56 protein-coding genes (2 of these 56 cut by a window edge) are annotated in these 56,137 nt (G+C 65.9%); 23 read left to right on the top strand and 33 right to left on the bottom strand.

Annotated elements, in window-relative coordinates; genetic code table 11:
* Both argH and FHX47_RS01625 read right to left on the bottom strand, forming a co-directional pair.
* On the bottom strand, positions 1-692 hold the 5' portion of the coding sequence (gene argH / locus FHX47_RS01630; protein WP_183357148.1) for an argininosuccinate lyase. 805 nt of this gene lie to the left of the window's left edge; the window shows 692 of its 1,497 coding nt (coding positions 1-692); it begins with the start codon at positions 690-692; its stop codon lies off the left edge, out of view.
* An 11-nt stretch (positions 693-703) separates the two neighbouring features.
* Positions 704-1,939 (bottom strand): argininosuccinate synthase, encoded by a 1,236-nt coding sequence (locus FHX47_RS01625; protein ID WP_183357147.1) that lies wholly within the window; start codon positions 1,937-1,939, stop codon positions 704-706.
* Positions 1,940-2,080: 141 nt separating this feature from the next.
* On the opposite strand from FHX47_RS01625, the gene FHX47_RS01620 reads away from it, so the two are divergent.
* Both FHX47_RS01620 and FHX47_RS01615 read left to right on the top strand, forming a co-directional pair.
* Entirely contained in the window at positions 2,081-2,512 is a 432-nt protein-coding gene (locus FHX47_RS01620; protein ID WP_183357146.1) for an ankyrin repeat domain-containing protein, read from the top strand.
* A gap of 13 nt (positions 2,513-2,525) precedes the next feature.
* Complete coding sequence (locus tag FHX47_RS01615) at positions 2,526-2,735, top strand: hypothetical protein (protein ID WP_183357145.1); 210 nt, start codon at positions 2,526-2,528, stop codon at positions 2,733-2,735.
* 96 nt (positions 2,736-2,831) lie between these two features.
* Here the strand turns inward: FHX47_RS01615 and FHX47_RS01610 are convergent, their stop codons facing one another.
* From FHX47_RS01610 to argC, 6 genes are read right to left on the bottom strand one after another with little or no spacing between them, the layout of a single operon-like run.
* Positions 2,832-3,356 (bottom strand): arginine repressor, encoded by a 525-nt coding sequence (locus FHX47_RS01610; protein ID WP_183357144.1) that lies wholly within the window; start codon positions 3,354-3,356, stop codon positions 2,832-2,834.
* The gene (gene argF / locus FHX47_RS01605; RefSeq protein WP_183357143.1) at positions 3,353-4,345 is read right to left on the bottom strand and encodes an ornithine carbamoyltransferase; all 993 of its coding nucleotides are present in this window, start codon (positions 4,343-4,345) and stop codon (positions 3,353-3,355) included. Before argF ends, FHX47_RS01610 begins: the two co-directional genes overlap by 4 nt.
* Complete coding sequence (locus FHX47_RS01600; protein ID WP_343064259.1) at positions 4,342-5,604, bottom strand: acetylornithine transaminase; 1,263 nt, start codon at positions 5,602-5,604, stop codon at positions 4,342-4,344. Before FHX47_RS01600 ends, argF begins: the two co-directional genes overlap by 4 nt.
* Positions 5,601-6,554 carry an acetylglutamate kinase gene (gene argB / locus FHX47_RS01595; protein ID WP_183357142.1) on the bottom strand — a complete coding sequence of 318 codons (954 nt, stop codon included), beginning with the start codon at positions 6,552-6,554 and terminating at the stop codon, positions 5,601-5,603. Before argB ends, FHX47_RS01600 begins: the two co-directional genes overlap by 4 nt.
* A 20-nt stretch (positions 6,555-6,574) precedes the next feature.
* Entirely contained in the window at positions 6,575-7,741 is a 1,167-nt protein-coding gene (gene argJ, locus FHX47_RS01590) for a bifunctional glutamate N-acetyltransferase/amino-acid acetyltransferase ArgJ (protein WP_183357141.1), read from the bottom strand.
* Positions 7,738-8,769 (bottom strand): N-acetyl-gamma-glutamyl-phosphate reductase, encoded by a 1,032-nt coding sequence (gene argC, locus FHX47_RS01585; RefSeq protein ID WP_183357140.1) that lies wholly within the window; start codon positions 8,767-8,769, stop codon positions 7,738-7,740. The genes argJ and argC overlap by 4 nt, the downstream gene beginning before the upstream one ends.
* A 104-nt stretch (positions 8,770-8,873) precedes the next feature.
* On the opposite strand from argC, the gene FHX47_RS01580 reads away from it, so the two are divergent.
* Both FHX47_RS01580 and FHX47_RS01575 read left to right on the top strand, forming a co-directional pair.
* Entirely contained in the window at positions 8,874-9,881 is a 1,008-nt protein-coding gene (locus tag FHX47_RS01580; protein ID WP_183357139.1) for a quinone oxidoreductase family protein, read from the top strand.
* A 331-nt stretch (positions 9,882-10,212) separates the two neighbouring features.
* Entirely contained in the window at positions 10,213-10,752 is a 540-nt protein-coding gene (locus FHX47_RS01575; protein WP_183357138.1) for a hypothetical protein, read from the top strand.
* Between the two features lie 58 nt (positions 10,753-10,810).
* On the opposite strand, the gene pheT is transcribed toward FHX47_RS01575, so the two are convergent.
* Complete coding sequence (gene pheT, locus FHX47_RS01570; RefSeq protein WP_183357137.1) at positions 10,811-13,348, bottom strand: phenylalanine--tRNA ligase subunit beta; 2,538 nt, start codon at positions 13,346-13,348, stop codon at positions 10,811-10,813.
* Between the two features lie 4 nt (positions 13,349-13,352).
* Entirely contained in the window at positions 13,353-14,429 is a 1,077-nt protein-coding gene (pheS, locus tag FHX47_RS01565; protein ID WP_183357136.1) for a phenylalanine--tRNA ligase subunit alpha, read from the bottom strand.
* A 242-nt stretch (positions 14,430-14,671) separates the two neighbouring features.
* Here pheS and FHX47_RS01560 point away from each other — a divergent pair, with 242 nt between their 5' ends.
* From FHX47_RS01560 to FHX47_RS01535, 6 genes are all read left to right on the top strand, one after another.
* Entirely contained in the window at positions 14,672-16,084 is a 1,413-nt protein-coding gene (locus tag FHX47_RS01560; RefSeq protein ID WP_246327892.1) for an FAD-binding oxidoreductase, read from the top strand.
* A gap of 9 nt (positions 16,085-16,093) precedes the next feature.
* Positions 16,094-16,513, top strand: a complete 420-nt coding sequence (locus FHX47_RS01555) for a GlcG/HbpS family heme-binding protein (RefSeq protein ID WP_183357134.1) — start codon at positions 16,094-16,096, stop codon at positions 16,511-16,513.
* The gene (locus FHX47_RS01550; RefSeq protein WP_183357133.1) at positions 16,513-17,286 is read left to right on the top strand and encodes an electron transfer flavoprotein subunit beta/FixA family protein; all 774 of its coding nucleotides are present in this window, start codon (positions 16,513-16,515) and stop codon (positions 17,284-17,286) included. The genes FHX47_RS01555 and FHX47_RS01550 overlap by 1 nt, the downstream gene beginning before the upstream one ends.
* Before the next feature lie 2 nt (positions 17,287-17,288).
* Positions 17,289-18,275: an electron transfer flavoprotein subunit alpha/FixB family protein gene (locus FHX47_RS01545; RefSeq protein ID WP_183357132.1), complete on the top strand. Its 987-nt coding sequence runs from the start codon at positions 17,289-17,291 to the stop codon at positions 18,273-18,275.
* A 403-nt stretch (positions 18,276-18,678) separates the two neighbouring features.
* On the top strand, positions 18,679-19,671 hold the full coding sequence (locus FHX47_RS01540) for a cytochrome b/b6 domain-containing protein (RefSeq protein WP_343064258.1): 993 nt from the start codon (positions 18,679-18,681) through the stop codon (positions 19,669-19,671).
* Positions 19,672-19,746: 75 nt separating this feature from the next.
* Positions 19,747-21,552, top strand: coding sequence for a lactate permease LctP family transporter (locus tag FHX47_RS01535; protein ID WP_183357131.1), 1,806 nt, complete (start codon positions 19,747-19,749; stop codon positions 21,550-21,552).
* A 272-nt stretch (positions 21,553-21,824) separates the two neighbouring features.
* Here FHX47_RS01535 and FHX47_RS01530 read toward each other — a convergent pair whose 3' ends face one another.
* Positions 21,825-22,913: a hypothetical protein gene (locus tag FHX47_RS01530; RefSeq protein ID WP_183357130.1), complete on the bottom strand. Its 1,089-nt coding sequence runs from the start codon at positions 22,911-22,913 to the stop codon at positions 21,825-21,827.
* Between the two features lie 246 nt (positions 22,914-23,159).
* On the opposite strand from FHX47_RS01530, the gene FHX47_RS01525 reads away from it, so the two are divergent.
* Positions 23,160-24,806 carry a phospholipase D family protein gene (locus FHX47_RS01525; RefSeq protein WP_183357129.1) on the top strand — a complete coding sequence of 549 codons (1,647 nt, stop codon included), beginning with the start codon at positions 23,160-23,162 and terminating at the stop codon, positions 24,804-24,806.
* Here the strand turns inward: FHX47_RS01525 and FHX47_RS01520 are convergent.
* The gene (locus FHX47_RS01520) at positions 24,790-27,138 is read right to left on the bottom strand and encodes a heavy metal translocating P-type ATPase (RefSeq protein WP_183357128.1); all 2,349 of its coding nucleotides are present in this window, start codon (positions 27,136-27,138) and stop codon (positions 24,790-24,792) included. The genes FHX47_RS01525 and FHX47_RS01520 overlap by 17 nt on opposite strands.
* Positions 27,139-27,167: 29 nt before the next feature.
* Complete coding sequence (locus FHX47_RS01515) at positions 27,168-27,377, bottom strand: heavy-metal-associated domain-containing protein (protein WP_183357127.1); 210 nt, start codon at positions 27,375-27,377, stop codon at positions 27,168-27,170.
* A gap of 414 nt (positions 27,378-27,791) precedes the next feature.
* Between FHX47_RS01515 and FHX47_RS01510 the strand changes: the two genes are divergently transcribed.
* Positions 27,792-29,009 carry an L-serine ammonia-lyase gene (locus tag FHX47_RS01510; protein WP_183357126.1) on the top strand — a complete coding sequence of 406 codons (1,218 nt, stop codon included), beginning with the start codon at positions 27,792-27,794 and terminating at the stop codon, positions 29,007-29,009.
* Here FHX47_RS01510 and FHX47_RS01505 read toward each other — a convergent pair whose 3' ends face one another.
* Positions 29,010-29,930, bottom strand: a complete 921-nt coding sequence (locus tag FHX47_RS01505) for an NADP-dependent oxidoreductase (protein ID WP_183357125.1) — start codon at positions 29,928-29,930, stop codon at positions 29,010-29,012. It abuts the gene before it with no gap.
* Between the two features lie 53 nt (positions 29,931-29,983).
* On the opposite strand from FHX47_RS01505, the gene FHX47_RS01500 reads away from it, so the two are divergent.
* Genes FHX47_RS01500 through FHX47_RS01490 form a run of 3 tightly spaced genes read left to right on the top strand, consistent with a single transcriptional unit; the run spans position 29,984 to position 32,018 of the window.
* Positions 29,984-30,544 carry a GNAT family N-acetyltransferase gene (locus tag FHX47_RS01500; RefSeq protein WP_183357124.1) on the top strand — a complete coding sequence of 187 codons (561 nt, stop codon included), beginning with the start codon at positions 29,984-29,986 and terminating at the stop codon, positions 30,542-30,544.
* 4 nt (positions 30,545-30,548) lie between these two features.
* A complete protein-coding gene (locus FHX47_RS01495; protein ID WP_183357123.1) occupies positions 30,549-31,373 on the top strand; it encodes an aldo/keto reductase in 825 nt (274 codons plus the stop codon).
* A 12-nt stretch (positions 31,374-31,385) separates the two neighbouring features.
* Entirely contained in the window at positions 31,386-32,018 is a 633-nt protein-coding gene (locus tag FHX47_RS01490; RefSeq protein ID WP_183357122.1) for a hypothetical protein, read from the top strand.
* A gap of 6 nt (positions 32,019-32,024) precedes the next feature.
* Here the strand turns inward: FHX47_RS01490 and FHX47_RS01485 are convergent, their stop codons facing one another.
* The 4 genes from FHX47_RS01485 to FHX47_RS01470 form a co-directional block, all read right to left on the bottom strand.
* Positions 32,025-32,600 (bottom strand): protein-L-isoaspartate O-methyltransferase family protein, encoded by a 576-nt coding sequence (locus FHX47_RS01485; RefSeq protein WP_183357121.1) that lies wholly within the window; start codon positions 32,598-32,600, stop codon positions 32,025-32,027.
* A gap of 61 nt (positions 32,601-32,661) precedes the next feature.
* A complete protein-coding gene (locus FHX47_RS01480) occupies positions 32,662-33,687 on the bottom strand; it encodes a nitronate monooxygenase (RefSeq protein WP_221205959.1) in 1,026 nt (341 codons plus the stop codon).
* A 117-nt stretch (positions 33,688-33,804) separates the two neighbouring features.
* The gene (locus tag FHX47_RS01475) at positions 33,805-34,989 is read right to left on the bottom strand and encodes a hypothetical protein (RefSeq protein ID WP_183357119.1); all 1,185 of its coding nucleotides are present in this window, start codon (positions 34,987-34,989) and stop codon (positions 33,805-33,807) included.
* Between the two features lie 58 nt (positions 34,990-35,047).
* The gene (locus tag FHX47_RS01470; protein ID WP_183357118.1) at positions 35,048-35,455 is read right to left on the bottom strand and encodes a hypothetical protein; all 408 of its coding nucleotides are present in this window, start codon (positions 35,453-35,455) and stop codon (positions 35,048-35,050) included.
* A gap of 130 nt (positions 35,456-35,585) precedes the next feature.
* Between FHX47_RS01470 and FHX47_RS01465 the strand changes: the two genes are divergently transcribed.
* Together FHX47_RS01465 and FHX47_RS01460 are read left to right on the top strand one after the other, a co-directional pair.
* A complete protein-coding gene (locus tag FHX47_RS01465) occupies positions 35,586-36,902 on the top strand; it encodes an alpha-hydroxy-acid oxidizing protein (protein ID WP_183357117.1) in 1,317 nt (438 codons plus the stop codon).
* Between the two features lie 53 nt (positions 36,903-36,955).
* Positions 36,956-37,165 (top strand): dodecin, encoded by a 210-nt coding sequence (locus FHX47_RS01460; protein WP_183357116.1) that lies wholly within the window; start codon positions 36,956-36,958, stop codon positions 37,163-37,165.
* Positions 37,166-37,177: 12 nt separating this feature from the next.
* Here FHX47_RS01460 and FHX47_RS01455 read toward each other — a convergent pair whose 3' ends face one another.
* Positions 37,178-37,945 carry an isocitrate lyase/PEP mutase family protein gene (locus tag FHX47_RS01455; RefSeq protein ID WP_183357115.1) on the bottom strand — a complete coding sequence of 256 codons (768 nt, stop codon included), beginning with the start codon at positions 37,943-37,945 and terminating at the stop codon, positions 37,178-37,180.
* 56 nt (positions 37,946-38,001) lie between these two features.
* A complete protein-coding gene (locus tag FHX47_RS01450) occupies positions 38,002-38,829 on the bottom strand; it encodes a methyltransferase domain-containing protein (protein WP_183357114.1) in 828 nt (275 codons plus the stop codon).
* A gap of 128 nt (positions 38,830-38,957) precedes the next feature.
* On the opposite strand from FHX47_RS01450, the gene FHX47_RS01445 reads away from it, so the two are divergent.
* Positions 38,958-39,596 (top strand): HD domain-containing protein, encoded by a 639-nt coding sequence (locus FHX47_RS01445; RefSeq protein WP_183357113.1) that lies wholly within the window; start codon positions 38,958-38,960, stop codon positions 39,594-39,596.
* A 38-nt stretch (positions 39,597-39,634) separates the two neighbouring features.
* A complete protein-coding gene (locus FHX47_RS01440) occupies positions 39,635-40,774 on the top strand; it encodes an MFS transporter (protein WP_183357112.1) in 1,140 nt (379 codons plus the stop codon).
* Positions 40,775-40,817: 43 nt separating this feature from the next.
* On the opposite strand, the gene FHX47_RS01435 is transcribed toward FHX47_RS01440, so the two are convergent.
* The 5 genes from FHX47_RS01435 to FHX47_RS01415 form a co-directional block, all read right to left on the bottom strand.
* Complete coding sequence (locus FHX47_RS01435; RefSeq protein WP_183357111.1) at positions 40,818-41,429, bottom strand: DUF2238 domain-containing protein; 612 nt, start codon at positions 41,427-41,429, stop codon at positions 40,818-40,820.
* Positions 41,426-42,271 carry an endonuclease/exonuclease/phosphatase family protein gene (locus tag FHX47_RS01430; protein WP_221205958.1) on the bottom strand — a complete coding sequence of 282 codons (846 nt, stop codon included), beginning with the start codon at positions 42,269-42,271 and terminating at the stop codon, positions 41,426-41,428. The genes FHX47_RS01435 and FHX47_RS01430 overlap by 4 nt, the downstream gene beginning before the upstream one ends.
* 73 nt (positions 42,272-42,344) lie before the next feature.
* A complete protein-coding gene (locus FHX47_RS01425) occupies positions 42,345-43,070 on the bottom strand; it encodes a glycosyltransferase family 2 protein (protein WP_246327891.1) in 726 nt (241 codons plus the stop codon).
* A gap of 149 nt (positions 43,071-43,219) precedes the next feature.
* Positions 43,220-43,702: a heme-binding beta-barrel domain-containing protein gene (locus tag FHX47_RS01420; protein WP_183357110.1), complete on the bottom strand. Its 483-nt coding sequence runs from the start codon at positions 43,700-43,702 to the stop codon at positions 43,220-43,222.
* 14 nt (positions 43,703-43,716) lie between these two features.
* Complete coding sequence (locus FHX47_RS01415) at positions 43,717-44,727, bottom strand: calcium:cation antiporter (protein WP_343064257.1); 1,011 nt, start codon at positions 44,725-44,727, stop codon at positions 43,717-43,719.
* 362 nt (positions 44,728-45,089) lie between these two features.
* Here FHX47_RS01415 and FHX47_RS01410 point away from each other — a divergent pair, with 362 nt between their 5' ends.
* The 3 genes from FHX47_RS01410 (at position 45,090) to FHX47_RS01400 (ending at position 47,718) form a co-directional block, all read left to right on the top strand.
* Positions 45,090-45,719 carry a TetR/AcrR family transcriptional regulator gene (locus FHX47_RS01410; protein WP_343064256.1) on the top strand — a complete coding sequence of 210 codons (630 nt, stop codon included), beginning with the start codon at positions 45,090-45,092 and terminating at the stop codon, positions 45,717-45,719.
* Between the two features lie 77 nt (positions 45,720-45,796).
* Positions 45,797-47,233: an MDR family MFS transporter gene (locus FHX47_RS01405; RefSeq protein WP_183357109.1), complete on the top strand. Its 1,437-nt coding sequence runs from the start codon at positions 45,797-45,799 to the stop codon at positions 47,231-47,233.
* A gap of 59 nt (positions 47,234-47,292) precedes the next feature.
* The gene (locus FHX47_RS01400) at positions 47,293-47,718 is read left to right on the top strand and encodes an HIT family protein (RefSeq protein WP_183357108.1); all 426 of its coding nucleotides are present in this window, start codon (positions 47,293-47,295) and stop codon (positions 47,716-47,718) included.
* Between the two features lie 75 nt (positions 47,719-47,793).
* Here the strand turns inward: FHX47_RS01400 and FHX47_RS01395 are convergent, their stop codons facing one another.
* The 6 genes from FHX47_RS01395 to FHX47_RS01375 all read right to left on the bottom strand — a co-directional run bounded on the left by FHX47_RS01395 (position 47,794) and on the right by FHX47_RS01375 (position 53,767).
* Positions 47,794-49,161 (bottom strand): HNH endonuclease, encoded by a 1,368-nt coding sequence (locus FHX47_RS01395; protein ID WP_183357107.1) that lies wholly within the window; start codon positions 49,159-49,161, stop codon positions 47,794-47,796.
* Positions 49,162-49,218: 57 nt separating this feature from the next.
* Positions 49,219-49,563 carry a hypothetical protein gene (locus FHX47_RS11030; RefSeq protein WP_343064255.1) on the bottom strand — a complete coding sequence of 115 codons (345 nt, stop codon included), beginning with the start codon at positions 49,561-49,563 and terminating at the stop codon, positions 49,219-49,221.
* Positions 49,564-49,849: 286 nt separating this feature from the next.
* A complete protein-coding gene (locus tag FHX47_RS01385; protein ID WP_343064309.1) occupies positions 49,850-50,416 on the bottom strand; it encodes a DUF429 domain-containing protein in 567 nt (188 codons plus the stop codon).
* A complete protein-coding gene (locus FHX47_RS11025; protein WP_343064254.1) occupies positions 50,302-50,637 on the bottom strand; it encodes a hypothetical protein in 336 nt (111 codons plus the stop codon). Before FHX47_RS11025 ends, FHX47_RS01385 begins: the two co-directional genes overlap by 115 nt.
* A gap of 230 nt (positions 50,638-50,867) precedes the next feature.
* Positions 50,868-52,406 carry a BCCT family transporter gene (locus FHX47_RS01380; protein ID WP_183357106.1) on the bottom strand — a complete coding sequence of 513 codons (1,539 nt, stop codon included), beginning with the start codon at positions 52,404-52,406 and terminating at the stop codon, positions 50,868-50,870.
* A gap of 269 nt (positions 52,407-52,675) precedes the next feature.
* The gene (locus FHX47_RS01375; RefSeq protein ID WP_183357105.1) at positions 52,676-53,767 is read right to left on the bottom strand and encodes an IS630 family transposase; all 1,092 of its coding nucleotides are present in this window, start codon (positions 53,765-53,767) and stop codon (positions 52,676-52,678) included.
* A 276-nt stretch (positions 53,768-54,043) separates the two neighbouring features.
* On the opposite strand from FHX47_RS01375, the gene FHX47_RS01370 reads away from it, so the two are divergent.
* On the top strand, positions 54,044-54,190 hold the full coding sequence (locus tag FHX47_RS01370; RefSeq protein ID WP_183357104.1) for a hypothetical protein: 147 nt from the start codon (positions 54,044-54,046) through the stop codon (positions 54,188-54,190).
* A gap of 50 nt (positions 54,191-54,240) precedes the next feature.
* Here FHX47_RS01370 and FHX47_RS01365 read toward each other — a convergent pair whose 3' ends face one another.
* Both FHX47_RS01365 and FHX47_RS01360 read right to left on the bottom strand, forming a co-directional pair.
* Positions 54,241-55,086, bottom strand: coding sequence for a hypothetical protein (locus FHX47_RS01365; RefSeq protein WP_183357103.1), 846 nt, complete (start codon positions 55,084-55,086; stop codon positions 54,241-54,243).
* Between the two features lie 205 nt (positions 55,087-55,291).
* Positions 55,292-56,137, bottom strand: the end of a protein-coding gene (locus FHX47_RS01360; RefSeq protein WP_246327890.1) for a DUF2075 domain-containing protein. The gene runs 996 nt beyond the window's last position; only the last 846 of its 1,842 coding nucleotides appear in the window; its start codon lies off the right edge, out of view; it ends in the stop codon at positions 55,292-55,294.

Raw genomic sequence — 56,137 nt, 5'->3', positions numbered from 1 at the left:
TGGGAAGGGTCCAGGCCCAACGAGGAGCCGGCCAGCGCTCCGGAGCCGTAGGGCGAGTAGGCCAAGCGGGCGTCCAGATCGCGCAGCCGCTGCACATCACGCAGCAGCGGCCAGGCGTGGGCCAGCAGGTGGTGGGCCAGCAGCACCGGTTGGGCATGCTGCAGGTGGGTGCGTCCGGGCATCGGGGCGTTGGGGTGCTTCTGCGCCTGTGCGACCAGGGCGTCGACGACGTCGAGCACCCCGGCGGCGATGTCCCGCGAGGCGTCACGAAGGTACATCCGCACCATCGTGGCGATCTGGTCGTTGCGGGACCGCCCCGCCCGCAGCTTGCCGCCCAGCTCCTCACCGGCACGCTCCAGAAGCCCACGCTCCAGGGCACCGTGGACGTCCTCATCGGAGGCTGCGGGGGTGAAGCGCCCCGAGACGACGTCGTCCTCCAGCCGGTTCAGCGCCGAGAGCATCCGGGCCAGCTCGTCGTCGCTGAGCAGCTGAGCGCGGTGCAGCACCCGGGCATGGGCCTTGGACCCGGCAATGTCGTAGCGGGCCAGCTTCCAGTCGAAGTGAGTGGACTTGCTCAGCGCGGCCATCACATCGGCCGGACCTGCGGCGAAGCGTCCTCCCCACAGCGAGCCCTCATTGGTGCCGGTGCGCTCCTCCTGGTGACTGCGCTCGTCCTGGTTGCCCTGCGCCATCGCGGAAGCTCCTATTTCTCGACGCCGGCGCCGGAGAGGTCCGGTGCGCCGTGGATGCGCTGCTCGCGCTCTGATGAGGTCTTGGCGGAGAGCCCGAAGATGTCGATGAAGCCGCGGGCGGAGGACTGGTCGAAGGTGTCGCCGGTGTCGTAGGTGGCCAGGTCGAAGCTGTACAGGCTGGTCTCGCTGCGCCGGCCCTGCACGGTGGCCCGGCCCCCATGCAGCTCAAGCCGGATCTCACCGGAGACGTACTTCTGCGACTCGTCGATGAAGGCGTCGAGGTTCTTCTTCAGCGGGGAAAACCACTGGCCGTCGTAGACCATCTCGGTCCAGCGCTGGTCCACCATCTTCTTGAACCGGGCCTGCTCACGCTCCAGGGTGATGTTCTCCAGCTCCTGGTGGGCGGCCATCATCGCCATCGCACCGGGCGCCTCGTAGATCTCGCGGGATTTGATGCCCACCAGGCGGTCCTCAACGATGTCGATCCGGCCCACGCCCTGGGCACCGGCGCGGCGGTTGAGGTGCTCAATCATCTGCAGCGGGGTCAGCGTCTCACCGTCCAGGGCGACCGGGACGCCCTGGACGAAGGTGATGTTGACGACGTCGGGCGCCGGCGGGAATGCGGGGTCGGCGGTGTAGTCGTAGACGTCCTTGGTGGGTCCGTTCCAGATGTCCTCCAGGAAGCCGGTCTCCACCGCCCGGCCCCAGACGTTCTGGTCGATGGAGAAGGGGTTCTTCTTGGTGGTCTCGATCGGCAGGTTGTGGCGCTCGGCATACTCGATCGCCTTATCGCGGGTCAGCGCCAGGTCACGCACCGGGGCGATGCACTTCAGCTCCGGGCCCAGGGTCTGGATGGAGACTTCGAAGCGGACCTGGTCGTTGCCCTTGCCGGTGCAGCCGTGGGCCACCGTGGTGGCGCCGAACTGCTGGGCGGCGGCCACCAGGTGCTTGGAGATGATCGGCCGGGAGATGGCAGAGACCAGCGGGTAGGCGTCCATGTAGAGGCCGTTGGCCTTCAGGGTGGGCATGCAGTACTGCTCCGCGAACTCATCACGCGCATCGGCCACGTAGGCTTCCACCGCACCGCAGTCCAGGGCGCGCTGGCGCACTGTTTCCAGGGATTCTCCGCCCTGGCCGACGTCGACGGCGACGGCGATGACCTCGGCGCCGGTGGCCTCGGCGATCCAACCGATGGCCACAGATGTGTCGAGGCCTCCGGAGTAGGCCAGAACAATGCGATCAGTCACGGGTGCTCCTCTAAAGCGTCGGTGGGCACGTGGGGCGGCCGCGGGCCGCTGCACCTTGTGCCGGGTGTTCATCACGCAGTCTACATAATTATTCGGTGTTATGCATAGTTATCGTTGGACGGTCCCGGTAAGCTGTTCTGCATGAGTGAGGCAGAGGATCGCGCCCCCGATGAGGCCCCGGAGCTGAGTGATGAGCAGCTGGAGTTTCTCAACTCCATGTTTGACCTGGCCAGGGAGGGTAAGACGCAGAGTCTGCTGAGCCTGATCGACCAGGGCATCCCGGTGAATCTGAGCAACCACAAATCCGACACGCTGCTGATTTTGGCTGCCTATAACGACCATGCGGAGCTGGTGGGCGGGCTGCTGGAGCGCGGGGCCGAGACGGACCGGATGAACGATCGGGGCCAGACGGCGCTGAGCTGCGCGGTCTTCCGGCAGAACGAGGACATCACCGCTGCGCTGCTGCAGGCGGGCGCTGATGCGCATCTGGGTCCGCAGAACCCGTATGCGGTGATCGAGATGTTCGGCCTGGAGAACATGCGCACTGTGGTGGATCGGCACGCCCAGAAATAGTTACCCTGAAACTATGAGCACCCCGAAGAAGAACGACGCCGGCACAGCGGTCTGGTACTTCGTGGCCGCGACGTTCGCGGCCACCCTCGGCCCCACGGTGCTGAGCCCAGGCGCTGGCCATTGGACCACGTTCATCTGGATCGGGCTTGCTCTGATCCTGCTGGTCCTCGGCGGCATCGTCTTGGGCCGGGAAATGAGCAGCCGGGGCGCATCGGCCGACTGAGCGCACCCACCCCGGGGCTCGCACCCCGCCCTGTTGCCTGTACCGCACGAAATTGTGCGGGGAAGCAGCAAAAGAGCGGGGTACGAGCGGGCCGGGTCAGGCCCGACCTTCGGCCAGGGTGGAGAAGTAGTCGGCGATCTGCTGACCACCGGCGGGGTCTGTGGAGATCACCATGATCGTGTCGTCGCCGGCGATGGTGCCCAGGATGTCTCTCAAGGAGGCGTGGTCCACCGCGCTGGCCAGAAATTGGGCCGCACCGGGAGGGGTGCGCAGCACCACCAGGTTGGCGCTGGCCTCAGCCGAGACCAGCAGGTCCCGGCACAGCGAGGCCAGCCGCGCCGTCGTCGTCGCCTCTGCCTGTTCGGCCTGCAGTGCCCGATCCGGCCCATCCGAAGGCACCGCATAGACCAGAGCGCCCTCGGCGCCGCGGACTCGAGCGGCTCCGATCTCCACCAGGTCCCGGGAGAGCGTGCCCTGGGTGACCGTCACCCCTTCTTCGGCCAGCCGGCGGGCCAGCTCCGCCTGGGAACGGATGGAGGAGCGGGAGACCAGCTCACGGATCTTGGCATGTCGGGCTGTTTTGGTCGACAGCCCTGGGCCTGCTGAGGTCTGCTGGGTCATCGGCGTTCACCGTCGCGGACCAGCTGCACGGTCTGCTCATCGGCGAGGTCGGACTCCACCAGCAGCCAGGCCATCAGCGCCTTCTGGACGTGCAGCCGGTTCTCCGCCTCGTCCCATACCAGTGACTGCGGGCCGTCGATGACCTCGGCGGTGACCTCCGCACCCCGGTAGGCGGGCAGGCAGTGCAGCACTGCGGCGTCGGCGGCGGCGTGGTCCATGGCCTCGGCGTTGACCTGGTAGTCACCGAAGAGGCGCATGCGCTCATCCTTCTGCTCCTCCTGCCCCATGGAGACCCACGTGTCGGTGGCCACCACATCGGCTCCCTGCAGGGCGGCGGCGGGGTCGGTGGTGATGGTGATCCGCCCCCCGGTGGCTGCCGCCCGCTGCTCGGCCTCGGTGATGATCCGCTGCTGGGGAAGGTGCCCGTCGGGGCCTGCGATGCGCACGTCCATTCCCGCATTGGCCCCGGCCAACAGGTATGAGTTGGCCATGTTGTTGGCCGCATCTCCCAGGTAGGCGAGCGAGGTGCCGGGAAGCCCGCCCCTGCCGGTGGCGCTCAGGTGCTCGCGCACGGTCAGCAGATCGGCCAGCAGCTGGCAGGGGTGATAGTCGTCGGAGAGCGCGTTGATGACCGGGACGCGGCTGTGCTCAGCCATCTCCTGCAGCCGGTGCTGCTGGTAGGTGCGCCAGATGATCAGGCCAACCTGCCGATCCATCACCCGGGCGGTATCGGCGATGGACTCTTTGTGCCCCAGTTGGGCCTCACCGGGGTTGATGATCAGCGGGCTGCCGCCGAGTGCGGCGATGCCCGCGGCGAAGGAGACCCGTGTGCGGGTGGAGGTTTTGTCGAAGATCACCGCAGCGGTCTGCGGCCCCTGGAGTGCTCTGATGCGGTAGGGGTGGGCCTTCAGATGTGCGGCAAGGTTCAGCACCCGGTGCAGCTCGTCGGGGGCCAGGTCGAGGTCGGTCAGCATATGCCGGACGGTCATCGGGGAAGGTCCTTCAGGGCAGCGGTGAAGCGGGCGAGGAAAATGTCCGCCTCGTCTGTGGTGAGGTTCAGCGGCGGCGCCAGGCGCAGGGTGTGGTCGCCGGTGGCGTTGATGATCATGTGGTGGTTCTCCCGGGCGATGGTCACCAGGCTCTTAGCCGGCGACGCGGCCGAGGACGACGACGGGTCCAGGTCGATGCCGATGTGCAGCCCGTACTGACGCACCTCTGCCACGGCCTCGACTCCGGCGAGCGCTGAGGCGATATGGGCTCCGACCCGGCGGGCGTTCTCCAGCAGCCCCTCGGACTGGATGGTCTCCAGGGTGGTTTGGCCGGCGAGGGCGGCCAGCGGGTTGCCGCCGAAGGTGGTGCCGTGCTGCCCAGCACCCAGCAGCGTGCTGGCAGTCTGTCCGAACGCCAGCAGCGCGCCGATAGGAACTCCGGAGCCCAGCCCCTTGGCCAGGGTCATCAGATCCGGGGTCACGTCCGCGTCGACCCCTTGGAATCGGAACCACTGGCCGGTGCGCCCGATGCCGGTCTGGACCTCGTCGAAGACCAGCAGGGCGTCATGGCTGCGCGTCAGTTCTCGGGCGCGGGCCAGGTAGGCGTCATCCAGCGGCTGCACGCCGGCCTCGCCCTGGATGGGCTCGCAGAAGAGCCCGGCGACGTCGTCGTCCTCGAAGGCGGCCTCCAGGGCGGCGGTGTCGTTGGGCGCTAAGAATTCGATGCCGCCGATCAGGTCGCCGAAGGGGTCCCGGAAGGCCGGCTTATGGGTCAGCGAGAGTGCGCCGAGGGTCCGGCCGTGAAACCCGTTCTCCAGGGCGAGGATGCGGGACTTGCCGGTGGCTTCGCGGTGGCGCAGCACAGCCTTCAGTGCGGCCTCATTGGCCTCGGAGCCGGAGTTGGCGAAGAACACGGTGGATCCCTCCGGCGCCTCGGCGGCGTTGAGCAGCATCTCGGCCAGCCGCATCTGCGGCACTGAGGTGAACAGGTTGGAGACATGGCCCAACGTCTGGGCCTGCTGCGTGAGGGCCTCCACGATCCGGGGGTGGGCGTGGCCCAGCGCGTTGACCGCGATGCCGCCGAGCATATCCAGCAGCTGCCGGCCCTGGGAGTCGCTGACCCAGGCGCCGCGGCCGGTGACCAGCAGCTCTTGGGGGTCGCCGAAGACGCCCATCAGCGAGCGCTGATAGCGCTGCTGCCAGCTCCGCTCGTCCAGCTTGTCCAGCTTATCCAGGCGGACGGCGTCGATATCGGTCACTGTGCTGCCTCCTGCTCGGAACGATTTGGCTGATCGGGGACGACTTGGGTGCCCACCCCGGCGCTGGTGACGATCTCCAGCAGCATCGAGTGGGGCTGGCGGCCGTCGACAATGTGGGCCCGCGGCACACCTGCGTCAACGGCGGCGAGCGCGGCGTTCATCTTCGGGATCATGCCCGATTCCAGGGTGGGCAACATGGCCCGCAGGTCTGAGGCGGAGAGTGAGGAGATCAGGGAGGATTTATCCGGCCAGCTGGAGTAGAGGCCCTCCACGTCGGTGAGCATGACCAGCTTGGCCGCGTCCAGGGCGGCGGCCACTGCCCCGGCTGCCAGGTCGGCGTTGATATTGAGCACCTCCCCGGTGGGTTCGCCGTGCTCGTCGAACTCCGGGGAGATGGTGGAGATCACCGGGATCCGGCCGGCGGCCACCAGATCTTCCAGCGCAGCGGGGTTGACGCCGCTGACCTCACCGACCAGGCCCAGGTCCACCTCCTCGCCGTCGACCACCGCGCCCTTGCGCCGGGCTCGCAGCAGGGCGGCATCTTCGCCGGAGAGTCCGACGGCGTAGGGCCCGTGGGAGTTGATCAGCCCGATCAACTCCCGGCCCACCTGACCGTTGAGCACCATGCGCACCGCCTCCAGAGTTTCGTGGTTGGTCACCCGCAGCCCGCCGCGGAACTCTGATCGGATGCCCAGCCGCTCCAGCAGCTGGTTGATCTGCGGGCCGCCGCCGTGGACGACCACCGGGTTGACGCCGACGTGGCGCAGGAACACCACGTCTTCTGCGAAGGCGCGGCGCAGCTCGTCGTTGACCATGGCGTTGCCGCCGTATTTGATGACGATGGTCTTGCCGGCGAACTGCTTCATCCACGGCAGCGCCTCCACCAGCACTGCGGCCTTATCGGCGGCGGAGGCCAGCGTGGATTCGTCGCGGGGGGTCAGGGTAGGCATATCGGGTGAGGTAGGCATCATCAGCTGGAGTAGGCGCTGTTCTCGTGGACGTAGTCGTGGGTCAGGTCGTTGGTGAGGATGGTGGCTTCGGCGCCACCGGCGTGCAGATCTATGACGACGTCGACCTCGCGCCCGGAGAGGTCCACCAGCCCGCGGTCGGCCCCGATACCTCCGGCCTGGCAGATCCAGATCCCGTTGACGGCGACGTCGATGGTGGTGGGGTCGAACTCGACGTCGGTGGTGCCCACCGCCGAGAGGATGCGGCCCCAGTTGGGGTCGCGGCCGAAGATGGCGGTCTTGAACAGGTTGGAGCGTGCCACAGCGCGCCCGGAGGTCTCGGCCTGCTCCTCGGTGGCGGCGTTGACGGTGCGGATGGCGATCTGGTGGGCCGCTCCCTCGGCGTCGGCGATCAGCTGCTGGGCCATGTCCTGGCACAGTTGGGTGAGCGCGTCGCGGAACTCGGCGTAGTCCACACCTGCCGGGTCGGTCTCGGGGTGGGCGCCGGAGGCCAGGGCGATCACCGTGTCATTGGTGGACATGCAGCCGTCGGAGTCGGCGCGGTTGAAGCTGACGCGTACTGCCTCGCGCAGGGCGGCGTCGAGATCGGCGGCACTGATGGACGCGTCGGTGGTGATCACCGAGAGCATCGTGGCCATGCCGGGGGCGAGCATTCCGGCCCCTTTGGCCATGCCGCCGATGGTGAACCCGCGGCCGCCCACCACCCCGGTTTTGGTCACCGTATCGGTGGTGAGGATCGCCTCGGCCGCGGCGGTGGCTGCGGCGTCGTCGTTGCTCAGCGTCTCTGCCGCGCTGGTGATCCCGTCCAGCAGCACCGGCATGTTGAGCCGCTCGCCGATCAGTCCGGTGGAGCAGACCAGTACGTCGGCGTCGGAGAGGCCCAGTGATTCAGCCAGGTGTTCGGCGGTGGTGTGGGTGTCGGCGAAGCCCGGGGCTCCGGTGCAGGCGTTGGCTCCACCGGAGTTGAGCGCCACGGCATCGGCGCGGCCGTCGCTGATCGCTTGGCGGGACCACTGCACCGGTGCGGCGGCGATCCGGTTGGTGGTGAACACCGCGGCGGCGTGCTTGTCCGGACCGGTGTTGCGCACCAGCGCGACATCCTTACCCGCAGACTTCAGCCCGGCGGTGACTCCGGCGGCCTGGAATCCGGCTGCGGCGGTGATGCTCATGGTGAGACTCCCAACAGGTTCAGCCCCGTGGTCTCTTCCAGCCCCAGGGCGAGGTTCATCGACTGGACGGCTCCGCCGGCGGTGCCCTTGGTCAGGTTGTCGGAGGCGGAGACGATGATCGCCCGGCCGGCGTGGGCGTCCACGGCCAGCTGGATGGTGACGTGATTGGAGCCGATCACCTGTTTGGTGGCCGGCCACTGCCCTTCAGGCAGCAGGTGGACGAACGGTTCGGCGTCGTAGTGGGCGGCGAAGGCTTCGCGCAGCTGCGCCTCGGTGGTGCCGGGGACCAGTTTTGCGGTGCTGGTGGCCAGGATGCCGCGGGGCATCGGCGCCAGCGTGGGGGTGAAGGAGACCTGCACCTCAGTGCCGGCCGCCCAGCTGAGGCCCTGCTCGATCTCTGGGGTGTGCCGGTGCACACCGCCGACGCCGTAGGGGCTCATCCCGCCCATCACCTCGCTGCCCAGCAGATGGGGCTTCAGCGACTTGCCGGCTCCGGAGGTGCCGGTGGCGGCGACGACGACGACGTCCTCAGGTTGGACCAGTCCTGCCGCCAGCGCCGGGGCCAGCCCCAGCATGATGGTGGTCGGGTAGCAGCCGGGCACCGCGATCCGGGTGGCACCGGTGAGCTTGTGGCGCTGGCCAGGCAGTTCGGGCAGCCCGTAGGGCCAGGTTCCCTGGTGCTTCGAGCTGTAGAACTTCTCCCAGGCCTGGGCGGATTCCAGCCGGTGGTCGGCTGCGGCGTCGATGACCACCACCTCCTCCCCCAGCTGGGCGGCCAGCTCACCGGAGGCCCCGTGCGGCAGGGCCAGGAACACCACGTCGTGACCGGCGAGCGCTTCGGCGGTGGTCTCGGTGAGCACTTTGTCCGCCAGCGGGTGCAGGTGGGGTTGGAGCTCGCCGAGGCGCTGGCCGACATTGGAGTGGCCGGTGATGGCACCGACCTCCACGTGTGGGTGGTTGGCCAGTAGGCGCAGGACTTCTCCCCCGGCGTAGCCGGAGGCCCCGGAGACAGCAGCGGTGTAAACCATGGGGACCACACTACGCGATTTTATGCAGAGGTATCAATATTTATGCATTTCTGGTGGAGGGGCCGGCTTCTGTGTGCCGCGCCTGCTCAGGTAGCCTCAGTGCTATGAGTGAGCCGACTGTGTTTGAAGAGGACCTTCCGCAAACTGCCCGCGTGACCCGTGCCCGCCAGGCTGGCGGCGTCGAGGTCTTTGAGTCTGTTGAGGTCAGCGCCCCGGTCCCGGAGTCGAACCAGCTGCTGGTCAAGACCGCTGCGGCGGGCGTGAACTTCATCGAGACCTACCAGCGCAGCGGGGTCTACCCCGTGCAGTACCCGTTCACCCCCGGCGTCGAGGGCGCCGGAGAGATCGTCGCCGTCGGCGAAAACGTCGAGAACTTCAGCCTCGGGCAGCGCATCACCACCTCGGAAGCTGCCACCGGCACCTATTCCACACACTTCCTCGTCGACGCCGCCAAAGCTGTGCTGGTGCCGGATGCGGTCAGCGATGAGCAGGCCGCCGCGCTGCCGCTGCAGGGCGTGACCGCCCACTACCTGATCAACTCCACCTATAAGGTCTCCCCCGGCCAAACTGTGCTGACCCATGCTGGTGCCGGTGGCGTGGGCCAGGTGCTCACCCAGCTGCTCAAGGCCAAGGGTGCCCGCGTCATCACCACCACCTCGAGTCCTGAGAAGGCGAAGATCGCCCAGGCCGCCGGCGCCGACTACGTGCTGGAGTACCAGGGCTTCGCTGAGAAGGTCCACGAGATCACCAAGGGTGAGGGCGTACCGGTGGTCTATGACGGAGTGGGCAAAGACACCTTCACCGGTTCGCTGGACTCCCTAGCGGTGCGCGGCACCATGGTGCTCTTCGGCGGCGCCTCCGGCCAGGTGCCGCCGCTTGATCTGCAGGATCTGAATAGGCGCGGCGGTCTGTATGTCACCCGCCCCGCTGTGAACTGGTACCTGCGCAACATTGAGGAGCGCAACTGGCGGTTCACCGAGCTGTTCGCGGCCCTGACCAAGGGGGAACTGAGGCTGGACATCGGCGGCAGCTACCCGCTGGCCGAAGCGGCCCGCGCCCAGGACGACCTGGAGAACCGCCGCACCACCGGCAAGCTGCTGCTGGTCCCCTAAGTGTAAGTAGTGACCCCTCCTTACTTACACTTAGCAGCAAAGTGTAAGTAAGGCAGCAGTACGGTGACACTTTCAATGCCTCCAATGGGGTGTTGGCCCAGAGTCCCCGACTGCGCATCCGGAAAGCAGCACCAAGGAGACCAGTGTGATGGTGATCGACTTTGAGTGATTCATCCCCAAGATCCTAGTGACGAGGCCGGACAATCTGCCCCGCCATTAGCGGCGCGCTCTCTCTGCGCCGGTGTCTCCCCAAGCTATCCAGCAGCCGGCTCCTCTGTCATCCGCAAGCTGGCGCGTATCGACGTCGAGGGCTCCAGGTAGCATCGACTCCATGAATCGCTCCGCAATGACCGTGTTGTTCCCACTTGCCATCTTCGCCCTTTCTGCATGTGGAGAGGAGGGGACGTCTGAGGATCCGGAGGACAACGGTTCCGACACCCAAGACACCGTCTCCGCCGCGCCCACACCAGAAGAAGAACCCGAAGAGAGTGAACTCGACGCGGAATCAATCGCCGAGGCGCTTCAGTCTGATATCGATACAATCACTGACTACACACTCATCACCGAGGATAACGACCCCAACGACCTCATCGGGCGCCCAAACGGCTATACCGAAGCCCTCGTCATCTACGACAGCGAAGCAGATTGTCAGAGCCTAGGCGTCGATTGCGGCGCTACGGTTGAATTTTGGGCTGATGAGGACGCGGCCACAGAACGCAGCGACTACATTCAAGACACCCTCGCTGATGCCCCGTTTCTTGGGTCGGAGTATCACTTCCAGTCGGGAAGCATCCTGCTGCGGGTCGCTGGCGAGATCACGCCATCCCAGTCAGAAACTTATGAGGCGGCTTTTGGCGAGGTCACTGAGTAGCCAGGTGGCCCCTTCCTCCCACGTGGTCGTCACCGTCGAATATCGGGTGTACCAGCGGTTACCGCTGAACGGCGCTGTGGCGCTCGGCGGCCAGCGCCACAGCGCCGGCCCGCGCGGCGGAGGCCTCCTCGGAGGTCAGCGTACGGTCCTCGGCCCTGAAGCGCAGGGCGAAGGCGAGCGACTTCTTGCCCGCCTCGATTCCTTCTCCGGAGTAGACGTCGAACAGCTCGATGCTCTCCAACAGATCTCCCGCACCCTCGGTCAGTGTGGCCTGCAGCGCTGCGGCGGTGACGGCGTCGTCGACGATCAGCGCCACATCCTGGGTCGTCTGCGGGTACCCGGAGATCGGTTCGGCAGTGATGATCGAGGGCGCAGCCTCCAGCACTGCGGAGAAGTCCAACTCCATCACGCTGGTGCGCGCGGGAAGATTCTCGGCCTCAACCACCTGCGGGTGCAGCTCCCCGGCGTAGCCCACCAATGATCCGGCACAGCGCAGCTCTGCGGTACGCCCGGGGTGGAAGGCCTGGTGAGAGCCCTGGACCACCTCGATCTGCACACCAACCAGCTCCGCGACGGTGCGCGCGGCCTCGACGGCATCGGCCCAATCACGACCGCGGCCGGCATCTCCCAGGCCCTCGGGGGCAGAGTGGCCGGTCAGCGCCACAGCCACATGCTGGGGCTGGTGCGGGGTGCCGTCCTTCAAATCGTTGATCACCGCATCACCGGGATGGATCCCCAGGGCGGGAAGTTCCGGACTGCCGATCTGCTCACCGGGCAGAAACACCAGCCCTGCCTCGAACAGTGCCGTGTCACCGAAGCCGCGGGAGACGTTGCGCCGCACCGCGTCCAACAGGCCGGGCAGCAGAGACCGGCGCAGCACCGGGTACTGGCTGCTGATCGGATTGGCCAGCCGCACCTGGGCCACCGCAGCCCCCTCGTCAGAGGCGCCGAAGAGCTCGTTGGCCGCCTCAGAGCAGAACGGGTAGTTCAGCACTTCGGTGTAACCATCGGCAGCCAGCCCGTTGAAGACCGTACGACGACGCCCCTGGGCGAGCGTGAGCCCGCGGCCAGCCGGAGCAGCCGGCAGCCGGGAGGGGATCTTATCGAAGCCCACCAGCCGGGCGATCTCTTCGACCAGCGCCTCCGGGATGTCGATGTCCGGGCGCCAGCTCGGTGGTGTCACCTGCAGTGAATCGCCCTGCCCCGTCTCGACGCGGCATCCCACATCGGTCAGCGTCTGGGTGATCTGCTCGGTGCTGTAGTCCACACCGATCAGCTGCTGTGGCAGCTGCAGGTCCATAGCAATCGCGTCCGGCAGCACCGGCTCGCCGACCTCGGTGACCTCACCGGAATCTGTGCCGCCGGCCAAGTCGACCAGCAGCTGCACCGCACGCTGAGCGGCGACTGCGGCAATCAACGGGTCCACCCCGCGCTCATTGCGCTTAGACGCCTCTGAGGGCAGCCGGTGGCGGCGTTTGGTGCGACTGACGGTGATGGGGTCGAAATGAGCTGATTCGATCAGCACTGTCGAAGTTTCCGCAGAGACTTCCGTGGCGGCACCGCCCATCACCCCGGCCAGGCCGATTGACCCGGAGTCATCGGCGATGACCAGGTCCTCGGCGTCCAGCTCGCGCTGCTTCTCGTCCAGGGTAGTGAGCTTCTCCCCCGCTGCAGCCCGACGCACCTGGATGGCACCGGTGAGCTTCTCGGCGTCGTAGAAGTGCAGCGGCTGGCCCAACTCCCACATCACGTAGTTGGAGATGTCGACCACCAGGCTGATCGGCCGCATTCCGGCCAAGCGCAGGCGGGCGGCCATCCACGGCGGTGTGGGCGCGTTCGGGTTGACTCCGGTGACCCGGCGAGCCACAAACTTATCGCAGCCGGGTGTGCCGTAGATCGGGGCGGCGTCATCGAGGATCACCTCGTGGCCGGCGCTTCCGGACTCCGGCACGCCCACCAGTGAGGCCGGGTCGGTGAAAGCAGTGCCGGTGGCGTGGGAGTACTCCCGTGCCACCCCGCGGATGCTCAACGCGTAGCCGCGGTCCGGTGTCACGTTGATCTCAGCGGCGGCGTCGCTCAGGCCCAGCAGGTCCAGGGCGTCGTCACCGATTTCGGGGTCCAGGCCCAGGGAGCTCAGCACCAGGATGCCCTCGTGGTCCTCACCGATGCCTAGTTCCTTGACCGAGGCGATCATCCCGGCTGAGAGATGCCCGTAGGTCTTGCGTGCTGAGATGCGGAAGTCGCCGGGCAGCACGGAGCCGGGCAGGGTGACGACCACCTTGTCGCCGACCTCGAAGTTGTCGGCCCCGCAGACCACGCCCTGGACGCCGTCGTCCGAGATGCCCTCCCCCTGGAGCATCTGGGTCTGACCGTCGGGGACCACCTGGACGTGGCACCAGTTGATCGTCTTGCCGTTGGACTGCGGCTCTGGGGACTTCTGCAGGACTTTGCCCACCACGACGGGTCCGGAGATCTCTGGGAGGTGGACGTCCTCTTCCTCCAGCCCGACACGGACCAGCTCGGCCATCAGGTCCTCTGGGGTGCCCGAGGCCGGGAACTGCGTGTGCTCACGGATCCATGACAGGGGAATGCGCATCTGGCTAAACCTCCATACCGAAGTGCTGGCTGAAACGGACGTCGCCTTCGATCATGTCTCGCATGTCCAGGACGCCGTTGCGGAACATCAGGGTCCGCTCCACGCCCATGCCGAAGGCGAATCCGGTGTACTGCGGGTCTGTGACACCGGCGGCGCGCAGCACGTTGGGGTGCATCATCCCGCAGCCGCCCCATTCGACCCACTGGGGCCCGCCCTTGGCGTCGGGGTGCCAGACGTCGAGCTCAGCAGAGGGCTCGGTGAATGGGAAGAAGGAGGGCCGCAGCCGAATAGCGGCCTCAGGGCCGAACATCGCCCGGGCGAAGTGCTCCAGGGTGCCGCGCAGGTCGGCCATAGTCAGGCCCCTGTCCACTGCGATGCCCTCGAACTGATGGAACACCGGGGTGTGGGTGGCGTCCAGCTCGTCAGTGCGGAAGGTCTTGCCCGGGCACAGGGCGTAGACCGGCAGCTCACGGTCCAGCAGGGCCCTGATCTGCACCGGGGAGGTGTGGGTGCGCAGCACCAGATGAGCATCTGCAGGTTCTATGAAGAAGGTGTCCTGCATTTCCCGGGCGGGGTGGTCGGGGCCGAAGTTCAGCGCGTCGAAGTTGAACCACTCGGATTCGACCTCCGGTCCCTCGGCGATCTCCCACCCCATGGCGGTGAAGACGTCAGAGACCTTCTCCTGCAGCACCGAGATGGGGTGCCTGGCGCCCAGCGGACGGCGCACCGGGGCGGCGGTGACATCAACGGTCTCCTCCACCAGCATCCGGGCGGCGTGCTCGGCCTCCAGCACCTGAGTGCGGGCCGCCAGTGCTTTCTGGATGCGGCCGCGGGCGGAGCCCAGCAGCTGGCCTGCTTCCTTCTTCTGGTCCTTGTCCAGGGACTTGATCTGCCGGTTGGCCAGAATGATCGGCGCCTTATCGCCGGTATGGGCCAAGCGGGCAGCCTTCAGCTCGTCCAGGTCGCCGGCAGCCTCGAAGCTGACCAGTGCGGCGTCGACACGCTCATTGATCGCCGTCTCATCCAGCGGGTGGGGAACGACGACGTCGTCGTGCTCGGCGGGGTTCTCAGGTGTGGACATACTGCTCCGTTGTGGTCAAAGGACTCATCAGGTGTGGACAATCCCAGCTCAGTTTATGCCTGCCGGTCACCTGGGTCGATTCGGACCCTCCCGGGGGTGCCACCACCCGGGCTACACTGTGGCCGGAAGAAACGACAGCAGACGCACATTCCATCATGCGGCACTCGTCTTCCACTGCAGTGACCTGCGGTGATACGGTTCACTACCAGTTGGTCCTACGCGAACTCAGAGAGGTTTCCCCGTTGACGCAGACCCCCACTACCGATGCGCCCCAGCTCCAGGAGCTGATCGATGCCCTGGGCGCGGGCAGCGTCGTCACTGATCCGGCCACCATCGAGAACTACCGCTGGGACCGTGCCAACGACCCGGATGCCGGCACCCCTGCTGCGGTGGTGCGTGCCACCAGCACCGAAGATGTCCAGGCTGCGGTACGCTTCGCGGCCGCCCGTGGGCTGCCGGTGGTCCCGCGCGGGGCCGGTTCCGGGCTCTCCGGCGGCAGCACGGCCGTCGAGGGTGGGATCGTGCTCTCCATGGAGAAGATGCGCGATATCCAGGTCGAACCGCTGACCCGCACCGCAGTGGTCCAGCCCGGCGCGTTCAACGCTGAGGTCAAGGCCGCCGCCGCAGAGCACGACCTGTGGTACCCGCCGGACCCGTCGTCGTTCGAGTTCTGCTCCATCGGCGGCAACATCGCCACCAACGCCGGGGGCCTGTGCTGCGTGAAGTACGGGGTGACTACCGACTACGTGCTGGGCATGACCGTGGTGCTGGCCGACGGCCGGGCAGTGGAGCTGGGTGGGCCGCGACTGAAGGATGTGGCCGGACTGGATCTGACCAAGCTGTTCGTCGGCAGTGAGGGGACACTGGGGGTGATCACCGAGATCACGCTGCGCCTGGTCCCCTCCCAGCGGCCGCCGACCACACTGGTGGCCACCTTCGCCACACTGGAGGATTCGACCGAGGCGATTCTGGCGATCTCCTCCCAGTGGCGCCCCTCGATGCTGGAGTTTATGGACAAGCCCACCATCAACGCCGTGGAGGACACCACCAAGATGGGCCTGGACCGCGAGGCGGCGGCGATGCTGGTGATCCAGTCCGACGAGCCGGCGGAGTACGCCGCCAAAGAGATCGAAGAGATCGAGGCGCTGTGCAATGAGAACAACGCCACCGAGGTCTTCTACACCACTGACGCCGAAGAGGGGGAAGCGTTCGTCGTCGCCCGCCGGATGGCCATCCCGGCCGTGGAGCAGAAGGGCTCCATCCTGCTGGAGGACGTCGGGGTGCCGCTGCCCCGCCTGGGTGACCTGGTGCGCGGAATGGCAGAGATCTCACAGAACCACGACGTCGTCATTGCGGTGCTCGCCCATGCCGGTGACGGCAACACCCACCCGCTGCTGGTGTTCGACCCCGCCGATGAGGATCAGAAGCAACGCGCGCACACCGCCTACGGTGAGGTGATGGACTTAGCGATCGCCCTGGGCGGCACGATCACCGGCGAACATGGTGTGGGCCGGCTCAAGCGCCCCTGGCTCAGCGACTACATCGGTGAGGACGCCCTGGACCTCAACCATCGGATTAAGATGGCGTTGGACCCGCACAATATCTTCAACCCAGGCGCTGTGCTGGATCCGGCCGCGCTGAACGCTACCGGCTAAGGAGACCTGATGACTGCATACATCAACGTGGCGACAATCGCCTACGAAACTGCTGCCGAGGCAGTGCGACTGACCCTCAGCATCGGCGCAGAGCGCGGCCTCAATCTCTGCGCCACCGTGGTGGACCCCGGGCTGAACCTGGTGGCCTTCGGCCGCGCCGACGGCATGACGGCCCACAGCGTGGAGACCTCCAAGCGCAAGGCCAACACTGCGGCCTCAACCCGAAAGCCCAGCGCAGACATGCCAGGAGAACTGGCACCGGCCATGGAGAACGGCACCGGTACACTGCTGACACGGATTCCCGGGGGCGTACCCCTGGTCTTCGACGGCGTAGTGGTCGGCGGACTCGGTGTGGCCGGGGGCCCGCCTGCTCAGGACGCCGAAGTTGCTGCTGCTGTGCTTGAAGCCTTGGGAGGAAAGGCCCTCTGATGAAGATTGCTGTGTTGGTGAAAGAGGTTCCCGACAGTTATGGGGAGCGCAAGCTTGATACGACGACCGGGTTGGCTGATCGTGGGGCCAGTGATCGGGTGATTGATGAGATCACGGCTCGTGCGGTGGAGGCTGCGGTCTCCTATGCCGATTCTGCGCAGGACGCCGAGGTGGTGTTGGTGACTATGGGTCCGGAGTCTGCGGAGTCTATGTTGCGTAAGACTCTGGCGATGGGTGCTGATAGTGCCTGCCACATCAGTGATGAGGCGCTTACTGGTGCTGATTTGGGGCTGAGCGCTGAGGTGTTGGCCGCAGCGCTGAGGCGTATCGGGTTTGATCTGGTGATCGCCGGTGATGTGTCCTCCGATGGCACCGGTGGGCTGCTGCCGACCATGCTGGCGCAGCGGCTGGGTGTGGCGCACTTGACGAGTTTGGACTCGGCCCAGATCAGTGAGACTGAGGTCAGCGGTGAGCGTGGCACCTATGGCGGCACGGTGAGTCTGCGGGCTGATCTGCCGGCGGTGGTCTCGGTCACCGAACGGATGCCGGATCCTCGGTTCCCCGGGTTCAAGGGGATCATGTCGGCGAAGAAGAAGCCCCTGGAGACCCTGACCGCGGCGGATCTGGGCGTTGATGCCCAGGCTGATGTGCCGCGCTCGATTATGCTTTCGGTCACCCAGGCCCCGGCACGCACTGCTGGTACGAAGGTCACTGATGAAGGTGAGGCTGGCACCCAGCTGGCTGATTATTTGGCGGAGAAGAGGCTGGTCTGAGAATGGCTGAGAACAATGTGGTGACGTTTCTGCCGGTTCTGCCCAATGGTGAACTGGTGGGCAGCGCTGCCGGGCTGCTGGGCGCTGCTGGGCGCCTCGGTTCGCCGGTGGCGGTCATTGTGGCCGCACCGGGCCAGGGTCAGGCCGCGGCTGCGGCTGCCGGCACGTTTGGGGCCCAGCGGGTTTACCTCGCTGAGACGCCCCAGACGCAGTCAGTGCTGACCGCCCCGGCGTTGGAGGCTGTGGCCGCTGCGGTGGGTGCCACCGGCGCTGAGGCGGTGCTGGTACCCAACGATGTTGATGGCCGTGACATTGCCGGCCGGTTGGCGGTGCGGCTTCCGGCGGCCGTGGCTGCTGATGCGGTGGGCATTGCTCGTGATGCTGAGGGCAACGTGGTCCACCACTCGGTCTATGGCAGCGCCTACACCACCGAGTCTGCCCCGACCCACGGCACCCTGATCGTGACCCTGCGCGAGGGTGCGGTCGATGAGCGCGCCCAAGCGGCTGAGCCGACAGTGGAGACGCTGGAGGTCCCTGAGGCCGGGTCCGCGGCGGCTGAGATCACCGGGTTCAGCGAGAACCTGCAGGCGTCGACGCGCCCGGATCTGCGCAGCGCGGCCACAGTGGTCTCCGGCGGACGGGGACTGGGCTCTGCCGAGGGCTTCGCCTTGGCAGAGCAGCTCGCCGATGAGCTGGGGGGCGGCCTGGGCGCCTCCCGGGCCGCAGTGGATGCCGGCTACGCGCCGAATTCCTACCAGGTGGGCCAGACCGGGGTCACCGTCTCTGCCGATCTCTACATCGCCCTGGGCATCTCCGGGGCAGTGCAGCACCAAGCGGGCATGCAGTCGGCTAAGACGATCGTGGCCATCAATAAGGACCCCGAGGCGCCCATCTTCGACATCGCCGACTTCGGCATCGTCGGTGATGCCTTCGATGTGGTCCCCCAGCTGATCACACGGCTGAAGGAGCGCGCCGGCGGTGGCTCCTGAACGACCACCACGACGCCGCAGAGGCCTGCCCCGCACCCCCGAGGAACAGCAGCCCCCAGAGCAGCAGACCCACGATGAGCCTGCCCCGAACCCTGCGGACACTGCCGCAGACACGCCCGAGGAGACCGCCGCAAACCCGCCGGCTCGCCGCACGGGCATGAACAACCGGGCCCGTCGCACCGGCATGGCTCAACAGGCCCAGCAACCAGAGCAACTAGACCCAGTCCAATCAGCGCCGCAGCAACCAGCTCGACGTCGCATGGGTATGGGTGAACAGCCGGCCCAGCAGCCGCAGCAGCCTGCCGGCCGCCCCCCCACGGGTCAAACCTCGGAGCCCGCTCCGCGCAGGTCGGGGTTAGGAAGCGGATCTGGGCTCCGAAGTCAGGATCCCAGGTCGGCCCCAGTGCAGGACAGCTCCTCCCCGACCCCGGCTGAGGCCAAGACCGGTGCGGCCGAGCACACCACACCCAAACCGCCGAAGACCCAGCCTGCGCAGAAGACCTTCCTCAATCGCACCGGCAGACAATGGGCGGTCCAGGGCGGCATCGGCGTGGTTGCCATCATTGTGGTGGCCGCTGTGGCAGTGCTGCTCACCCGGTGGCTGCTCGACACTGAGACTGTCGCAGGTTTCGTGGAGCGCTACCCGGGCCAGTACTCCCAGCCGGAGGCCCCGGGCGGTTATCCCTGGTGGTTGAACTGGGCGCACTTCTTCAACGCGTTTCTGATGGTGCTGGTCATCAAGACCGGCATCCAGATCCGCACCGAGGCTCGCCCGGCCGCCTACTGGACCCCGAAGTGGAACAAGAAGCGCAAGATCAGCCTGACCATCTGGCTGCACAACGCGCTGGACCTGCTCTGGGTGCTCAACGGCGTCATCTTTGTGGTCCTGCTGCTCGCCACCGGCTACTGGCAGCGGGTGGTGCCCACCAGCTGGGAGATCTTCCCCAACGCCCTCTCCGCCGGACTGCAGTACGTCTCCCTGGACTGGCCCACTGTCGGGGAGTGGGCCCACTACAACAGCCTGCAGGAACTGGCCTACTTCACCACCATCTTCATCGCCGCACCGCTGGCGATCCTCACCGGGCTGCGCATGTCCGGGCTCTGGCCAGCGAACAACCAGGCCCTCAACAAGCTCTTCCCCGTAGAACTGGCACGCGCCGTCCACTTCCCAGTGATGATCTACTTCACCGTCTTCATCCTGGTCCACCTGATCCTCGTCTTCGCCACAGACGCTTTGGCCAACCTCAACCAGATCTACACCGGCGACGAGACACAGAACTGGACAGGGTTCTGGCTCTTCGCCCTCTCCCTGGCAGTCATCGTCGCCGGCGCGTTCCTCGCACGAGCACTCTTCGTAGCACCCATCGCCTCCCTCTTCGGACGCGTTGGACGGTGAATGAAGTGACAGCTGAAGATAAGATCACCGCACCGAAGGCCCCTGCCGGGCACCAACCGGAAGGACGTTATCGACGTGGATAACCAGTTTGTCCTAAGTATGTTGGCCCTAGCGCCGATCCTGGTCGCCGGTATTCTGCTTGCCGGCTTCCGATGGCCGGCAAAATACGCCATGCCGCTGAGCTATTTGACTGCCATCATCATTGCCTGGGCAACCTGGCAGATGCAGCCCGTTGCGCTGGCGGCAGCCTCCTTGGAGGGGCTGATTGTCGCGGGCACTCTGCTCTACATCGTCTTCGGCGCCCTTCTGCTGCTGTCGACAGTGACCGTCTCTGGCGCGATGGAACGCATTCAGGCCGGTTTCAACTATATTTCCCCCGACCGCCGCATTCAGGCCATCATCATCGGCTGGCTGTTTGGAAGCTTCATCGAGGGTGCTTCGGGCTTCGGCACCCCAGCGGCCGTCGTCGCACCGCTGCTGCTGGCGATGGGCTTCCCCGCCATGGCCGCGGTGGTGGTGGGCCTGATCATCCAGTCCTCACCGGTGAGCTACGGCGCGGTCGGAACGCCCATCCTCGTCGGCGTCGGCGACGGTTTGAACCAGAACTCCCCAGCGATGCAGGACCGACTCAGTGAACTGGGCATGACCTATTCGGAGTATATTGCCAACATCGGCCTGCAGACCGCTCTGTTCCACTTGGCAGTCGGCATCCTCATTCCACTGCTGTTGGCCTGCTTCCTCACCGGCTTCTTCGGTCAGAAGCGCAACTTCGCTCTGGGGCTGAAGGTCTGGCCCTTCGCGATCTACGCCGCGCTGTCGATGACGGTGCCCTCGGTCCTGGTGGCCTGGCTGCTGGGCCCGGAGTTCCCCTCACTGATCGGCGGCCTGGTGGGTCTGACCCTGGTCATGTTCACCTCCTCCAAGGGCTTCCTGATGCCCAAGGAGACCTTCGACTTCGGCCCCCGGGCAGCCTGGGAGCAGCGCTGGATGGGTCGCATCGCCCCCGGCGAGCCGCGCGACCCCAACGAGCCGCACAAGATCACCCTGGTGCGCGCCTGGACACCCTATGTGATCATGGCCGCTCTGCTGGTGCTGACCCGCGTGTGGGAGGGGCTCAATGAGTTCCTCACCACTCCGGGCCTCACACAGGTGCAGATTTCCGACATTCTGGGGGTCGAGGGGATCAGCACCTCGATTGATGTGTTCTTCTCCCCCGGCTTCATCCTGATCCTCACCTCAGCGATGGGCTACCTGATCTATCGCATGTCAGCTAAGCAGATGGCACAGACGTGGAAGATCGCTGGCCGTCAGATCTTCGGCACCGCCGTGGCTCTGCTGTTCGCCGTGCCCATGGTGCGTGTGCTGATCCAATCCGGCATCAATGAGTCGGGAATGGAATCCATGCCCGTGCTCCTGGCTCAGGCCGCCTCGTCTGTGGCGGGAGAGACGTGGCCGTTCTTCGCCCCCTTCGTCGGCGCCCTGGGAGCATTCATCGCCGGGTCCAACACTGTGTCCAATCTGACGTTCTCGCAGTTCCAGTGGTCCACGGCCAACACCATCGGCGTCTCACCGGAGACCGTCACAGCCGCCCAGGCGGCGGGCGGAGCCGGCGGCAACACGATCACCATCCACAACATTGTGGCTGCTTCGGCAACAGTCGGCCTGCTCAACCGCGAAGGCGACATCATCCGCAAAACAGTGTGGGTCGCTCTCTACTACTGCATCGCTGCCGGGTCGGTCGCGTTCCTGGCCATCAATGGCTTCGGCCTGAACTTCGGCACGGCGACCCTGCTGATCCTGCTGATCGGTCTGGCGGCCGCCGGCTATCTGGCCGTTCGTCGCGGCGACTCCAAGGCGGTGAAGGTACCGGACACTGAGTAAGGGACTCATGACGGTGTCAGCCACCTCGTTGCACGGCTGGGATCGAATGTCCGTTCTCATAGGTTTCTGACAGGAAAGTCACATCGAACACATATTCTATTTGGTGAAACTGATGGTTGATGAACCATAGAAGACGTGTTCTAATAGAAGGTGCGCGATGGGAAGCGTGACGCGCGCAGAAGCCCTCCTCACTGCTTCTGCGCGCGTCTTCCCGTTTCAAGCCACCAGATCATTGAGATGACGCGCATCGAGGGTCGCCGCCACCATACGTTTCAGCGGCGGAACAGCGGCCGCAGCGGACGCAGTCGTTGCCGCAGCTGCCGGGACGCTCGTGAGCGGGGCTTTTCCGGAGGCCTGGGTCGTCGGTCCGACTCTTTGCCGAACATGGACTCGACCAGCATTGCGGCCACGTCGCGGCTCTGCCCGTACCAGGGGTAGTGGTGCCCGGTGATCATAGGCGTTCCGTTGATCTCCAACACATGCGGGGCAGATCCCTGCCCGTCTCGTGGGAGCAGCAGGTCCAACCCCGCTATGCGCAGTCCAGGGATCGCCTTGGCGGTCTGCTCCGCCATCTCGACCTCCTCGGGCCGGAGCTCATCGGTGGCGTCCACCCCGTCGCCGCCGCTGTGGACGTTGGAGTTGGGCCGCAGCCAGGCGCGTTCATTCTCGGCGGGCACCGAGCCCAGGGCGAAGCTCTGCTTGGCCAGCTCGCGCACGACGACGTCGTCGACGGGGATTTGGAAATGCACGGGATTGGCCGACTCTGTGCGCAGTCTGTTCTTCTGCTCCACCAGCTCTGCGATCGTGGAGACCCCATCACCGACGACGTGGGCCGGGATGCGCCTGGCAGCAGCGGCGACCTTGCCGTGGATGAGCAGCACACGATGTTCGACCCCGGGGATGAACCGCTCCACCAGCACCGATTCCGACAGTGCGCCCACCGCAGCGAAGGCCCGCTGGAACTCAGCGAAGTCCGAAATCCCCACATGGACCTCGTCTCCCATACCGTCATTGGGTGGTTTGACCACCACCGGCATCTCCGCCTCCGCCCAGGCCCACGCCTGGTGCAGCTGATCCCGGGAGAAGGCAACGTTGGTCGCAGCGTTGATGTCGTAGTTCTGCAGCAGCCGGCTGGTGACGTCTTTGTAGCGCACGCAGCGTCTGGCCAGCACGCTGTTGATATTTGAGAGGGATCCGTCGAACCAGACGTATCTGCCGCCGACCTTCATAGTGAGGCGCCGCTGCGCATCGGGAAAGACCTCAATCCCCCGGGCCAGCGCGCGGTCAGCAATCAGCGTGCTGGTCAGGCCCGCTTTGATGTTGTGCCGCTTCAGATACTTCTCTGTCTGGGCTAATCCCATTCTCGCTTTCCCCTATCCTGGGTCGGTCCATCCAGTTGGTCCGCTGCGCCGGTGGTGCTCGAAATCAGACAGCTGGGAAAATGTACAAGGGTATCCTGGACACTCCGGAGACAGCGTATGCACGCCACCTGGATACACCGCGTGGGCGCCTAGCCGCAGCAGAGTCGGGCTTCAGATCGCCATGCACACCACGAATTCAGGTTCACCGGCTATTCGTCTGGTGAGGACACATGTGAAGATAAACTCATGGGGATCCTCCGGAAGCTGCTGCGCCACCGGTGGCCGCAGTGGAACTCGGATTGGCTGCTCTCCCATGCTGAACGGGGCAATGACGCCACGGATCTGCAGCCCTGGACCGAGTCCAACGCAGTGCGCACGCTCATCCACGGCTCAGAGTATTTTCCCCGCCTGGTTCGCCAGCTGCACGACGTCGGCGAGGGCGACCTGGTGCTGCTGGCTGGGTGGCGGATGGACGCAGAACAGCTGATCGACGCCGATCTCAGCGTCGCAGACGCCCTGGTCCGCGCTGCCGAGTCGGGCGCGAGCGTGCGCGGGCTGCTGTGGCGCTCCCACCCCTCGTGGCTGGTGGGCTCGTGGGAGAAGAACAAGGAACTCGCCCAGATGGTAAATCGCGCCGGCGGTGCGATCCTGCTGGACCATCGGGTCCGCCGGTTCGGCAGCCAGCACCAGAAGTTCATTGTGATCCGCCGACCGGCGGACCCCGGACGGGACGTGGCCTTCGTGGGCGGGCTGGACTTGGCCCGCTCACGTGCCGATGATTGGGACCATGGCGGCGATCCGCTGCCGCGGGACTTCACTGACGCCTACGGCAGCACACCGGCCTGGCATGATGTGCACCTGCAGATCCGCGGCCCGGCAGTCGGCCAGGTCGAACAGGTCTTTCGGGAACGCTGGTCCGACCCTCAGCCGATGACGCTGCTGCCGTGGCACCGCCACGCAGACCAGCTCTCCGGACTGCCGCAGCGCCCCTCCGCACTGCCCGCCCCGACTCCCCCACCGCCGCCGGTCGACGGCGGCGGTGCCACCGTTCAGCTGCTGCGCACCTACCCGCACCGCCGCCGCACACGTGCCTACCCGTTCGCGCCGCAGGGCGAATTCAGCGTGGCCCGCGGGTTCGTCAAGGCGCTGCAGCACGCCCGGCACCTGGTCTACATCGAAGACCAGTACTTATGGTCCAGCGAAGTCGGCGAGGTGCTGGACGAAGCGCTGCACCGAAATCCGGCACTGCACATCATCGCCGTCAGACCCCGTCACCCGGATCAGGAAGGCCTGCTCAAACTGCCGCCCTCCCTGTTGGGTCGCGGCCTGCCGATACGAGCGCTGCGCCCCAGCGTGCGCGATCGCCTCACCGTGCTGGACATCGAAAAGGCCGACGGCGCCCCGATCTATGTCCATGCCAAAGTCGTCATCATCGATGATGTGTGGGCCAGCGTCGGAAGTGCCAACCTCAACCGCCGCTCCTGGACCCATGACTCCGAGCTCAGCGTCGCGGTGCTCGACGGCGACACAGACTCGCGGCATCCCATCGAATCAGCCACCGCTGCAGGGCCCGGCGACACCGCAGAGCGGCCCCGTCGATTTGCCAGGCAGCTGCGGCTGCAGCTGATGCGCGAGCATCTGCACCGGCACGAGGGTGACGACGCCGACCTGATCGACCCCACCCAGGCGGCGCAGGTGATCCGGGACAGTGCCGAGGCTCTGGACCTCTGGCACGAGGGCGGACAGGTCGGATCCCGCCCGCCGGGTCGGTTGCGTCGCCATGATCTCCAGCAGGGCTCCGCCTGGCAGCTGGCCCTGGCATCTCCGCTCTACCGCACCATGTTTGATCCCGACGGGCGCCCGGTGCGCCGCCGCCTCACCCGCCGGTTCTGAGCCGTTCCGCCGGCTGCTGGTCTTCGTCGAGATCGGCGCTGGCAGCGGTGGTTGACCAGGTGCGGAAGCTGCGCAGTCGAAGACTGTTGCCGACGACGAAGACACTGGAGAACGCCATCGCCACACCTGCCAGCATCGGATTCAGCAGGGCGAGTGCGGCGACCGGGATCAGTGCCACGTTATAGGCGAAGGCCCAGAACAGGTTTCCCCTGATCGTGCCAAGAGTCCTGCGCGAGAGTCGGATCGCATCAACGGTGGAACGCAGGTCGTTGTTCATCAGGGTGATGTCGCTGGCCTCAATGGCCACATCGGTTCCTGCGCCCATGGCCAGGCCCAGATCAGCACTGGCCAGAGCAGCGGCGTCGTTGACCCCGTCACCGACCATCGCCACGTTTCGCCCCTGTGCCTGCAGCTCTTCGACGTGGGCCACCTTGTGCTCGGGCATCACCTCAGCGATGACATGGGTCGAGTCGATGCCGACCTCCTGCGCCGCCGCCCGAGCCGCCCCGGCGTTGTCGCCGGTCAGCAGCCACGGAGTCAGCCCCAGGTCCTTCAGGCCCTGGACCGCCTCGGCAGAGGTGGGCTTGACGGTGTCGCGCACGGTGATCACCCCGGCATCGGAGCCATCAATCTGTATCACCACCGGTGTGCCGCCTAAGTTCTGGGCGTCACCGAACGCGTCCTGCAGCTCTGCTGACAGCGCCCCGGCAGGACGGCCGACTCGCACCGTGGACCCCTGAACAGTGCCGGTGACAGCTTGGCCTGCGGTGTTGGTGAAATCAGTGACCGCCGGGACCGGCCCCACACGCTGGGCCTCGGCGACGATGGCCTCGGCGATGGGGTGTTCGGAGGCAGCTTCCACAGCGGCAGCCCGGGCGAGCACCTCCTCGGCGTCGAAGTCCGCGGCGGCGGTGATGCCGCCAACAGACATGACCCCGGAGGTGACGGTGCCAGTCTTGTCCAGCACGATGGTGTCGACCTTCTTGGTCGATTCCAGGATCTCTGGCCCCTTGATCAGAAGCCCCATCTGGGCGCCGCGGCCGGTGCCGACGAGGATGGCTGTCGGAGTCGCCAGTCCCAGCGCACATGGGCAGGCGATGATCAGCACTGCCACGGCTGCGGCGAAGGCGGTGGCCACCCCGTTGCCCACCATGATGTGGGCAGCCAGCGTGAGCAGCGAGATGAGGATGACGGTGGGCACGAAGACTTGGGAGATCCGGTCGACCAGGCGCTCCACCGGAGCCTTCTTGGCCTGGGCGTCGGTCACCAGCTTCGCCATTTGGGACAGCGTGGTGTCGGAGCCGATGCGCGTGACCTCCACCATCAGGCGCCCGGACGTGTTGAGGGTCGCACCGGTGACCCGGGTCCCTGCGGTCGCCTCCACCGGCACTGACTCACCGGTGAGCATGGACTCATCGACTGCGGATGAACCCTGCAGCACACGGCCGTCCGTTGCGATCTTCTCCCCCGGTCGGACGACGAACACCTCGCCGACCGTCAGCTGACTGACCGGCACGCGGACTTCGGCGCCGTCACGCAGCACCACGGCGTCTTTGGCGCCCATATCCAGCAGAGTGCGCAGCGCTGCCGAGGAGCTTCCTTTGGCCTTGGTCTCGAACCACCGGCCCAGCAGCAGGAACGTGATGACCACTGCTGCGGTCTCCAGGTAGATCTCATCCATCGTGGAGTCGCTGGGCAGCAGATGCATCTGCATGGTCATGCCGGGTTCGCCGGCACTGCCGAAGAACAGGGCCCACACCGACCACAGGTAGGCGGCAGTCGTTCCCAGCGTGATCAGGGTGTCCATGGTGACCGCCCCGTGCCGAATATTGGTGATGGTGGCCTGATGGAACGGGGCTCCGCTCCAGAAGTAGACCAGGGTGGTCATCGCCAGCACTGCCCACTGCCAGTTGGTGAACTGCCACGCGGGGACCATGCTCAGCAGGGTGATCGGAACGGTCAGGAGCGCTGAGCCGATCAGTCGCTGCTTCAGGTCTGTGGCCTCACGTTCCCGGGCGGCCCGGATCTGGTCCTGCGGGGCGGCCGCAGCTGCGGGATGGGCGGCGGAATCTCCACCATCGGCAGTGTTCTCCTCCGCCATGGCGAACGCGTCGTACCCGGCCGCACGCACCACGTCGATGAGCTGGGCCGGATCTGCCTTGCCGGCCTCGTACTTCACCGAGGCCGTCTCGGTGGAGAAGTTTACCGAGGCCTCCACGCCGTCAAGTTTGTTGAGCTTGCGCTCCACCCGTGAGGAGCACGAGGTGCACGTCATCCCGGTCACCCCAAGATCCACCTCGGTGAAGTCAACCAGCGGTTGGGTCTGGGCCATCAGCCATCAGTCCTTCTATCAGTCAGCGATCAGAGATTGACGGTGTAGCCAGCTTCCTTGACGGCGGCCATAATGTCCTCATCGGTGAAATTGTCGCCGCTGACAGCGACCCGGCCGTCATCAACGGTGGCTTCGACCGAGGTCACACCAGCAATCTCGCCCACTTCCTCTTCCACGGAGGCCTTGCAGTGACCGCAGGTCATACCCTCAACCGTGTAGTTCTTCGTCGCAGCTGCCATGAGAGATCCTTTCCTCGCCGATTGCAGGGTCGCGGTAGCCGACCCAACTCCTAAATACCCTATACCCCCATAGGGTATATGACAAGGGTGAAATCCGCTTCCCGTACCGGTGCCTGCACCTGCCTCCCAGCTGTGGCAGAAACGGCGTGAGATAGAATCCGTCCACCCGTGATTCAGTCACCATCGAGACCTCTTGGAGGGAGACCCCACCATGTGCCAAGCGATCACCTGCAGCGTCTGCGGCAGGACGACGTGGGAGGGATGCGGCCACCATGTCGAGGAGGTCAGACGAACTGTCCCCGCGTCGAACTGGTGCCCTGGCCATGAGCGCGAGGGTGCCTGGTAATCCCCGGCACGGCTCCGTGCGCCGTCTGTGCTGTTCCTATGCCTTCTGTTCGCGCGTAGTCTGGATCCATGGCGATCAGTCTCTTTGATCTGTTCAGTGTGGGGGTGGGGCCCTCCTCCTCCCACACTGTGGGGTCGATGCGGGCTGCACAGCGGTTTGTCTCGCAGAAGCTGATCGACGACGGCGAGCTGGATCGGCTCAGCGGCATTCAGGTGGAGCTCTTCGGGTCTCTGTCAGCCACTGGTGCCGGGCACGGGTCGTTCACCGCCATTCTGCTGGGCCTTGAGGGCTGGGCCGCCGATGAGCTGATCGCTCAGGAGACCTACTACTCGGTCGGCGGCGGGTTCGTGGTCGCCGAATCTGATGATCCGACAAGCGAACTCAGCGCTGAGACCACCACGATCCCCTACCCCTTCCGCGCCTCGGAGGAACTGTTCAACCACTGCGAGCGCACCGGACTGGCCGTCTCGCAGATCATGCTGGCCAATGAGTGCGTCCGCCGCAGCGAGCAACAGGTCCTGGACGGGATCTGGCACCTCTGGGAGGTGATGGAGGCGTGCAAGAACTCGGCCCTGGAGCGCGAGGGCACGCTGCCCGGCGGGCTGAATGTGAAGCACCGCGCACCAGGCTGGCACGCCAAACTCTGGCAGCAGGACCCGGATCGCTCGCACGCCTACTGGCAGGAGTGGGTGAACCTGGTGGCACTGGCTGTCAACGAGGAGAACGCCTCCGGCGGCCGGGTGGTCACCGCCCCCACCAACGGCGCGGCAGGGATTATACCGGCGGTGGGCTTCTATGCCACCCACTACGGAGCCGGCGCCAGCTTTGCGGATCAGGCGAATCTGCGCCACATCGTGACCACCTATCTGCTCACCGCCGCCGCCATCGGCGTGCTGTACAAGGAGCAGGCCTCCATCTCCGGGGCCGAAGTCGGCTGTCAGGGTGAGGTCGGCTCGGCCTCCTCCATGGCTGCCGCCGGACTGTGCGAGGTGCTGGGCGGGACACCGGCCCAGGTGGAGAACGCCGCAGAGATCGCCATGGAACACAACCTGGGCCTGACCTGCGACCCCATCAGCGGACTGGTGCAGGTCCCCTGCATCGAGCGCGACGCGATCGCCGCCACCAAAGCTGTCAACGCCGCGCGCATGTCACTGATGGGCGACGGCGAGCACCGGGTGAGCCTCGATGAGGTCATCACCACCATGGCCGAGACCGGCAAAGACATGTCGCATAAGTACAAGGAGACCGCCCTGGGCGGTCTGGCCGTCAACGTGGTCGAATGCTGATCAGCCGGCGACGTCGATGAGGATTTTGCCGCTGGCCCCACGCTGACTGTGCTCCATCGCCTCGGCCGCCTGCTCCAGCGGGTAGACGGAGTCGATGCTGACTCTCAGCCGCCCTTCGCTGATCTTGTGGAGCAGAGTCTGCAGGCGTGGGCCGTCGGGACGGACCCAGATGAACCGGCCGCCGTGCTCCAGGACCCCGGGATCAGCCACCGACGCGATGCGCCCGGGCTCCTTGAGGACCGCGACACTCTGGTCCAGCACCCCTCCGACGAAATCCGCCACGGCGGTCACCCCGTCCGGGGCCAGGTGCCCAAGACGCTCCGTGAGACCCTCGCCATAGGAAACCGGGGTCACCCCGAGCTCGCTGAGCTTTGCGTGGTTGGACTCAGCGGCGGTGCCGATCACCGTGGCGCCGAGTTCGGCGGCCAGCTGCGCCGCAATGTGCCCCACTCCCCCGGAGGCGGCATGGATGAGCAGCGTGTCATCGGCGGTGACGTTCAGCGCTTCTAAAGTGCGCAGGGCAGTCAGTCCCACCAGCGGCAGCCCGGCAGCGGTGCTGGTCTCCACGTCGTCGGGGATGTGCGCCACAGAGGTGGCCGGTGCTGAGACGAACTCTGCGTAGGTGCCCCCGTGGACGAAATCTTTGCGGGCATAGGCGGCCACCCGGTCGCCGACGGCGAACTCGGGGGCGTCGGGGCCCACGGCTTCGACCGTTCCAGCAACGTCCCACCCGGGGACCACCGGGAAGACGACGTCGAGCATCTCATCCAACCCTCCGGAGAGGACCTTCCAATCGACTGGGTTCACCGAGGCATGCTCGACCCTGATCAGCACCGTGCCGGGTGCGACCTTCGGTGTCGGCAGGTCCATCAGCTCCAGGTCCTGCGGTTGTCCGTATTCGCGGTAAGCCATTGCACGCATACCGGCCACAACACGCAGCCCCCGGCGCACATTCCACCCGATACGCTGAGAGCATGCAGCGTGCTGTGACCCTGAGGCCCCTGAGCACCCAGGACGCCGATGAGGTGCTCGCCGGTTTCCTGGCGGACCCACAGATGCAGCACCAGGGTGATGTCAGAGACCGTGACTCGGCCACCGCGTACATCGAGTTCCTCACCTCGGCTGAGCAGGGCAACGCCGGGTTCGGGGTGCAGGTCGGCGCCCGGTGCGCAGGCGTTGTCGGCATCAACGGCGCTGACGCGCACAAGTTGGGTTGGTTCTTCTACTGGATGCACCCGGACTTCCGCGGGCAGGGCATCACCTCGCGGGCCGCCGCCACAGTGGCTGCCTGGGCGCTGAGCACCGGTGGGTTCCAACGCCTGGAGCTGGGGCACCGGGCGAACAATCCGGCGTCGGGCCGGGTCGCTGTGGCCGCCGGTTTCGTGCCCGAGGGGCTGGAGCGCAAGAAGTTCATCCACCAGGGCCAGCGCGTGGACGTGCTCACCTATGGTCGGCTGGCCACCGACCCGGCGCCGCAGACGCCGCTGCTCCCCCGGGTCGACCACGACGGCACCATCCGTCTCGCCGTAGGGTAGGAGCATGACGACGACGATTGAGCTCAACTCCGGAGCACAGCTGCCGCAGCTCGGCTTCGGGACGTCCCAGGCGGCCACCCCGGCGGCCTCCGTCGCCGCAGCCCTGCAAATCGGCTACCGGCATGTGGACACCGCCCAAATGTATGGCAACGAGGCTGAGGTCGGTGAGGGCATCCGGGCCTCCGGAGTGGCGCGCGAGGACATCTTTGTCACCACCAAGCTGCACAATCCCAATCATGATCCCGCCGATGCGCGACGCACCTTCACTGAGTCGCTTCGGCGCATGGGGCTGGACTACGTAGATCTGTTCCTCATTCACTGGCCAATGCCGTTTCTGCAGATCGACTACCTCCACACCTGGGAAACGCTGATCGAGCTGCGCGATTCCGGCCGGGCCGCCTCCATCGGCGTCTCCAACTTTCAGCCCGATCACCTGGACCGGATCATCGGGGCCACCGGCGTCGTGCCCGCGGTCAACCAGATCGAAGTTCACCCCTACTTCGCCAACAACGAGGTGCGCGAGTTCGCGAAGTCCCACGGGATCGCCATCGAGGCGTGGAGCCCATTGGGCAAGGGCGATGAGCTCACCGATCCGGTGATCAGCGGCATCGCCGAGCGGCTGGGCCGCAGCCCGGCTCAGGTGGTGCTGCGCTGGCACATTCAGCGCGGAGACGTCGTCATCCCCAAATCTGATCGTGAAGAGCGGATGCGGCAGAACGCCGATGTCTTCAGCTTTGAACTCACTGACACCGATATGGCGGCAATCGCGGCGTTGGACAGGGGCGAGGACGGCCGACGCAGCGCCCACCCGAACGTGCTGGGCAAGTAGGGCCGAGCGACGATGAGCAGAGCACAGGTGCCGCGCAGCGCTGTCGACGCCAGTCTGTGGTTCATACTGGGGCGCAGCCTCACAGCTGACACCCCAGCGACGCCGGGGAGGCAGGCGCTTGACCCTCAGCTGGTCCAAGCGGTGACTACCATGCTGAACGACCAGGGATCCGCACCGCTGGCGGCCACTGTGCTCGATACTATCCAAGCCGGCCGCGAACGCCTGGAGACAGACGCATCGCTGACCCTCTCGACGGCCCGCTATGACCAGCTGCGCACAGCGTTCCTCACCGCCCATCAGATTCATGGCGGCAAGGGCCGGACGCTGTGGCCGGTGGGAAGCACCACCGCCTTAAAGCGTGCCGGCGGCTCGTGGAACGCAGCCCTGGAGCAGGCCGGGCTGGCGACCTCGTCCACGCCGAAGAACTCGACGTTCGGCAAGGCCCGGTTCACCGCCGAAGACTTTCAGTCTGCGGTCGCTGATTTCGCAGCAGCCGCCGACGATGACGGGTCCGCCGCCACCTACCAGGGGTATGTGAAGTGGCAGGGTGAGCAGAAGCTGCGGGGCCGCAGCGACCGGCCCTCGGGGGCTGCGATTCGCAACGCCTACGGCAGTTGGAGCGCCGCCCTGGCAGCCAGGCGGTGAGACAGCTCAGCGCAGCGGTACGAAGCTGTAGGGGCCGTGTCGGGTGGTGACGATGTCCTCGCCCCGCTTCTCCACGTGCAGCATCTGACTGCGCACCGGGATCACCATCGTCCCGCCCTCGGCCAGTTGTGCCACCAGCTGGTCCGGCAGCTCCGCAGCCTCGGCGGAGACGAGTATCCGGTCGAACGGCGCCTCGTCGGGGGCTCCGAGCACCTCTGGGTCTGCTTGGCGGACTCGCACCCAGCTCATCGGGTACTTCCCTAGCGCGCCGGCAGCATCCTGGGTGAGCTCCGGGACCAGTTCGGTGCCGAGGACCGCACCGGTCTCACCGACTATGTGCCCCAGAAGTGCGGTGCTCCACCCGGATCCGGCACCGACGTCGAGCACTCTGTGGCCCGGTTGCGCGCCGAGCAGCCGCAGCATATTCGCCACAGTGCGCGGCTGCGAGTTGGTCTGCCCGTGGCCCAGCGGTACCGGCTGATCTTCAGCGGCCAGCCCGCGAACCTCATCGGGGAGAAAATCTTCCCTGGCCACAGCGGCGAAGGCTGCTGCGACGGGATCGTCAACGTCGTCTCTTCTCATACAGCTATAGTGCACCCCCCAGCTCAACGCGGAGTCAATGTCCCTCGCCTCACCGCGGGCCTCACCGCACTGCGGCGGCGAGGTGGCGAATCGTGCGCGCCACCGGGCCCTCAGCGGCTGACCGGTAGCCGGTTCCCGCCCAGAAGTGGGCACCATCGACGTCGCCGGCAGCAGCGGCACGGCGGCGCAGTTCCCGGGTCATGTGGTGCACGGCCGGGTAGCCGGTGACTGCGTGGGGCTCGTAGGCGTCGACGAAGCCGTTGCGCAGCCCGCGGGCCGGGCGGCCGGTGAAGGCCCGGGTCACCACGGTTTCGGCAAAATGCTCGGAGGCGAGGGCATCTTTGTGCAGCTGCGAAGCACCGGACTCTTCGGTGCGCAGCAGAAGCGTGCCGACCTGCACCGCCGCGGCCCCAGCCTGAAGCAGTGTGCGCACCGCGCTCGGTCCGTCGACGCCTCCAGCGGCAATCAGCGGCAATTTGGTCACGGCGTCGACGTCGCGCACCACCTCTGCGGTCGGCCTGTCGTCAATCACCCGCGCAGGGTCCCAGGTGCCGCTGTGACCTCCGGCTGCTGGGCCCTGCACGACCAGGGCATCGACGCCGGCCTCCTGGGCGGCTTGGGCCTCTGCCGCGGTGGTGACCGTTGCCCAGACTGCGCTGCCGGCCCGGCGCAGCCGACTGATCTGCTGGGCAGGCGGCAGACCGAAGGTGAAGGAGACCACAGGCACCGGGTTCTGACACAGCAGCTCCACCTTCTGCGGCCACTGGTCGTCGTCGTCCAACTGCGGGATATGCAGGTCCATGCCGTACTTCGCCGCCTGTGGGGCCAAAGCTCTGCGATACTGTTCCACCGGTTCGGCCTCGTTGGGCGCCTCCCCGACGATGAAGAGGTTCACCCCGAAGGAGACGCCCCAGGTGCGGGCCTGCTCGATCTGGGCGGTCATCGTTGCGGGGTCGGCGTTGGCGGCGGCCAGGAAGGGAAAACCGCCGGCTCGGCCCACGGCTTCGGCCAGCTGCAGGCTGCTGGGCCCACCGGCCATCGGGGCCGCCACCAGCGGCAGGTCGCTGTCGATCACTGCAGGTGCCATGGCCATCATGTCCTCTCGGTCGGCTCAGCAGATCAGTCAGCCCAAGCGGCTGCAGGTACAGCCTATCCAGACTACCGGACACCCTTCGGCGGTCGGCGGTCGGCGGTCGGCACAGTGTCAGGCATCCACCGGACGAGGGGCGGTCTCCTTCCGCACTGCGGCGATGATGGCACGCACCGCGAGCACCAGGAACATCACCAGAGCCGAAGCTGCCAGGAAGGAAAGGCTCAGCTGCATTGGTGGGGGTGCCGGGATCAGTGCCAGCAGAGCTGCACCGTTGAGCACCACCAGCCGGACCCACCGGCCGCGGTCCAGAAGCGCAGTCGTCCGCCGCGTCACGCCGGGGCCTCCGCCCAGCACCACGGGCAGCAGATAGGACAGCGCACCGGCGATCAGCTGGGCGAGGAACCCGAGAGCAAAGGGCGCGGTGAGACTGCGTACCGAGCCCACTGCATCACTCATGGACTCAGCTGAGATGAGCATCAGCGTCAGGATCACGAGGCTGCCGACCCACCAGCCCAGGCTGAAGGCCACCGACCATGGCCCAAAGTGGGAGGGCGCACGGGCGGCGGCCGCACGGACCAGGGAGACGCCGATGACGGCCAGACCAGCAATATAGACCAGCACACCGACGGCGACCGCCCACGGGGAGTCGAGGGCCGAGCTGCCGGTGATGATCAGCAGTCCGAGCACCAGCAGCCACCAGGCGCGGGCGACCGCCCGCTCTGCCCCGGCTTCGATCTGGGTCCGCAGCATGGTCGGCCAGAAGGTGAGCAGGGTGCCGGCGACTGTCAGCCCCACAAAGCCCAGCACGTTGAGTCCGATGTGGGCGAAGAGCAGCTGGGCGAACATCTCTTGGCTGCCACGGACCATCTCCACACCGAGCCACCCGCCCACCGGCAGGCAGAGGGCCGCGGTGATGTAGTAGCGAACGGTGACGGAGAAGCGGGAGGCCAACGTCCCACGGCTCTGCAACCATAGTCCGACGCCGTGGAGGAGGGCAGCGGCAGCGATCAGCGCCGCACCGATCATCAGCACCGGATACCATCCGGTCACGACCCCGGCTCCCACAGCCACAATCCCGGGGTTGAGGATGAGCAGGGTCAGGGCTTCCCTGCGGTGGCCGATTCGGCGAGTGCGCAGCAGCGCGTCAGCGAAGTAGGAGCTCCAGATGACGATCGCGTTGGCGGCGACCCCCAGCACCAGCACATGGACCATCAGCCATCGCGCAGCCGGGATGAACGGGTGGATGATCGCCACGACCACTGCGGCAGCGGCCCAGAGCAGGACCAGAACTGCCACGCGCAGATGCCAACGCCGGCGACCAATCATAGGTCCAATGTAGGACAGGCCCGGACTATCAGCGAGGGGCGGGCAGCTGATTCACGTGGCCAGACCAGGCGCAGAAGAACCCGATCAGACGAGTGCTGGTGGCTGCGAAGGCTGTGTGTGCCTCGTCGTGCCACGTGGTGACCACCTCCGCCGGCAGCCGACGTGAGGAGGAGACAGCGATCACCGCAGAGGGCGCCCCGATTTCGGCGAGCGCCTGCACCATCTCCCGGCGTTGCGAAGCATCAGCGAACCAGTCGGTGTCCTCCAGAGCGATCGGGGTGGGAAGTCCAATGTCCTGATCGTCGCAGGGCAGCATCAGCATGGTGTTGTCCGCACGCAGGGATTCACTGAGGACGAGGTCGACGACATCGCCGGCGAGGTTGGGGGTTGAGAGGGGCAGTTCGGTCCAGTTTGGTGGAAGGTCTTCGAATGTCATGTCCTGATCATCGTGCGCGGCTGACTGCCGCCGCTACCCCTGATCGCAATCTGTGGATAACTTCTCCACAGCCTGCGGCGAGCGCAGTGGATTCGTGATAGGACTGGCAGAGATATCCCAGAGGAGACACATGTCTGATCAGCTGCAGCCCGGCCGGCGAATGCAGAACCTCATCTACCGGGCTGGGCTCTATGGACGCCGTCCGCGGGTGCCGGTGAACGCTGATGCGCTGCACACGGCCGCCGCTGCAGCAATGTCTTCCCGGGCGCGGGGCTACATCGATGGTTCAGCCGGCAGGGAGACCACGGCAGAAGCCAACCGCAGCGCCTTCGACCGGTGGCAGCTGGTGCCGCGTATGGCCACCCCAGTCACCACCCGCCGCATCGGTGTGGAGCTGTTGGGCCTGCAGCTGCCCTCGCCCTTTCTGCTGGCACCGATCGGCGTGGCTGAAATGGTCCACCCCCGGGCGGATCTGGCCACTGCCGAAGCCGCTGCGCGAACAGGCACCCCGATGACGGTCTCCACCCAGGCCTCTGTGCCGATGGAGGAGATTGCCGCTGAAATGTCCGCTGCGCCCTGGTTCTATCAGCTGTATTGGGGCAGCAGTGATGAGGTGGCGTTCAGTATGGTGCGTCGCGCTGAGGCAGCTGGGGCCTCGGCCATCGTTCTCACGTTGGACACATTCATGTTGGGCTGGCGCACCCGAGATCTGGACAACGGCTTTCTGCCCTTCGCCCATGGGATGGGGATCGGTCAGTACACCTCAGATCCGGAGTTCTCCAAGCTCGTCGAGGCTCGGGTGCGCGCCGACGCTGGGCAGACCGACACCGCTGATGCTCAGCGTCCCACCGCGGCTGCAGTGCGTGCGCTGCTCGGCATGTCCAGGCGCTACCCGGGCAGACTGCGCGAGAACCTGCGCTCGCCCTATCCGCGGGCGGCGGTGGAGACTTTCCTGGAGACCTTCTCCCGCACTGACCTGGGGTGGTCAGAGGTGGCCCGACTGCGGGAGATCACCGACTTGCCCATCGTCGTGAAAGGGATCCAGCACCCTGAGGATGCCCGAGAGGCCCAGCGTCTGGGAGTCGATGCCCTGTGGGTCTCCAATCACGGCGGACGCCAGCTCGACGGCGCCGCTGCCTCGCTGAACTCGTTGGTGGATGTCCGAGAGGCTGTCGGCGACGAGCTGCCACTGATCTTCGACAGCGGAGTACGCACCGCCTCGGACGCGATCAAGGCACTGGCACTGGGCGCCTCTGTCGTGGGCATCGGACGGCCCTACCTCTATGGGCTGGCTCTTGACGGCAGCGCTGGAGTGCAGAGTGTGCTGGACTACTTCGCCGCGGAGCTGGACATCAGCCTCGGGCTGATGGGTGTGACCGACGTCGACCAGCTTGGCGCAGAGCATCTGCACGCGGGTAGACCGGTCGGCTCTGCTCCCGTACGGTGACGTGTACCACGTCCCGCAGCTGTTCACGCGGGAAATTACCTTCAGGAGGAACCATGACGAGCAACGTGTACAACATCACCGAAATTGTCGGCACATCCACCGAGAGCTCCGACGATGCTGTCTCCAATGCCGTTCAGGAGGCCTCCAGGACGCTGCGGAACCTGGCATGGTTCGAAGTGCAGTCAGTCCGCGGCCATGTGGAGGAGAACAGCATCGCCCATTGGCAGGTCACAGTGAAGATCGGTTTCCGCCACGAGGGCTGATCTCGTGCTGGCTCAGGGTGCCCACTTCGACAGCTGATCGGCTGAGGAGTCGGCGAGCCACTTCTGCCACAGGGGACCGAAGGTGACTCGACGCACCCCCAGGTCCTTGAGCGCGTTGAGGTCACCGGCTCCGTGGCCGTCCACCGGGTGGGCCGTCACGTTGACGGCGATGGTGACGGCGCCGACCAGGCGTGCCACCTGATCGGCAGTCTTCAACCCCACCGGGTAGACGGCGCGGGCACCTGCCTGCTCCATCAGCTGCATACGGTCAGCTGCTTCCTGCACCGGGTCTGCGAAGACGCCCGCACCGAGCTTGACCGCATCGGTGCGCCCATTGATTACGAACGCCACCCCGGCTTCGTCGGCGGCGGCGCGGGCGGCACCGATGTAGTCCGCGTGCTCCTGCGGCTCGCGGACACGCTTGCCCTGGGCGTGGACGACGTCTTCAATGTTGGCCCCGACCGCGCCCACCTCCAACAGTCGGTGAATCAGCTCCGCCGGCTCCAGCCCGTAGCCGGACTCCACGTCGACGCTGACGGGCACCTCCACAGAATCGACGATCCGCCGGACCACCGCGAGGTAGTCTGCGAAGTCCATGTTCTCCCCGTCGGCGCTGCCGATGGCATCTGCCACGGGATGGCTGCCGACGGTGAGGCCGGCGAATCCCGCATCCGCTGCGACGCGCGCGCTCCAGGCGTCCCACACGGTGGGCAGCACCACCGTGTGACCGGACTCGTGGGCGTCTGCCAGCTGGTGGGCACGTTCAGTGATCGTGGGCATAAGAATCTCCTTCGGCTCGCAGTCCTCACTCTACGCCGGGGCGCGAACGCGCGGACTCAGGGTTTGCGGAAATGGAAGATTCCCCAGGCCAGCAGCCCACGTGAGCCGGCGTCGACCCAGTTCTGCAGCCCGCGCATCATGTGCTCCAGATACTCCTCGCTGGCGGAGCGCCGCAGCTCATCGATCCGCTTCTGACTCTCCTGAAGCACCCGGCCGTAGTGGGTGGCCAGCTGTTCGGTGTGGTCTTCGAACCCGACCTCCACCAGCCCGGCGTCAGCCGCGTGGGCACGGTACTGCGCCGGCGAACCCAGCGAGGGCAGGTGCAGCCGGTCCAGCACGGGCCCCAGCAGCTCCTGGGAGGTGTCATCAGCGCTCATCGGGTCAGTGAACAGCAGCTCGCCGCCGGGCCGCAGCACGCGCGCCGCCTCTGCGATCGCCGCACCCCGACGGTCCGAGTGCAGGAACGCGTCCTGGGACCACGCCAGGTCGAACGAGCGGTCCTCGGCCGGGACGTTGGTGTAGCTGCCGTCGACCAGAGCGACGGCCTCCCCCAGGCCCGCGTCGGAGTTGAGCGCACGCGCCCGCCGATTCTGCTCGGGACTGACATTGACCGAGAGCACTGCGGCGCCGAACCGGCGGCTGAGGAACCGGGACGCCCCGCAGTATCCAGAACCCAGGTCGACGACGTCGTCGATGCTCCGCTGCCCCAACCTGGCGGCCATCTGGTCCATTGTGCGGCGGCTGGCGACCGCGATCGATTCGCCATCCTCCTGATACAGACCCAGGTGGATATCCTCCCCGCCCCAGATCTGGGAGTAGAACCAGTCGGCGTCGGGATTGTCATAGGCGGCTTGCGCTACGCGTTCATCCTCATACTGCGGCAAGGGCACTCCTCCTGTGGACGGCACTCACCCTCCACGCTAGGCAGAACCCGGGCTGTTCGCCACAGGATGGGTCGCACGGCGTAATCTGGAGACAGAGGTTGTATAGAGCTTCGATGTGAAAGGACACCATGACTGAGACCATCGCCGGCGTGACGATCCCTGACAGCAGACTTGCCCAGGAGGCCACCGAGCTGGTGCGTGAAGCGGCCACACCGCTGATCTTCGACCACTCGCGTCGGGTCTACATCTTCGGTGCGCTGCGCGGGGCTGAGCACCAGCTGGACTACGACCCCGAGCTGCTCTACGTGGGGGCGATGTTCCACGACCTGGGCCTGACGGATACCTACCGCCGCAATGATCAGCGCTTCGAGATCGACGCCGCCGACGAGGCGCGCCGCTTCCTGGTCTCCCACGGCATCGACGGCGAGGCCGCCGATCGTGTCTGGCAGGCGATCGCTCTGCACACCACCCCTGAAATCCCGCTGCATATGCCAGCGGAGGTCGCCCTGGTGACCCGGGGCGTGGAGCTTGATGTGCTGGGCATCGGCTATGACGCCATCACTGAGGAACAGCGCAGTGCCGTGGTGTCAGCCCATCCCCGGCCGGACTTTAAGAACCAGATCCTCGCCGCATTCACCGAGGGGCTCAGGGACCGGCCTGAAACCACGTTCGGCAACGTGAAGGCCGACGTGCTGGAGCATTTCCTCCCCGGATTCCAACGCGGAGACTTCGTGGAGGTCATCAAGAGCAGCCCGTGGCCTGAGTGACTCCACCTGCTCAGCGGCACGCAATGAACAGCTCCGTGATGCGCGCCCCATCTGTCCTGCGAGCCCCGGGCATGCCGCTGCTCATTGCGATGACCGGCCTGGGCTTCTCCGGCTACTCCGCCCTGCTTCCGGTCGCCCCGATGTGGGCCGCCGGCGGCGGTGCCGGTGCGGCCGGGGCCGGGCTGGTCAACGGGGTGCTCATGCTGTTCACCGTGCTGGCCCAGCTGGTGGTTCCAGTCTCGCTGCGCCGCTTCGGATGGACACCGGTGCTGGTAGCCGGAATGCTGCTGCTGGGAGTTCCCTCTGCGGGGTTCATTCTCAGCGACGAACTGGCGCCGGTGCTCGCCGTCTCCGCGCTGCGCGGCCTCGGGTTCGGGGTGCTGACGGTCACCGGCAGCGCCCTGGTCGCCGAGCTGGTCAATCCGGCCCGCCGGGGCAAAGCGATCGGGGTCTACGGGCTGGCAGTTGCCGGACCGCAGGTGCTCTTTGTCTCCACCGGGCCCTGGATCGTCGATCAGCTGGGCTTCGAACTGACCTTTGCCATCGGCCTGCTCCCTGCCGCGGCGGTGGTGCCGGCGATCATGTTGGGCCGGCGGGTGGAGCGGGTTCCCCAGGCCAAGGAGCGGGCCCCCTACGGCAGCCTGGTGCGCCCCATGGTGCTGCTGCTGGCTGTCACCCTCGCCGGTGGCGCGCTGATCACCTTCATGGCGCAGATGAGCCACAGTGCGATTCTCAGCATGCTGGCCCTGCTGGCCATGACGGTGGCTGCGGCCCTGACCCGCTGGTTGGTGGGCACCCTCTCGGACCGGTTCGGACCGCGAACGTTCGTGTGGCCGCTGGTCATCGTCACTGCCCTGGGCATGGCCACCATCGCCTGGGCGGTGCGCGACTCGGAGTCCACACTCGTGCTCCCGCTGATGATCGGTGCCTCCTTGGTGGGCATCAGCTACGGAGGGCTGCAGAACCTCACTCTGGTGATGGCGTTCCAGGTGGTGGAGCGTCCGCACTACGGATCGGCCAGTGCGGTGTGGAACATCGGATTCGACACCGGCACCGGCCTGGGTGCGGTACTGATCGGCGCGATCGCCGCAGGGGCTTCCTTCAGCACCGCCATGGTCATCGGCGGCGCGATCTCCCTGCTGACGGTGCCGCTGGCACTGCGCAGAAGAGTGCACTGATGCGCTGCGCCGGATCGCAGCCTCTGCTGAGCAGCTGGCCGAACTACCGGTCGTCGCGGGAAAGCGCGGGGCTCATGTGGGCCGCGGGTCGCATCAGCCGAAGAAACGCGACGGCGAAACCCCCGCACAGCGCCCCCAAACCGCCAGCCGCCATATCGGAGATGGTGTCTGCGTAGGTGATATGAATCTCTGCGGTGATGTAGGTGTAGCCGAACCACTCGACCATCTCCCAGAGCGCGCTCAAGCCCAGACCGAACATGGTGGTGAGCACCAGTGCAGCAGTGCTGGTGAACCCGGCAGAACCTGGCGCCGCCACGATCCGCAGCTGCGCGAAAAGCAGATACAGTCCCGCAGCCAGCACCCCGCCGCCGATGAGATGAATGAGCAGATCCCACCAGGAGATCGTGGTGTACAGATCCAAGACATTGCTCCACGCAGCCACCAGCAGCGTGCCGACCAGCACGCTGTCCGCCCCGGCTCGCAAGCCGAGGAACCGCGGAGCGACCAACCCAGGCAGCGTGAACGCCACAATGCCAGCATCGGTCAGGTCGAACAGCACTGCCGCGATCACGACGCTGAGTGCGCCGAGGATCCGCAGGACCTCGGCCGTCACCTCAAGCAGGGTCTGTGGGGGGCGCAGAAAGTTTCCAATCATGGGCTCGTCTCGCCCCCGGACAGCGATATCAGCGCCTGTACCGGCAGATGATCAGATGCCCATCCGTCGTCATGCTGGTGGGCGTTGATCGCCGCACGGAGCACCCGAATGGCCGGTGACACCAGGATCCAGTCGACGCGGCCGCGGTGCTGGCGCGGCGCTCGGTAGTTGGCGAAGGTGTCCCACTCCTGACTCTCGTGTTTCTGCGCCACGGCCCAGGAGTCTGTCAGTGTGTCGCCGCCGAGCAGCTCACGCAGTGGTGCACTCCGCGGACCTGCGTTGAGGTCACCGGTGACGACCGCGGGCAGTCCGCTGTCTGCCGCAGCGCCTCGTACCGCTTGTGCCGAACGTCGTCGCGATCGCCCTGAGAGGTGGTCGAAGTGTGTGTTGAGCGCCAGAAACGTCTGTCCGGTTGCCCGATCGCGGAAGGAGGCAGTCACCAGGATCCGGGGAATGATGTTCCCCCACGAGACGGAGCCCGGCCGGTCCGGTCGGTCAGAGAGCGCGGCCTGGTTCCAGTCGAGCAGTTCAAGTCTTTCGGCGTCGTAGAGGATCGGGCATCCTTCTCCGCTGCCTCCGGTCCCCCTGCCGCGGCCGACAATCCCGTAGCGCATTCCCAAAGAGCTGCGGAGGAATTCGGCCTGGTCGGTTCGTGCCTCCTGAGCGCCGAGCAGCGTCGGCCGCTCGGCGCTCAGCAGGGACCGGGCCCGCGGGGCACGAGTGTCCCAGCGGTCTGCCCCACGCGCAGACGGCAGCGTCCGCCGCCGTCGAACGTTCCAGCTCATGACCTGCAGAGCCGGTGCCGCAGCAGCCCCGAAGAGCGCCGAGTCATCGATGTTCATCGGGCCTCCCTGGAGCGGACTGTTGGGTTGAACACTGCGTTGAACCCTGGGATCCCCAGCATCCGGGCCCACCTCAGTGGGGGAAAGTCACCGGGCCAGTGGGTAACAACAGTGCGAAAACCCGGCGGATGCGGTGTCGGAAGGAGCCCACGCTGCGGAATGGGCGCATCGAGATTCCCATGGCCGGCGATCTCATGTGCCCCACGCGATAGTGTTCTCCGATGTGGAAGGACAGGTCGAGATCGTCATGCAGCTCGGGGTCTGCTCGGTGCACGGTGGCCCGGATCGCCTGCCAGGCCTCCCGCCGCATGGCAAAGTTTGACCCGAACAGGGGCCGGTGGCCCAACGCCGCTGTCGATACCACCGTGTAGGCGCACAGGTAGGTGAGCGCCAACGGGGTTCGAAGAAGGACCGGGCCATCGGTGAATCGCCCAGATCCGGTCAGTGCGGAGATCCTGGGCTGCTCGTGGAAGGCCGTCACGACGTGGTCAATCCAAGACGGCGCAGGTGTACAGTCGGCGTCGAGCCGGAGGATGAGATCGCCCGCCGCCGCATCGTAGCCTCGCGAACTGGCCGCGGGTATCCCCGGTTCAGGACAGTCGAGCACCTTTGCCCCGCCGGCTGCGGCTATCGCCGCGGAATTGTCCGTGGAAGCGTTGTCCACCACGATGATCTCGTCGGCTGGCCGGGATTGGGCGCGCAGCGCTGCCAGACACACAGCCAGCGCAGCACTGTCATCTTTGACCGGGATGACGACCGACACTTCTGTGCCCGCCTCGAGCGGGTTCTTCTCGGTCATCTCCACGTCACCTCCGGTTTTGGCTGATCACACCTCAGGCTAGTTCCTCCACTGGGTCGTCTTTGGTTGATAACCTCCATGCAGTCCACAACCGGAAGTGCTTGCCAGGTTTCACGGAGATCAGGGCCAGCAGCGGACGCGCTGCGATGTCAATGCGGGGTGTGGTGGGGCTGAAGCACTGAGCTGAGGTGGTGGGTCATGGGGTGCCCGACGGCGGCCATGGAGAACCTGGTGGTCAGCTCATCGCCCACCAGGCGGTACCAGCGAGTGGTCGCGTCGACTGTCTTGGCACTGGCGGCGTTCACGACCCGAGAGTGCAGCTCCGCAGAGAAGCCCTCAGCCTCGAGCACCAGAGCACCCTCTGCCAGCTCGGTCTGACCAGTGGGCTGGGCCAGGACGAGTTCAAGTCGACCCTCACCGGGCAGCCGCAGATAGCCGGTCTCTACGTGCATCGGGGCACCGACAGGCGACCACGTGCGCTGAGCATAGTGCAGAAAGGGCTTGCCGAGGTCGGTAAACGTGATCTCCTCGGTGTATTCGAAGGGTGCGATCGTGGGGTACTCCCCGCGACCGCTCCCCCGCCACGTTCCGATCAGGCTCGCCACCGGCTCCAGGCTGGGATGAATCTCCATGGAGGGAGTCTATGTCAGCTGAACAGCGTCATCGCGTATGCCACGAACACCGCCAGGTGGACCGCACCATGACCGGCACTGATGCGCTTGGCCAGCACAGTGTTCATCCCCAGCAGCAGACTGACAGCCAGCAGGACAACGTGGGGCAGCGACTCCGCGAGGATCACGGTCTGGCCCGTGGCGGCACCGATGATCAGCACGGCTGGAATCGTCAGTCCCACGGTGGACACCAGCGCACCGTGGCACAGGTTGATCACCCGCTGCGCCTCACCGCTGAGTCCCGCGCGCACGGCCGTGATCCCCTCGGGGAGGAACACAATCATCGCGATCAGCAGCCCGGCCAGGGCAATGGGGGCGTTCATGCGCGCCAGTCCGTCATCAAGCAGTGCAGCCATGTCGTGTGAAAGCAGCACAATCGGAAGCACCGTCCCCACCAGCACCGCCGCGCGGGTCAGTACCTCACGTCTATGGTCGCGCAGCACCTGTGCCAGGCCGCTGGAGGTCGCTCGGTCGTGGTGATCTCCGGCCACGGTCAGCGGCACAGGCTCCCTGTAGTCGCTGGCTTCGGCGGTGGTCTGACGCAGCAGAAAGAACCCGTAGACGGCCAGGGTGATGGCCACCACGACTACCTGCTGCCACGCCGTGTAGGCCCCCTCTTCTCCGATGGCCCCCGGCATGATGAGACCGAAGGTGATCAGCACGATCAGCATGGCCAGGTACGTGGAGGTGCCGGCGCTGTTCAATCGGAGAGACCCATGGCGCAGCGCACCGAGCAGAAGCGAGAGGCCCACCACCAGGTTGAGGATCACCATGCTCACCGCCATGACCGAGTCCCGGGCGATGGTGGCGGACTCCCCCGGTCCCAGCATCACCGCCATAATCAGGATCACCTCGATGATGACGATGGAAAGGGTGAGAACCAGCGAACCATAGGGGTCGCCCAATCGTTGTGCCAGATGCTCGGCCTGCTGCACCACACCGAAGGCGCAGTAGGCGATGATCACGACCAGCGCGGTGAGCACCACACCGAGCAAAAGATGAGGCAGCTGCGCACCTGCAGGTGCTGCAACGGCTGCTGAGACAACCGAACCCCACCCGATCAGGAGCCTCAGAGCCACACTGCCGCTGAGGATCGAACGCACGCTGAGGCTGTCGCACGGCTGCTGAGAGTCCACCAATAACCATTCTCACGGGGTCGTCCCCGTTCAGAGAATCACGGCCCAGGTCGTCCCAGCCGTGGCGGTGCAGAACGCACCGCGTGAGACCCCTGCAAGTCTAACTCAACAGCCAAGCCGCACCTCCGCGCTGAACCCGCACTGCGCAACGCGCGACCCGAACACCAAGGATATTTTGCAGGCTGTGCAATTATGCAGGTAGTGTACGGGTAGTGACGGAGAGTGAGATTCCCACTATGGGTTTGCGAGAGCGGAAGAAGATGCAGACCCGTCGAACCATTCGGGGTGCGGCTCTGGATCTGGCGATTGAGCTTGGTCTGGAGAATCTCACGGTCGAGGCCATCGCCGATGCCGCCAACATCTCGCCGCGGACATTCTTCAACTACTTCGCCCACAAAGAGGATGCACTGGTGACCGACGCCGCCGCGGCAGCTGTCGCGCTGCGGCCGCACATCGTGGCCCGGCCGCCCCATGAGTCGCCCTTGCACGCGGTGAGAGCCGTCATCACAGAGTATGACCCGTTCTCCTTGGTGAACGCGGACCGAAAGCGTGCCCTGGCCCGGCAGAAACTGGTTCAGGAGAATCCGCGCCTGTTGGCGCGTCAGCTGGGGGCCTACGCGATTCTGGAGGCGGAGTTTGCCCAGGCAGTCGCGGAGCGGCTCGACGTCGACCCGGAGGCAGACCTTCGCCCGGCACTGGTGGCCAGTGTGGCCGCCGCAGCCATGCGCGTCGCTGTGACACGGTGGACGGCTGATGATTCGGTTCAGCTGACTGAGCTGCTCGTCGCCTGCTTCGACGAGTTGGAAGGGGGTCTGCTCGTTGCAGGCACCGACACCGGCTGACGGCGGCAACCACCTACGACCAGCGCTGGCGCGCCCCGCTGCCAGGACCACTGACCCAGCAGAGAGGGACTTCTGCGATGAATGACTCCGACCGGACCGATGCGTCCAATTCCGTGCCGGTCAACCGCAACGTGGTGCTGGCAGTGCTGGTCTCCGGCGCGTTCGTCATCATCCTCAATCAGACCCTGCTGAATACGGCCCTGCCGGCATTCATGGAAGACTTCGGCATTACGGCCAATGCCGCACAGTGGGTGACGACCATCTTTATGTTGGTGAATGGGATCATGATTCCGGTCACCGCGCTCCTCATCCAGAAGTTCACCACACGTGGACTCTTCCTCACTGCCATGGGCCTCTTCAGCGTCGGGACGATCATCTGTGCGCTAGCACCGGTGTACCCGGTGCTGTTGGCGGGGCGCGTGGTGCAGGCCGCCGCCGGCGGGCTGATCATCCCGCTGATGCAGACCATCCTCTTCGCGATCTTCCCGGTGCATAAACGTGGTGCGGCCATGGGGACCTTCGGGCTGGTGATCTCCTTCGCTCCGGCGATCGGCCCGACCCTTTCCGGCTGGATTGTGGACAACCTGCCCTGGCAGACGCTGTTCTACATGATGCTGCCGATCGCGCTGACCGCCATGGTGGTCGCATACTTCATCCTCAGAAATGTCACCGAGCGCACGTTCCCACCCGTGGACGTCCTCTCGATCATCCTGTCCTCGTTCGGATTCGGCGGTCTGCTGTTCGGGTTCGGCGGGGCCGGGGACGCAGGATGGCTCAGCCCTGAGGTGATTGCCCCGTTGGCTATCGGTGCGGTGACACTGGCCCTCTTCATCTGGCGCCAGCTGAAGCTGGAACAGCCCCTCCTGGAGCTTCGGGTGCTGCGCTTCACCATGTTCACCCTCAATACCGTTCTTGGCATGTGCGTCTTCATCGCCATGATCGGCGGAATGCTCATCATCCCGGTGTTCATGCAGAACATGAGCAACTTTAGCGCCATGGAATCCGGGCTGGCGCTGCTTCCGGGTGCGGCAATCATGGGACTGATGTCTCCGGTCACCGGTCGGATCTTCGACCGCGTCGGAGCGAAGTGGCTTTCAGCCATAGGCTTCGCGCTGCTGACCGGCGGAACGTTCATGCTCACCACCCTCTCCGTCGACACCACCTTCACCTACCTCGCCGTCGTCAACGCCGTGCGCATGCTGGGAACGGCTATGGTCATCATGCCGGTCACGACGGCGGCTCTGAATCAGCTGCCGCAGCGGCTCATCCCCCACGGCACAGCGTTGAACAACACGATGCGCCAGATCGCCGCCTCCGTCGGCACCGCAGTGCTGGTCACCGTCATGGTGGGGGCCGCCCGCGACCCAGAGGTGTACGGGGCCGCCGGCGCGATCCATGGGGCGAACGTGTCGTTCTTCGTCGCCGGTGTCATCAGTCTGCTGGGCCTCGTCGGCTCCTTCTTCATCAAACACTCCCACGGACCGAAGGAGCCTGCGGCCGACTCCGAGGCCTGAGGCCGGGGACGTCGAAAAGCTGCTTACCCCTCCCGAGTCTCCCAGCGTAGACTGGCGCGATGGAGACTAGCGACTGCATTTTCTGCGGAATTGTGAACGACCCCTCCCAGTCCGAGGTGGTGTGGGAGGACGAGGTGACCCTCGCCTTCATGGACATCAACCCCACCAATGCCGGACACGTGCTGGTGGTTCCCCGCGAACACCACACGGCCCTGACGGATCTTCCGCCGGAGACGGCCGCCCACGTGATGCGCGTCGGCCAGCGCATTGCTCAGGGAATGATGGACTCCGAGCTGAACTGCCAAGGCATCAACCTCCTCATGTCAGAGGGCGCGGTGGCCAATCAGGTGATCTTCCACTCACACCTGCACGTCCTCCCCCGCTATGAGGACGACGGGTTCATCGTCAAGGCCGGAGACGGCGGCCCCAAGGAAACCCTGGCGCAATCGGCAGAGCTGGTGCGCAGCGCACTCTCAGACAGCTGAGCCGTCTCCCGAGAACAGCGCTGCGGGCAGCAACCATCCCGCGGTAGAGCACGTAGGCGCCCTGCGTTCAGGTGATCAGGGGTAGGTGTGGGTGGGCAGCCAGAGGTCTATTACTGGTGGTCTGCTGGCAGTGGGTTCGGTGTCGCCGCGGGGTGGTGGGTGCAGGTGCCCGTGGGATTTGAGTCGGTGATGGCGTCGACACAGACTCCACAGGTTAGCTGCGTTGGTCTGCCCGCCTGAGTCCCATGGTGTCTGGTGGTCGAGGTCGCAGCGTTCTGCGGCGACGGTGCATCCCTGGATTTGGCAACGCCCGTCGCGGAAGATGATCGCTTCCCGCAGCCGCTGCGGTGGGTACCGGCCGGAGTAGGTGACGGTGAGGACATCGACGTCGGCGTCGCCGGCCCGGGGGCGGGTGATGCCCTGATACCAGTGGTGTTCAGCGTCGGTATCAGTTGCCAGTGCGCGTGCCTGGTCTGCGTCCAGCGCCCAAGACCGGTCGGCGGAGATCGCCGGGTCATTCGATTCGCTGGTGAGGGTGGCTTCGGGGATCATGATCATGATTTTCGCCTCCACCGGTGCTGGCTCGCCAGTGGGGTTAGTGCGCAGCCACGCAGAGAACAGGTCGGCTTCCCGCTGGGCCAGCGTCGGAGACTCACCGGCCTGACCCGGGCGGCCACACTCACCTGCCCCAGCGCCATGCTCGCGGGACCAGGAGCCCGCCGACCCCTGCTGGGCGTCTGTGGCCGCGGTGTCTGTGGCGGCAGTGTCTTGGGCTGCAGTGTCTTTGGCAGCACTGTGGTGGCGGCGGGTGATGATTTTTAGCCGCTTCTCGATGGCGGCGGCTTCGATAGTGGGCAGGAAGGCGGAGACGATGCTCATCCCGTTGGGCAGGTGGGCGAATTGCACATGCCGCCGGGTGCGGGTGGTCCGGGTCAGGCGCTCATAGGCTTCGAAGTCGGTCTTGGCGATGTAGCGGGCCAACCAGTGGGCGAAGTCGCTGGTGCTGCGGGCCGCGGCCTGCTCGGCTGCGGCGGCGTCGACGATGGCCAACACGTGGTCCTCGAGCTCACAGCCGGCGTCAACGATCTTACGCAGCCGGACCAGGTCGATCAGCCCGGTGTGGAAGGCCTGCCAGGTGGCGGGCAGGTGGTTGCGGGCGAAGCCCGCGGCGTCCAGGATGACCCCGGCGGTCATGTCACTGACCCCCAGCAGCATCGCCGCCTCAAGGTGGGCATCCCGCACCGCTTCCTGGTGCGGGATGCCACCCTCCGCGTGGCACTCGGCCACCACCCGACTCGTGTAGTCCAGCAGGGCGGTCAGCTTGGCCGCTTCCGCCTTGCGGGCGGCGGCCTGGTGCTCCCACGCGGCAGCCAGCTCCGGCTCAAAGCCCAGGTGCTCCACAGCCTGGGGCATCGGCGGGTCAAGAACTGGCAGCTGATCCATACCCACCAGCCTAAATGTGGGGTAGGACACACCGGCTGTCACCAGTCCGAGATCAGGTCACTGCTGCTTCGGAGCGACCTCGCGGATCTGGCCGAATTTCAGGGCCGTCCAGAAGTCCCCGCGCACGTAGCGCTGCTCCGGGTCCGGCTCGAAGTCCCAGGGCCGGGCGGTGCCGTACTGCAGCGCCTGGGCCACCAGCCGACGTCGTGCCTGGCTGGTCAGCACCTCCTCCTCCAGTGCGGTGAGGTCATACTGTGCTTCCAGGTCGGTCCGCAGCCGGGCAGCCACGTCGGCGTGCCCTGGGTCATCGGCCGCATTGTGCAGTTCGAACGGATCGGCGACGAGGTCGAAAAGCTGGTCCGGATCTCCGGGGCAGAGCACAAACTTGTACTGCCCGCGCACCAGTGTCAGCTGGGGCCGCTGGGTGCCCTCCTGGGGCGGTCAGTCGGCTCGTCCTCGTTCGTCACTATGAAGCTCCCTTCAGGGTCGCATCGCCTTCGGCCATGACCTGTCGAGTCAGCGGCGTCATGCGTGCGCGCAGCTCTTCCCGCGCAGATCACCATGAAATACGGTGGCTCTCCCTCAACCAGAGCGGCCCGGGTCCGCTCTCATCGAGGCGGCCTGTGGGCCAGCTGTCTCAAGCGCGCACCTAAACCGGGGGCCGGTTGTCACGCGGGGAGAACCGGGCTCACTGTATCTGATCTCGCGCCGCTGCGGGGGCAGTGGGACTTTCTTGTCGCGTCAGCCAGATCCAACCCTCTTGGCGAGCTGCTGCGAGCAGTGCCTCAGGTGGAGGCTCGCCTCGGCCCAGCGCCACTTCTCGGCAGATGAGCGCAGCGAGCACGGCATCAAGGGCATCATCGTCGGCGGAACACAGGTCCCGATGCCCGTTCCACGCCAACCACGGTGCCTTCAGCGCCAACGCGGCCACCAGCTCGGCACGCTGCTCAGCATTGTGACGCCCTTTGTAACCACGATGCCCCAGCGACCAGCCGTGCAGAGCCGCTGCCGGGTACACCTCACAGACGACGCCCGAGCCGTCACGGGCCACGTTCACCCCCAGCTCCCGCAGCCTGGCTTCAATCCCCGCCCAGCGCAGAGCAGGGTGGGCGATCCGGTCGGTTGAGACGCTCAGCGGGGTCAGTCCCGTACGGCGATGAACTTCTGCATCGGTGGCACGCATCGCATGGCTTCGCCTCCACTGGGGACCGGTGGAGGCCGGGGCAGGCACGGTTCCGGCAGCATGGGCGGTGATGAGCTCGACGAACCGCTTCGGCCAGCCCAGCGGGACGTCGACACCGGCCAGCCCAGCGGGACGTCGACACCGGCCAGCCCAGCAGTCCGGATCGCCTCAACGATGTCGTCGTCCTCGACCCCGACGCGGACATGATCGACGACGCACCCACTGTCCTCACGCAGAATCGCAATGCCGGTGTTCTTCGGATCAGCGGCCAGGTCGATGCCGACGAACGTCATGGAGCCTGGATACTCAACCGTGACGTGGTCCATCCTTCGCCCCAGATCGTCCGCAGTCTCCAGCACTATCGGAACAGTCGACGAACCAGGCGGTGCAGACCGCGCCGGCCGGCACGCTTTCCCATCGCCTGCGGGCCGCGCCGCACCGCACGTGCATCGCCGCGCATTCGTCTCAGCCGAAGCAACCAGTTCAGCATGCTGACCTCCTACTCAATGTGGGTGCTCAAAGTCTACGTGTCGGCAGGCTCCGGCCGGGCGGTCCCCGTGCGGTCACGCCACAGCATGATGACCAGCGAGGTGCCAAGGCCCACCAGGATGACGGTGAACGGGGCCGCCGCGACGACCGCAGCGCCGCGCAGACTCTCGGCTCCCCCGCTGATGAGCAGCACGGCGGCAAAGGCCGCGGCGAACGACCACATCAGCCGCATCGGACGCGGTGGCTTCATGCTCCCGCCCGTCGTCGTGCTGCCCAGCATGAACGACGCCGAGTCGGCGGAGGTGATGAACAGCAGAGCCAGCACCGGAAGCAGCAGCACCAACATGACTCCGGTCAGCGGCAGGGTGTCGAACACAGCCAGGGTGGCACTGGATTTCGCCTCCTCGGCGCGGTCGGCCACCGACACAGCGCCGCTGAGCTCACGCTCCAGCGAGGTGCCGCCGAAGACCGAGAACCACACGACACTGACCAGGCTCGGCACCAGCACCACCCCGACGACGACGCCGCGGATCGTGCGACCGCGGGAAATGCGCGCAATGAACGTCCCCACGAACGGCGCCCACGCGATCCACCACGCCCAGAAGAAGGCGATCCACTCCCTGGTCCACGTGTCGCCCGGGGCACCTTCGGTCGCCAGACTCATCGGCACGAGGGTCCCCACGTAGTCCACCAGGCCCGTGCCGAGCGTGGAGACTATCGAGCCGGTGGGGCCGGCGACGAACACGAAGAGGAGAAGCACACCGCAGAGCACGATGTTGACGAGGCTGAGAATGCGGATTCCGCGCCCCAGCCCCGTCATTGAGGAGATCGTCGCGAACGTCATCAGCCCCGCGACGATCGCGATCTTCACCCCGTAGGAATCGGCGATGCCGAACTGTTCGGCGAGTCCGGCATTGAGCTCACCGGTGCCGAGCCCGAGCGAGGTGGCAATGCCGAACAGGATCGCAAGAACAGCGAGCGTGTCGATGGCGCTGCCCACCCATCCGTCCACGAGACGTCCCAGCAGCGGACGCAGTGCCCCGCTCACCAGCATCCCACCATGCCGGTTGTGGGCCGTGTACCCGATCGCGATCGCGACCACGGCATAGATCCCCCATGCGTGCGGGCCCCAGAAGAGGTAGGAGTACCGCATTCCCGCCCGAGCTGCCTCCACAGAGCCGGGTTCAGTGGCGTCATACGGCGGATCCGCGAGGTGAATGAGCGGCTCGGCCGCTCCCCAGAACAGGAAGCTCAGCCCCACCCCGGCGCACAGGAGCATGGCAACCCAGGAGACGGCGCCGAACTCAGGCTTCGCGTCGTGGCCGCCGAGCCGCCGTCTGCCCACCGGAGCCAGTCCGAGCACGACGACGAACACCAGCAGCAGCGACACCGTCACCGGGTACACGGGCCCGAAGGTCCGGACCACCACCTCGCGGATCGCGACCAGGGACTCAGTCAGCGCCTGGGGGAAGATGAGGCCGAACAGGACGAATGCGACAGACAGCACCAGCGAGGCATAGAACACCGGTCCTATGCGTCCCCGCGCCTCCGATTCCTGTTCGTGCGCCCTCATTCTTCCTCAGTCTAGAGACCGACGCCGTCCCGCGCATGCACCAACCGACTCGCAGCTTCCACGGGTTGGAAGGGGAACCACTCCGCGGCCGTGGCGGCTCACGTCTGCTGCAGTGCCTCCGGGAACGGGCCACTCGAGTGGAAGACTGCGCACGTGCCGGGCTCCACCGTGAGTGAGTCGACCGGTGAGTGGCCCCTGGGGCAGCGATGGGCCGCGGCGTCCGTCATTGACCATGCATAGGGACGGCCCCGTGCCTCTAGTGGTCTGTCTCAGTTTTGGTTTGCCTGTTCGTTGAGGCTGGTTCGTGCTCGGGCGACTTTGTCCAGGATTGACTCAGCGGTGGCTGTCCATACATAGGGCTTGGGGTTCTCGTTATTGGCTTCGATGTATTCTTCGATGCTGTCGATGAGCTCGGGCACGGATCGGAAGATCCCGCGGCGTAGGTTCTTCTCGGTCAGATCGCGGAACCAGCGCTCGACCTGGTTCAACCACGACGAAGACGTCGGGGTGAAATGGAAATGGAACCGGGGATGCTTCTCCAACCACGCTTTGACGTTGGCGTGTTTGTGGGTGGCGTAGTTATCCATGATCAGATGGACATCCAGATCATCGGGGACCTTGCGGTCGATGGTCTTGAGGAACTTCAAAAACTCCTCGTGACGGTGCTTGGGCAGGCACTGGCCGATCACCTTGCCGGTGAGCACGTCCACGGCGGCGAATAACGTGGTGGTGCCGTTGCGCTTGTAGTCATGAGTCATCGTCCCAGCCCTTCCAGGGACCATCGGCAGCGAGGCCTGGGTGCGGTCCAGCGCCTGGACGGAGGATTTCTCATCCATGGCCAGCACTACTGCCTGCTCCGGCGGGTTGAGGTAGAGCCCGACGATATCGATGACCTTCTCATCGAAGGCCGAATCATTGGAGACCTTGAACGTATCCACCCGGTGGGGCTTCAACCCCAACTCGGTCCAGACCCGGTGCACCGTCGAATGCGAGACACCCAGCTCCTTGGCCAGTGAGCGGCTGGACCAGTGAGTCTCGCCCTTGGGAGTCTCTTTGGTGGTTATCCGTACGATCTCAGCGACCGTCTCTGCCGGGATGGAGGGCTTGCGGCCCCGGCCTTTCTTGACCTTGCCCCAATGCTTCAGCCCCTCGGTGGCGAACGCGGAACGCCAGGCCCGTACTGTCATCGCCGAGACCCCATGATCTGCGGCGATGGTGCGGTTACCGGCCCCCTCAGCGGCAGCCAACAGCACCCGGGCGCGGACGACCTCCCGATGAGCTGCCGCAGTAGAGCGGGCGACCTTCTGCAGGACCTCACGGTCAGTCTCGGACATCACAAGAGGTGGCGCTGGAGCAGACATACTCCAGTCTACCTCTAGACGGCCTAATTATTTGCGAGACACACCACTAGTATGGTCGTCGACCCACCAGTGAGGACCGGGCGTGGCCAGGGGACGAAGACAGGCGCGCCGGACCGCCCCTACAGGGACGCTCACTCGCACTGCACGTACTCAGCAGACGCCGTAGGCGAACCATGCGATCCATCTGGAGCGCCATTGGAATCCGGCAAAGGAGGCCCAGGCCACCGACCGTGGTATCGCATCGGCCAGCACCGCCCGGTACATGTGTACTTGCCCATGGCCCTGCATCCCGATCCGTCGATCACGTCCTTCGACGAGAACCTCAACCACCTGCTCACTGAGAAGACCGTGCTGAAGGACGCCGTCATGGTGCCGGAGCAGGTCGAGGAGCAGGAGGTCATGGGCCGGATGGGGCTCGGCTGAGCAGAGCCAGGCTACCCGGCTGCTTGTCCCCGCTCAGCCACCCCGTACGGTTACTCCGCCTCTATCGGGACTGTGATCTCGACTGGGGCCATCGTGCTCTCGTACCCGATTTCAATGATCAGTTCACCGCCGATTTCGGCGCCGGGGAACGCTTCCACCTGTGATGCCATCGAATCGGCTCCGAGGTCGAACGCCCCCACCGAGTTGGAGCTGTCAGATTGACGTCCATCTGGACCCCGGTACTTCACATTGTGGTACATGATGGGAGCCTCCCCGGCAGCGAGGTCGAACCCGACGGTTAGCGTCTCATTGGACGCGGCTTTATACGCGACGACGGGAGTGAGTTCGGCTCCTTGGTCACCGGGCACTGGGGAACCATCGCTGACAATGAGGCGATCGTCCAGAGACTTCCCATCCACTGTAAAGTTCTGGATCTTTCCGTCAGACCCGACGAAGTCGGCGAAGATCGAGCAGTCTGCAGGTTCACTCTCAAGGCAGATCTCGAATCCCTCGTCAGTGGATTCAACCGTCTCGGACGCCATATTCGCCATTCCGGCATCAATCAGAGCTTGGGCGACGTGGGCCTGATATGTCAGGTAGGCGTCAGCCACGGATCCCTCCACCGTCAGGCTCCGGGCGTCTTCCGCCGCCGCAACGTCATTGGAAGCAAGCGCCTCGACGTAGACGTGCAAGTCGTCATCTGTCGGGAGATCCTCGCTCTCAGCAGTCTCCCTCGAGCTGTCAGAAGCCTCAGCCGATGCGGCGCTCGAGGTCTCCGAACGCATCTGCTGGACCTCGCCCTCTCCGTCCTCTGTCGGTGACGACTGTGAGCCGGAACAACCGGATACAGCGACGAGCATGGCCAGGGAAACAGCGGACAAGGGTGCGGCACGCATGGGCAACCTCCTGGTGAACGAGTGATAGGCAAGGCGCTGAAGACGGTGAGGAGCGGCCGCACCGGTGATACCGGTCCCTCTCGGCCGCCCCCTTCCGCTACGCCTTATGCTGCCACTCTACAGACGGCCACCGACACGACGCTGTGCAGTCTGCATCATGCCGCCAGCAGCTCGCTGCGCTCGCCCGATAGCGGTCAAGAAACGACTATCGACGCGCACTTTCGGGAGACCTGGTCAGGCCATCCGAACCGTCGTGGGCGGGCACATCGTACTCAACTTCAATCGGAGAAGAGTCTCGCCTGTCAGGCAATCTTCGGGCCCGTTCCGTTTGAGGAATGTATCGCGCCATGAAATCACGCAGGTGAGGATCGCATACGTAGATGAGGGTGCCCTTGATCCCTCTCGTCAACAGAACTCGGTAGATGTTCTGCACGTAGTCAAGAATGTCGTCGTCGGTGTACTGGATGCCGAGCTTCTTGTTGTTCTCTTTGCCTTTGGTGTCGAAGTAGTTCGAGCGGTCGAAGTAGACCTGCCCCGCCTCGGGGTCGTAGCGCAGGTCCGGCCCGATGATCACGCCGGCGTAGTTGAGGTCGTAACCCTGGAGCGTGTGGATCGATCCGACTTCCTCCAACGCGTTCGGTGAGTTGACCCAGTCGACGTCGGTGCTGTTCCAAGAGAACTTCACCCCGTCGAGTTCGAAATCGTAGGCGGCGCCCTCGCTCTTCGTCGCCCAATCCCAGGCGTAGCCGGCAGCCATGCGAGCCAGCCCGTATTCAGCGTCAAGCTGGCGGATCCGGGCGTACATCTGGGAAGCATCGGAATACATGCAGAACTCGTAGTCGCCGACAGGGGCTGGTGCTCTTTCTTCCCCTCGAAGCAGTCGACGGATATGGGGCATGTACTCGTCGCCGGCGTTGAGCCGAAGCTGGGATGCCAGCGTGACGTGCTTCCCGCCTGTCGTCGCCTCGTTCACGAGCCCATCGATCGTCTCGCGGGAGAGGTCAGCGGGGCGCACAGTCTGTTCCGCATCCAGGAGAAGGACCTGGTGGTC

Source organism: Garicola koreensis, from assembly GCF_014195445.1.
In the GTDB taxonomy this organism is placed as follows: domain Bacteria; phylum Actinomycetota; class Actinomycetes; order Actinomycetales; family Micrococcaceae; genus Nesterenkonia; species Nesterenkonia koreensis.
Note: the sequence above shows the minus strand (reverse complement) of the source record. Positions and strands in the feature narration are given on the sequence as shown.

Coding starts and splice junctions, on each gene's coding strand:
- FHX47_RS01620 (WP_183357146.1), top strand. CDS start 2,081: ATGAGTGAGGCAGAGGATCGCGCCCCCGATGAGGCCCCGGAGCTGAGT.
- FHX47_RS01615 (WP_183357145.1), top strand. CDS start 2,526: ATGAGCACCCCGAAGAAGAACGACGCCGGCACAGCGGTCTGGTACTTC.
- FHX47_RS01610 (WP_183357144.1), bottom strand. CDS start 3,356: ATGACCCAGCAGACCTCAGCAGGCCCAGGGCTGTCGACCAAAACAGCC.
- argF (WP_183357143.1), bottom strand. CDS start 4,345: ATGACCGTCCGGCATATGCTGACCGACCTCGACCTGGCCCCCGACGAG.
- argB (WP_183357142.1), bottom strand. CDS start 6,554: ATGCCTACCCTGACCCCCCGCGACGAATCCACGCTGGCCTCCGCCGCC.
- argJ (WP_183357141.1), bottom strand. CDS start 7,741: ATGAGCATCACCGCCGCAGCCGGATTCCAGGCCGCCGGAGTCACCGCC.
- argC (WP_183357140.1), bottom strand. CDS start 8,769: ATGGTTTACACCGCTGCTGTCTCCGGGGCCTCCGGCTACGCCGGGGGA.
- FHX47_RS01580 (WP_183357139.1), top strand. CDS start 8,874: ATGAGTGAGCCGACTGTGTTTGAAGAGGACCTTCCGCAAACTGCCCGC.
- FHX47_RS01575 (WP_183357138.1), top strand. CDS start 10,213: ATGAATCGCTCCGCAATGACCGTGTTGTTCCCACTTGCCATCTTCGCC.
- pheT (WP_183357137.1), bottom strand. CDS start 13,348: ATGCGCATTCCCCTGTCATGGATCCGTGAGCACACGCAGTTCCCGGCC.
- pheS (WP_183357136.1), bottom strand. CDS start 14,429: ATGTCCACACCTGAGAACCCCGCCGAGCACGACGACGTCGTCGTTCCC.
- FHX47_RS01555 (WP_183357134.1), top strand. CDS start 16,094: ATGACTGCATACATCAACGTGGCGACAATCGCCTACGAAACTGCTGCC.
- FHX47_RS01550 (WP_183357133.1), top strand. CDS start 16,513: ATGAAGATTGCTGTGTTGGTGAAAGAGGTTCCCGACAGTTATGGGGAG.
- FHX47_RS01545 (WP_183357132.1), top strand. CDS start 17,289: ATGGCTGAGAACAATGTGGTGACGTTTCTGCCGGTTCTGCCCAATGGT.
- FHX47_RS01530 (WP_183357130.1), bottom strand. CDS start 22,913: ATGGGATTAGCCCAGACAGAGAAGTATCTGAAGCGGCACAACATCAAA.
- FHX47_RS01525 (WP_183357129.1), top strand. CDS start 23,160: ATGGGGATCCTCCGGAAGCTGCTGCGCCACCGGTGGCCGCAGTGGAAC.
- FHX47_RS01520 (WP_183357128.1), bottom strand. CDS start 27,138: ATGGCCCAGACCCAACCGCTGGTTGACTTCACCGAGGTGGATCTTGGG.
- FHX47_RS01515 (WP_183357127.1), bottom strand. CDS start 27,377: ATGGCAGCTGCGACGAAGAACTACACGGTTGAGGGTATGACCTGCGGT.
- FHX47_RS01510 (WP_183357126.1), top strand. CDS start 27,792: ATGGCGATCAGTCTCTTTGATCTGTTCAGTGTGGGGGTGGGGCCCTCC.
- FHX47_RS01505 (WP_183357125.1), bottom strand. CDS start 29,930: ATGCGTGCAATGGCTTACCGCGAATACGGACAACCGCAGGACCTGGAG.
- FHX47_RS01500 (WP_183357124.1), top strand. CDS start 29,984: ATGCAGCGTGCTGTGACCCTGAGGCCCCTGAGCACCCAGGACGCCGAT.
- FHX47_RS01495 (WP_183357123.1), top strand. CDS start 30,549: ATGACGACGACGATTGAGCTCAACTCCGGAGCACAGCTGCCGCAGCTC.
- FHX47_RS01490 (WP_183357122.1), top strand. CDS start 31,386: ATGAGCAGAGCACAGGTGCCGCGCAGCGCTGTCGACGCCAGTCTGTGG.
- FHX47_RS01485 (WP_183357121.1), bottom strand. CDS start 32,600: ATGAGAAGAGACGACGTTGACGATCCCGTCGCAGCAGCCTTCGCCGCT.
- FHX47_RS01480 (WP_221205959.1), bottom strand. CDS start 33,687: ATGGCACCTGCAGTGATCGACAGCGACCTGCCGCTGGTGGCGGCCCCG.
- FHX47_RS01470 (WP_183357118.1), bottom strand. CDS start 35,455: ATGACATTCGAAGACCTTCCACCAAACTGGACCGAACTGCCCCTCTCA.
- FHX47_RS01465 (WP_183357117.1), top strand. CDS start 35,586: ATGTCTGATCAGCTGCAGCCCGGCCGGCGAATGCAGAACCTCATCTAC.
- FHX47_RS01460 (WP_183357116.1), top strand. CDS start 36,956: ATGACGAGCAACGTGTACAACATCACCGAAATTGTCGGCACATCCACC.
- FHX47_RS01455 (WP_183357115.1), bottom strand. CDS start 37,945: ATGCCCACGATCACTGAACGTGCCCACCAGCTGGCAGACGCCCACGAG.
- FHX47_RS01445 (WP_183357113.1), top strand. CDS start 38,958: ATGACTGAGACCATCGCCGGCGTGACGATCCCTGACAGCAGACTTGCC.
- FHX47_RS01440 (WP_183357112.1), top strand. CDS start 39,635: ATGCGCGCCCCATCTGTCCTGCGAGCCCCGGGCATGCCGCTGCTCATT.
- FHX47_RS01435 (WP_183357111.1), bottom strand. CDS start 41,429: ATGATTGGAAACTTTCTGCGCCCCCCACAGACCCTGCTTGAGGTGACG.
- FHX47_RS01430 (WP_221205958.1), bottom strand. CDS start 42,271: ATGAACATCGATGACTCGGCGCTCTTCGGGGCTGCTGCGGCACCGGCT.
- FHX47_RS01425 (WP_246327891.1), bottom strand. CDS start 43,070: ATGACCGAGAAGAACCCGCTCGAGGCGGGCACAGAAGTGTCGGTCGTC.
- FHX47_RS01420 (WP_183357110.1), bottom strand. CDS start 43,702: ATGGAGATTCATCCCAGCCTGGAGCCGGTGGCGAGCCTGATCGGAACG.
- FHX47_RS01405 (WP_183357109.1), top strand. CDS start 45,797: ATGAATGACTCCGACCGGACCGATGCGTCCAATTCCGTGCCGGTCAAC.
- FHX47_RS01400 (WP_183357108.1), top strand. CDS start 47,293: ATGGAGACTAGCGACTGCATTTTCTGCGGAATTGTGAACGACCCCTCC.
- FHX47_RS01395 (WP_183357107.1), bottom strand. CDS start 49,161: ATGGATCAGCTGCCAGTTCTTGACCCGCCGATGCCCCAGGCTGTGGAG.
- FHX47_RS11025 (WP_343064254.1), bottom strand. CDS start 50,637: ATGACGTTCGTCGGCATCGACCTGGCCGCTGATCCGAAGAACACCGGC.
- FHX47_RS01380 (WP_183357106.1), bottom strand. CDS start 52,406: ATGAGGGCGCACGAACAGGAATCGGAGGCGCGGGGACGCATAGGACCG.
- FHX47_RS01375 (WP_183357105.1), bottom strand. CDS start 53,767: ATGTCTGCTCCAGCGCCACCTCTTGTGATGTCCGAGACTGACCGTGAG.
- FHX47_RS01370 (WP_183357104.1), top strand. CDS start 54,044: ATGGCCCTGCATCCCGATCCGTCGATCACGTCCTTCGACGAGAACCTC.
- FHX47_RS01365 (WP_183357103.1), bottom strand. CDS start 55,086: ATGCGTGCCGCACCCTTGTCCGCTGTTTCCCTGGCCATGCTCGTCGCT.